General features: G+C 69.2%; 56 protein-coding genes (1 of these 56 running past the window's edge). 29 read left to right on the top strand and 27 right to left on the bottom strand.

What is annotated here, in order from left to right:
• Positions 1-445 carry the 3' portion of a hypothetical protein gene (locus SLNSH_RS00280; RefSeq protein WP_106334645.1) on the top strand. Its footprint begins 179 nt before the window's first position, so the window shows 445 of its 624 coding nt (coding positions 180-624); the start codon falls outside the window, past its left edge; its stop codon occupies positions 443-445.
• A gap of 10 nt (positions 446-455) precedes the next feature.
• Here SLNSH_RS00280 and SLNSH_RS00275 read toward each other — a convergent pair whose 3' ends face one another.
• Positions 456-1,340: a metallophosphoesterase family protein gene (locus SLNSH_RS00275; protein ID WP_106334644.1), complete on the bottom strand. Its 885-nt coding sequence runs from the start codon at positions 1,338-1,340 to the stop codon at positions 456-458.
• A gap of 34 nt (positions 1,341-1,374) precedes the next feature.
• On the bottom strand, positions 1,375-2,346 hold the full coding sequence (gene mbfA, locus SLNSH_RS00270; RefSeq protein WP_106334884.1) for an iron exporter MbfA: 972 nt from the start codon (positions 2,344-2,346) through the stop codon (positions 1,375-1,377).
• A 106-nt stretch (positions 2,347-2,452) separates the two neighbouring features.
• On the opposite strand from mbfA, the gene SLNSH_RS00265 reads away from it, so the two are divergent.
• The 3 genes from SLNSH_RS00265 to SLNSH_RS25110 all read left to right on the top strand — a co-directional run bounded on the left by SLNSH_RS00265 (position 2,453) and on the right by SLNSH_RS25110 (position 4,134).
• Entirely contained in the window at positions 2,453-2,950 is a 498-nt protein-coding gene (locus SLNSH_RS00265) for an NUDIX domain-containing protein (RefSeq protein WP_106334643.1), read from the top strand.
• 192 nt (positions 2,951-3,142) lie between these two features.
• Positions 3,143-3,649: a GNAT family N-acetyltransferase gene (locus tag SLNSH_RS00260; RefSeq protein ID WP_106334642.1), complete on the top strand. Its 507-nt coding sequence runs from the start codon at positions 3,143-3,145 to the stop codon at positions 3,647-3,649.
• A gap of 80 nt (positions 3,650-3,729) precedes the next feature.
• The gene (locus tag SLNSH_RS25110) at positions 3,730-4,134 is read left to right on the top strand and encodes a Sec-independent protein translocase family protein (protein WP_196240189.1); all 405 of its coding nucleotides are present in this window, start codon (positions 3,730-3,732) and stop codon (positions 4,132-4,134) included.
• Here the strand turns inward: SLNSH_RS25110 and SLNSH_RS00250 are convergent, their stop codons facing one another.
• The 12 genes from SLNSH_RS00250 to SLNSH_RS00195 form a co-directional block, all read right to left on the bottom strand.
• Positions 4,135-6,219, bottom strand: coding sequence for a hypothetical protein (locus tag SLNSH_RS00250; protein WP_106334641.1), 2,085 nt, complete (start codon positions 6,217-6,219; stop codon positions 4,135-4,137).
• Positions 6,220-6,226: 7 nt separating this feature from the next.
• On the bottom strand, positions 6,227-9,037 hold the full coding sequence (locus tag SLNSH_RS00245; protein ID WP_106334640.1) for a DUF4159 domain-containing protein: 2,811 nt from the start codon (positions 9,035-9,037) through the stop codon (positions 6,227-6,229).
• 3 nt (positions 9,038-9,040) lie between these two features.
• Positions 9,041-9,982, bottom strand: coding sequence for a DUF58 domain-containing protein (locus SLNSH_RS00240; protein ID WP_106334639.1), 942 nt, complete (start codon positions 9,980-9,982; stop codon positions 9,041-9,043).
• Between the two features lie 11 nt (positions 9,983-9,993).
• Positions 9,994-10,998 carry an AAA family ATPase gene (locus SLNSH_RS00235; RefSeq protein ID WP_106334638.1) on the bottom strand — a complete coding sequence of 335 codons (1,005 nt, stop codon included), beginning with the start codon at positions 10,996-10,998 and terminating at the stop codon, positions 9,994-9,996.
• A 242-nt stretch (positions 10,999-11,240) separates the two neighbouring features.
• Positions 11,241-11,507: a hypothetical protein gene (locus SLNSH_RS00230; RefSeq protein WP_106334637.1), complete on the bottom strand. Its 267-nt coding sequence runs from the start codon at positions 11,505-11,507 to the stop codon at positions 11,241-11,243.
• Between the two features lie 72 nt (positions 11,508-11,579).
• The gene (locus SLNSH_RS00225) at positions 11,580-12,836 is read right to left on the bottom strand and encodes a CCA tRNA nucleotidyltransferase (RefSeq protein WP_106334636.1); all 1,257 of its coding nucleotides are present in this window, start codon (positions 12,834-12,836) and stop codon (positions 11,580-11,582) included.
• A complete protein-coding gene (locus SLNSH_RS00220; RefSeq protein ID WP_106334635.1) occupies positions 12,833-13,090 on the bottom strand; it encodes a DUF6111 family protein in 258 nt (85 codons plus the stop codon). Before SLNSH_RS00220 ends, SLNSH_RS00225 begins: the two co-directional genes overlap by 4 nt.
• Positions 13,087-13,755, bottom strand: coding sequence for a CoA pyrophosphatase (locus SLNSH_RS00215; RefSeq protein ID WP_245421914.1), 669 nt, complete (start codon positions 13,753-13,755; stop codon positions 13,087-13,089). Before SLNSH_RS00215 ends, SLNSH_RS00220 begins: the two co-directional genes overlap by 4 nt.
• Entirely contained in the window at positions 13,752-14,375 is a 624-nt protein-coding gene (locus tag SLNSH_RS00210) for a DUF1285 domain-containing protein (RefSeq protein WP_425352962.1), read from the bottom strand. Before SLNSH_RS00210 ends, SLNSH_RS00215 begins: the two co-directional genes overlap by 4 nt.
• Positions 14,376-14,400: 25 nt before the next feature.
• Positions 14,401-14,679: a hypothetical protein gene (locus SLNSH_RS00205; RefSeq protein ID WP_146140138.1), complete on the bottom strand. Its 279-nt coding sequence runs from the start codon at positions 14,677-14,679 to the stop codon at positions 14,401-14,403.
• Positions 14,680-14,746: 67 nt separating this feature from the next.
• Positions 14,747-15,643: an oxygen-dependent coproporphyrinogen oxidase gene (gene hemF, locus SLNSH_RS00200; protein ID WP_106334633.1), complete on the bottom strand. Its 897-nt coding sequence runs from the start codon at positions 15,641-15,643 to the stop codon at positions 14,747-14,749.
• The gene (locus tag SLNSH_RS00195; protein WP_106334632.1) at positions 15,643-16,128 is read right to left on the bottom strand and encodes a tRNA (cytidine(34)-2'-O)-methyltransferase; all 486 of its coding nucleotides are present in this window, start codon (positions 16,126-16,128) and stop codon (positions 15,643-15,645) included. The genes hemF and SLNSH_RS00195 overlap by 1 nt, the downstream gene beginning before the upstream one ends.
• A 243-nt stretch (positions 16,129-16,371) precedes the next feature.
• Between SLNSH_RS00195 and petA the strand changes: the two genes are divergently transcribed.
• From petA to SLNSH_RS00140, 11 genes are all read left to right on the top strand, one after another.
• Entirely contained in the window at positions 16,372-16,908 is a 537-nt protein-coding gene (gene petA, locus SLNSH_RS00190; RefSeq protein WP_106334631.1) for a ubiquinol-cytochrome c reductase iron-sulfur subunit, read from the top strand.
• 30 nt (positions 16,909-16,938) lie between these two features.
• Positions 16,939-18,216, top strand: a complete 1,278-nt coding sequence (locus SLNSH_RS00185; protein ID WP_106334630.1) for a cytochrome b — start codon at positions 16,939-16,941, stop codon at positions 18,214-18,216.
• A 22-nt stretch (positions 18,217-18,238) separates the two neighbouring features.
• Positions 18,239-19,114 (top strand): cytochrome c1, encoded by an 876-nt coding sequence (locus tag SLNSH_RS00180; protein ID WP_106334629.1) that lies wholly within the window; start codon positions 18,239-18,241, stop codon positions 19,112-19,114.
• A gap of 170 nt (positions 19,115-19,284) precedes the next feature.
• Positions 19,285-20,433: a M24 family metallopeptidase gene (locus SLNSH_RS00175; RefSeq protein ID WP_106334628.1), complete on the top strand. Its 1,149-nt coding sequence runs from the start codon at positions 19,285-19,287 to the stop codon at positions 20,431-20,433.
• 49 nt (positions 20,434-20,482) lie between these two features.
• Positions 20,483-21,028, top strand: coding sequence for a hypothetical protein (locus SLNSH_RS24775; RefSeq protein WP_158266630.1), 546 nt, complete (start codon positions 20,483-20,485; stop codon positions 21,026-21,028).
• A 169-nt stretch (positions 21,029-21,197) separates the two neighbouring features.
• Positions 21,198-22,142 (top strand): ribose-phosphate pyrophosphokinase, encoded by a 945-nt coding sequence (locus SLNSH_RS00165; RefSeq protein WP_106334627.1) that lies wholly within the window; start codon positions 21,198-21,200, stop codon positions 22,140-22,142.
• A 142-nt stretch (positions 22,143-22,284) separates the two neighbouring features.
• Positions 22,285-22,932, top strand: coding sequence for a 50S ribosomal protein L25/general stress protein Ctc (locus SLNSH_RS00160; RefSeq protein ID WP_106334626.1), 648 nt, complete (start codon positions 22,285-22,287; stop codon positions 22,930-22,932).
• Between the two features lie 71 nt (positions 22,933-23,003).
• Positions 23,004-23,612, top strand: a complete 609-nt coding sequence (gene pth / locus SLNSH_RS00155) for an aminoacyl-tRNA hydrolase (RefSeq protein WP_106334625.1) — start codon at positions 23,004-23,006, stop codon at positions 23,610-23,612.
• 79 nt (positions 23,613-23,691) lie between these two features.
• Positions 23,692-24,789 carry a redox-regulated ATPase YchF gene (gene ychF / locus SLNSH_RS00150; protein ID WP_106334624.1) on the top strand — a complete coding sequence of 366 codons (1,098 nt, stop codon included), beginning with the start codon at positions 23,692-23,694 and terminating at the stop codon, positions 24,787-24,789.
• A 218-nt stretch (positions 24,790-25,007) separates the two neighbouring features.
• Positions 25,008-25,463 (top strand): MaoC family dehydratase, encoded by a 456-nt coding sequence (locus SLNSH_RS00145; RefSeq protein WP_106334623.1) that lies wholly within the window; start codon positions 25,008-25,010, stop codon positions 25,461-25,463.
• A complete protein-coding gene (locus SLNSH_RS00140; RefSeq protein ID WP_106334622.1) occupies positions 25,460-25,957 on the top strand; it encodes a MaoC family dehydratase in 498 nt (165 codons plus the stop codon). Before SLNSH_RS00145 ends, SLNSH_RS00140 begins: the two co-directional genes overlap by 4 nt.
• Positions 25,958-26,083: 126 nt before the next feature.
• Here SLNSH_RS00140 and SLNSH_RS00135 read toward each other — a convergent pair whose 3' ends face one another.
• Together SLNSH_RS00135 and SLNSH_RS00130 are read right to left on the bottom strand one after the other, a co-directional pair.
• Positions 26,084-27,856: a hypothetical protein gene (locus SLNSH_RS00135; RefSeq protein ID WP_106334621.1), complete on the bottom strand. Its 1,773-nt coding sequence runs from the start codon at positions 27,854-27,856 to the stop codon at positions 26,084-26,086.
• Between the two features lie 118 nt (positions 27,857-27,974).
• Entirely contained in the window at positions 27,975-28,862 is an 888-nt protein-coding gene (locus tag SLNSH_RS00130) for a branched-chain amino acid aminotransferase (protein ID WP_106334620.1), read from the bottom strand.
• Between the two features lie 178 nt (positions 28,863-29,040).
• Here SLNSH_RS00130 and SLNSH_RS00125 point away from each other — a divergent pair, with 178 nt between their 5' ends.
• The 4 genes from SLNSH_RS00125 (at position 29,041) to SLNSH_RS00110 (ending at position 32,344) form a co-directional block, all read left to right on the top strand.
• A complete protein-coding gene (locus tag SLNSH_RS00125; protein ID WP_245421954.1) occupies positions 29,041-29,547 on the top strand; it encodes a MarR family winged helix-turn-helix transcriptional regulator in 507 nt (168 codons plus the stop codon).
• Positions 29,544-30,269: a response regulator gene (locus SLNSH_RS00120; protein ID WP_106334618.1), complete on the top strand. Its 726-nt coding sequence runs from the start codon at positions 29,544-29,546 to the stop codon at positions 30,267-30,269. Before SLNSH_RS00125 ends, SLNSH_RS00120 begins: the two co-directional genes overlap by 4 nt.
• A 66-nt stretch (positions 30,270-30,335) precedes the next feature.
• A complete protein-coding gene (locus SLNSH_RS00115) occupies positions 30,336-31,664 on the top strand; it encodes an ATP-binding protein (RefSeq protein WP_245421952.1) in 1,329 nt (442 codons plus the stop codon).
• A 68-nt stretch (positions 31,665-31,732) separates the two neighbouring features.
• A complete protein-coding gene (locus tag SLNSH_RS00110; protein ID WP_106334617.1) occupies positions 31,733-32,344 on the top strand; it encodes a DUF6338 family protein in 612 nt (203 codons plus the stop codon).
• A gap of 149 nt (positions 32,345-32,493) precedes the next feature.
• Here SLNSH_RS00110 and SLNSH_RS00105 read toward each other — a convergent pair whose 3' ends face one another.
• The 4 genes from SLNSH_RS00105 to SLNSH_RS00090 form a co-directional block, all read right to left on the bottom strand.
• Entirely contained in the window at positions 32,494-33,273 is a 780-nt protein-coding gene (locus SLNSH_RS00105; RefSeq protein WP_146140137.1) for a TetR/AcrR family transcriptional regulator, read from the bottom strand.
• Between the two features lie 98 nt (positions 33,274-33,371).
• The gene (proC, locus tag SLNSH_RS00100; RefSeq protein WP_106334616.1) at positions 33,372-34,193 is read right to left on the bottom strand and encodes a pyrroline-5-carboxylate reductase; all 822 of its coding nucleotides are present in this window, start codon (positions 34,191-34,193) and stop codon (positions 33,372-33,374) included.
• Between the two features lie 81 nt (positions 34,194-34,274).
• Positions 34,275-34,778 (bottom strand): type III secretion system chaperone family protein, encoded by a 504-nt coding sequence (locus tag SLNSH_RS00095; RefSeq protein ID WP_106334615.1) that lies wholly within the window; start codon positions 34,776-34,778, stop codon positions 34,275-34,277.
• A 206-nt stretch (positions 34,779-34,984) separates the two neighbouring features.
• Complete coding sequence (locus tag SLNSH_RS00090; RefSeq protein WP_106334614.1) at positions 34,985-35,260, bottom strand: accessory factor UbiK family protein; 276 nt, start codon at positions 35,258-35,260, stop codon at positions 34,985-34,987.
• 186 nt (positions 35,261-35,446) lie between these two features.
• Between SLNSH_RS00090 and lgt the strand changes: the two genes are divergently transcribed.
• From lgt to pgeF, 3 genes are read left to right on the top strand one after another with little or no spacing between them, the layout of a single operon-like run.
• Positions 35,447-36,277, top strand: a complete 831-nt coding sequence (gene lgt / locus SLNSH_RS00085) for a prolipoprotein diacylglyceryl transferase (protein WP_106334613.1) — start codon at positions 35,447-35,449, stop codon at positions 36,275-36,277.
• A complete protein-coding gene (locus SLNSH_RS00080) occupies positions 36,274-37,365 on the top strand; it encodes a class I SAM-dependent methyltransferase (protein WP_106334612.1) in 1,092 nt (363 codons plus the stop codon). The genes lgt and SLNSH_RS00080 overlap by 4 nt, the downstream gene beginning before the upstream one ends.
• Positions 37,366-37,396: 31 nt before the next feature.
• Positions 37,397-38,161 carry a peptidoglycan editing factor PgeF gene (gene pgeF / locus SLNSH_RS00075; protein WP_106334611.1) on the top strand — a complete coding sequence of 255 codons (765 nt, stop codon included), beginning with the start codon at positions 37,397-37,399 and terminating at the stop codon, positions 38,159-38,161.
• A 324-nt stretch (positions 38,162-38,485) separates the two neighbouring features.
• Here the strand turns inward: pgeF and SLNSH_RS00070 are convergent, their stop codons facing one another.
• Both SLNSH_RS00070 and SLNSH_RS00065 read right to left on the bottom strand, forming a co-directional pair.
• Positions 38,486-39,232, bottom strand: coding sequence for an SDR family oxidoreductase (locus SLNSH_RS00070; protein WP_106334610.1), 747 nt, complete (start codon positions 39,230-39,232; stop codon positions 38,486-38,488).
• A complete protein-coding gene (locus tag SLNSH_RS00065) occupies positions 39,229-40,026 on the bottom strand; it encodes a glycosyltransferase family 2 protein (RefSeq protein ID WP_106334609.1) in 798 nt (265 codons plus the stop codon). Before SLNSH_RS00065 ends, SLNSH_RS00070 begins: the two co-directional genes overlap by 4 nt.
• 277 nt (positions 40,027-40,303) lie before the next feature.
• Here SLNSH_RS00065 and SLNSH_RS00060 point away from each other — a divergent pair, with 277 nt between their 5' ends.
• A complete protein-coding gene (locus tag SLNSH_RS00060) occupies positions 40,304-40,927 on the top strand; it encodes an outer membrane protein (RefSeq protein ID WP_146140136.1) in 624 nt (207 codons plus the stop codon).
• A 70-nt stretch (positions 40,928-40,997) separates the two neighbouring features.
• Here the strand turns inward: SLNSH_RS00060 and SLNSH_RS00055 are convergent, their stop codons facing one another.
• The 4 genes from SLNSH_RS00055 to SLNSH_RS00040 all read right to left on the bottom strand — a co-directional run bounded on the left by SLNSH_RS00055 (position 40,998) and on the right by SLNSH_RS00040 (position 46,911).
• Positions 40,998-41,219, bottom strand: coding sequence for a cold-shock protein (locus SLNSH_RS00055; RefSeq protein ID WP_106334607.1), 222 nt, complete (start codon positions 41,217-41,219; stop codon positions 40,998-41,000).
• Between the two features lie 278 nt (positions 41,220-41,497).
• The gene (locus tag SLNSH_RS00050; protein WP_106334606.1) at positions 41,498-42,373 is read right to left on the bottom strand and encodes a 23S rRNA (adenine(2030)-N(6))-methyltransferase RlmJ; all 876 of its coding nucleotides are present in this window, start codon (positions 42,371-42,373) and stop codon (positions 41,498-41,500) included.
• A gap of 171 nt (positions 42,374-42,544) precedes the next feature.
• Positions 42,545-43,117 (bottom strand): type 1 glutamine amidotransferase domain-containing protein, encoded by a 573-nt coding sequence (locus SLNSH_RS00045; RefSeq protein ID WP_106334605.1) that lies wholly within the window; start codon positions 43,115-43,117, stop codon positions 42,545-42,547.
• Positions 43,118-43,218: 101 nt separating this feature from the next.
• Entirely contained in the window at positions 43,219-46,911 is a 3,693-nt protein-coding gene (locus SLNSH_RS00040) for a hydantoinase B/oxoprolinase family protein (RefSeq protein WP_106334604.1), read from the bottom strand.
• Between the two features lie 400 nt (positions 46,912-47,311).
• Here SLNSH_RS00040 and SLNSH_RS00035 point away from each other — a divergent pair, with 400 nt between their 5' ends.
• From SLNSH_RS00035 to SLNSH_RS00010, 6 genes are all read left to right on the top strand, one after another.
• The gene (locus tag SLNSH_RS00035) at positions 47,312-47,860 is read left to right on the top strand and encodes a TRAP transporter small permease (protein WP_106334603.1); all 549 of its coding nucleotides are present in this window, start codon (positions 47,312-47,314) and stop codon (positions 47,858-47,860) included.
• 3 nt (positions 47,861-47,863) lie between these two features.
• A complete protein-coding gene (locus tag SLNSH_RS00030; RefSeq protein ID WP_106334602.1) occupies positions 47,864-49,180 on the top strand; it encodes a TRAP transporter large permease in 1,317 nt (438 codons plus the stop codon).
• A gap of 44 nt (positions 49,181-49,224) precedes the next feature.
• Entirely contained in the window at positions 49,225-50,214 is a 990-nt protein-coding gene (locus SLNSH_RS00025) for a TRAP transporter substrate-binding protein (RefSeq protein WP_106334601.1), read from the top strand.
• Positions 50,215-50,405: 191 nt separating this feature from the next.
• The gene (locus SLNSH_RS00020) at positions 50,406-50,933 is read left to right on the top strand and encodes a winged helix DNA-binding protein (RefSeq protein WP_106334879.1); all 528 of its coding nucleotides are present in this window, start codon (positions 50,406-50,408) and stop codon (positions 50,931-50,933) included.
• A 268-nt stretch (positions 50,934-51,201) separates the two neighbouring features.
• Complete coding sequence (locus tag SLNSH_RS00015; protein WP_106334600.1) at positions 51,202-51,720, top strand: hypothetical protein; 519 nt, start codon at positions 51,202-51,204, stop codon at positions 51,718-51,720.
• A gap of 97 nt (positions 51,721-51,817) precedes the next feature.
• Complete coding sequence (locus SLNSH_RS00010; protein WP_106334599.1) at positions 51,818-52,597, top strand: ribonuclease T2 family protein; 780 nt, start codon at positions 51,818-51,820, stop codon at positions 52,595-52,597.
• A 154-nt stretch (positions 52,598-52,751) separates the two neighbouring features.
• Here the strand turns inward: SLNSH_RS00010 and SLNSH_RS00005 are convergent, their stop codons facing one another.
• Complete coding sequence (locus tag SLNSH_RS00005; protein ID WP_106334598.1) at positions 52,752-54,836, bottom strand: M3 family metallopeptidase; 2,085 nt, start codon at positions 54,834-54,836, stop codon at positions 52,752-52,754.
• Between the last annotated feature and the right edge of the window lie 462 nt (positions 54,837-55,298).

The raw sequence follows: 55,298 nt of genomic DNA, 5'->3' as shown, positions 1-55,298 counted from the left end.
GCTTCCCGCCGATGCCGACATGTTCGATTTCGGGCTGGTGAGCGCCGAGAAGCCGCGGCTGTTCGTCGACATGGTCGCCTTCGTGGAGATGGGACGCGATCGCCGGACCTTCCGCCTCATCCAGGATACGCGTTCCGGGCGCATGGTGCTGGCCGAAAGCGACCGCATCGACCCCATGGTGGACGCGGTGACGGCCTATCTGGGCCGTCGGCTCGTGGAGCGGGAGCGGGCGCTCGCCGGGGAGATCGTGGCGCCTCTCCAGGTGGCGCCGCCCCCCTCGGCGGACAGGGCCGAAGCCCCACGGGGCGCGCGGGCCTATCGTTTCGGCGACCTCGTGTTCGCCTTCCTGCTCGGGGTCATCCTTGGAATGACCCTGCTTCTCCTGGCCGCCTGGTGGAAGGCGCGGGGCGGCTTCGCCTGGCTGGCGCTGGCCGGGGTCGGTTAACCCGACCGGCTCAGAGGGGCAGCGGCCCCAGGTCGACGATCTCGCCGCCGCTCGTCAAACCGCGCGTGCGGCCGGTGATGACCGGGCCGCCTTCCGTCAGGTCGATGTCGAAGAGGTGATATCCCGCCCGGTGCGTCAGGGTGCCGCGAATGGCGGAACACGAGGGCACGCCCACGACTGGAATGGCCTTGCCGCCCGGTCCCATGATGCGGTTCACCGAGGTCACGTGGTTGTGCCCGTGTAGGATCAGGTCCGCGCCGGTCTGGGCGAGGATGTCCTCCAGGGCGGCGGAGTCGGTGAGGCCGCGGCCCGTCTTGCTGCCGCTCCGGTAGGGGGGGTGGTGGATCAGCACCACGCGCGCGAGCGGCTGCTGGGAAAGAAAGGCCAGGACGTTGGCGATCTTCTCGCGCTGCTCGCGGCCCAGCGAGCCGGAGGCGACGAAGGGGCCCGTTGGAACGGCCGACGAGAGGCCCACGATGGCGAGCGGCCCGACCAGGCGGACATAGGGGAAGCCTTCGTACTTCCCGTTGTCCGAGGTCATCCATGGCGAGAGGTAGCGCTCGATATCGCGCAGCGTCGTGCGGACATAGGCGTCGTGATTGCCGGGGACGAAGCTCACCTTGTCGGGCGCGCCGAGGTCCTGCAGGAACTCGCGGGCGACCTGAAATTCGCCGTGGAGGCCGATGTTGATCAGGTCGCCGGTGCAGGCGATGTGGTTCGGCTCGAAGCTCTTCATGTCGGCGACGAGCCGCTCGAGCACACCCATGTCGTGGATGCGGTCGCGGCCGCGGCGCCAGTTCATGTAGCCGGTCATCCGCTTGCCGGCGAGCTCCCGCAGGCGCGGCTTGGGCAAGGGACCGAGGTGGGGGTCGGAGAGGTGGGCGAGCCTGAACATGGGGCGTCACCCATCCCCCGCGACGGCGCGCGGGTCAAGCGCTGCCGATGAGAATTCCCGTCACGAACACAAGGACGCCGCCCAGCACCACCTGGAACGCCGCCTGCAGGAAGGGTGTGTCCATGAAGCGCGCGCGGACATAGGCGATGGCCCACAACTCGATCAGCACGATGACGGCCGCGATGGACGTTGCGATCATGAAAGCGTTAGGCCAGGCGTCGGGCACGAGGTAGGGCAGGGTGTGGCCAATGCCGCCGACCGTGGTCATCAGGCCGCAGACGAAGCCGCGGATCCATGGCGCGCCACGGCCGGTCAGCGAGCCGTCGTCCGAAAGGGCCTCGGCGAAGCCCATGCTGATGCCGGCGCCGATGGATGCCGCCAGGCCGACCAGGAAGGTCTCCCAGTTGCTGTGGGTGGCGAAAGCCGCGGCGAAAAGCGGCGCCAGGGTGGAGACTGAGCCGTCCATGAGTCCAGCCAGGCCCGGCTGGACATATTGCAGCACGAACATGCGACGCTTGGTGTGGGCCTCCTCGGCCTCCGCGTCGCCCTTGAGGTGCTTTTCCTCCAGTTCGCCGGCCCGGCGCTCGTGGCCCCTCTCGGCCTCGGCGAGCGTGGTCAAAAGCTGGCGGACATTCACGTCCAGCGTCTGGGTCGCGGCCTTCTCGTAAAATCGTGCGGCCTGCAGCTCCATGATCTCGGCTTCCTTGCGCATCTTGTCGACGGGCAGGTTCTGCGTCAGCCAGATGGGACGGCGCTTCAGGAAGCCCTTCACGTCCTCGCGGCGGATGGGTGGCAGGTGCTCGCCGAACTTCTCGCGATAGAGGTGGTAGAGCATGTCGCGATGGCCGCGCTCCTCCGCCGCCATCTCGTCGAACATGGCTGCGGAATGCGGGTAGGTCTCACGAAGGCTGTCCGCGAAGCTCTGGTAGATCCGGGAATCCTCCTCCTCGCCGGTGATGGCGAGGGTCAGCACCTCGCGTTCGGAGAGTTCGGCGAAGGTCTTCATGGGCATGAGGGGCTCCCGTGAAAGCGGCGTGTTCAGATTGGAATTGTTCTAAGGTGTCTGGCGGGAAGGGCAAGCCCCTGGGCGACCGATCTGCTATGACAGACGCATGGACCGGCTCTCGATTCCCTCGCAGGAAGAGCGCGTGAAGGGACCCAGCCTGATCGGCCGGGCGCTCCACCTCTACTGGCGATTTGCGCGACCGATGACGCTGGGCACGCGCGCCGCGATCATTCATCCCGAGCGCGGCGTCTACCTCGTGCGCCACGGCTACGTGCGCGGCTGGCAAATGCCGGGCGGCGGGGTCGAGGCGGGGGAGACCCTGCACGCGGCCATGGTTCGCGAGGTCTGGGAGGAGACGCACATCGAGGTGACTGGAGCGGCGGCCCTGCATGGCATGTTCCTCAACCGGCACGTCTCCAACCGGGACCATGTCGCGGTTTTCGTGGTTCGGGCCTTTCGGGAAGGGCCATTCCGGGAGCCGGACGCCGAGATCCGGGAAGGCCGCTTTTTCCCGCTGGACGCCTTGCCCGAAGACGTGACCCGCGGCACCCGAGCGCGCCTGGAGGAGATCGCGACAGGCGCTTCGCCCTCGCCCACGTGGTGAGCCGGTTGCGTCCTCCGCAAAAACCTGTACGGGTGCTGCGCGCCGCATCGCGCGGCTGGAGGTCAGGCATGCCGGTCAGGCGGGAGCGACGACGAGGGATGACGAGCCGCTGAAGGGCGGCCTCCGAGTTACCCGCCTCTGTCTCCACCAGCGCGCCCGCCGGGCGCAGCCTGCCTGCCGAGCCCCCTCGACATGACCGACCTCTCCCTCCTCATCCGGCCTGAAGTCGCAGGCGAAGCCGCCACGATCGAAAAACTGCACGAACGCGCCTTCGGGCCCGGCCGCTTCGCCCGCACGGCTTACCGCCTGCGGGAAGGCGCGCCGCACGAACCCGGCCTGTCCTTCACGGCGCTGGTCGGCACGCTCGTGGTCGGCTCCATCCGGTTGACGCGCATTCAGATCGGGCAGGCGGAAGGCATCCTGCTGGGGCCGGTCACGGTAGAGCCCGCCTTCATGAATCGCGGGATCGGCATGGCGCTGGTGCGCCGGTCGCTCGAGGCCGCCAAGGCGCAAGGCCATAAGCTGGTGCTGCTCGTCGGGGACGAGCCCTTCTACGGCCGCGTCGGTTTCAAGCGCGTGCCCAACGGGCGGCTGCAGATGCCAGGGCCCGTGGATCCGGCGCGGCTGCTCATCCTGGAACTGGAGCCCGGCGCGTTCGAGGGCGTCAGCGGGCCGGTGGGGCGGCTGCGCAAATCCTGATTCCTTCCGGCTGCTTATTTATTTCTTAGAAGAATAAACTTAGAGATGACCTTCTTCACTGTGGCGAAGGGGGCATACACATGGGTGGCGTAAGCATTTGGCACTGGATCGTCGTGCTTCTACCGATCGCGATCCCGCTCATTCTTAAGTTCGGGTTCAATGTCGGGGCCAAGAAGCTTGTTCTCAAGAATCCCCGCACAGGCCAGATGAAGATCGGCTTTTATGGCTTTTCCTGGACCTATTTCTTCTTTGGATTCCTGGTTCCTCTGATCCGCGGCGAGCTTGGCGTTGCTGCTCTCCACTTGCTGTTTTCAGTTGTTACGTTCGGGCTTTGGCAGCTCATTGTCTCATTTTTGTATAACAAGCAATACACGCAACGGCTCGTGAGCCAGGGTTACGTGATCCAGGGCAGCGACACTTCCGTGCAAGTCGCGGCTTCGAAGCTTGGCATCGACCTGATGGTGCATCAAGCGGCGATGAGCTGACTACGACTGCGCCGGGCGGCCCAGGCGGGATTCTCCGAGCCAGGTCGTGAGCAGGCTGGCGATCAGCAGCACGAGGCCGAGGAAGCCCAAAAAGACCGGGAACACGGACACGCCCTTCACCACGTGCGCGTCCGTGTTGCGCAAGGCGATGAAGTCGCTACCGGAGAACCGGGCGCCGGAGGACAGCGACAGGATCGTCGGAATGCGCGGCGCTTCGCCGGCGCGGTCCGCCACGCGTCGTACGGAACCGCCGGTGGCGGCCGCGATCGGCGCGAGCTTTTCCGTGGTGGACATGACTTCCTGGAATTCGCGCGGGTTTGGCGGGCCGACGCTGACGAAGGCCGTCAGCTTGCCATCGGTGAGCCGGTAAAGGCCCGGAAGCTTTGTTTCCACGGTGGCGCGCCAGAGCCCGGGGCTGGCGGCCTCCAGGGTGGCGGTCTGGTTCTCGCCGGTGGGGCCCGTCAGCGTCACGGGGTCGACGGCGTCCGCGAGAGTCTGGCGCTCGACAGTCACGACGTTGCCGCGCGCCGAGGCGCGCAGGGCCTCTTCCTCCAGGTCCGGCTCCTTCATGAGCCAGTGGCTCAAACGACGGAGCAGGTCCTGGTGCGGGCCGCCGCCGCGGAAGTTGCGGGCCCAGAGCCAGGAATGATCGGACAGCAGCAGCGCGACACGGCCCTTGCCCTCGCGCGAGAGAACGAGCAGCGGCTTTTCGTCCGCGCCCGCCATTACGGCGGAGCCCGCCCGCACGTCGGCGGAGATCAGCCGCAACCACTCGCCCCAGCTCGGCGGCTCGGTGTCCGAGCCCGGCAGGTTGCGGGTGACCGGATGCTTCGCGCCCGTAGGGGTGACATGGGCGATGTAGGGCTGCTCGACGATCTTGCCGTCGGGCGTGGCCGGGATGGCGGCCGCCAGGGGGGTGCCTGCGAGGCCGGCGCGGCCCGCGAACTCGGGGCCGGCCGCCACCAGCACGGCGCCGCCGTCGCGGACATAGCGGACCATGTTGGCGAAGTAGACACCCGGAAGGATCGACTGGTTGGCGTAGCGGTCGAAGATGATGAGGTCGAACTCGTTGATCTTCGTCTCGAACAGCTCGCGAGTCGGGAAGGCGATCAGTGACAGCTCGTTGATGGGCGTGCCGTCCTGCTTCTCCGGCGGACGCAGGATGGTGAAGTGGACGAGGTCCACGTTGGCGTCGGACTTGAGGATGTTGCGCCAGGTGCGCTCGCCGGCGTTGGGCTGGCCGGAGACGAGCAGCACCCGCAGCTTCTCGCGGATGCCCTCGATGGGGACCACCGCCTTGTTGTTGTAGGCCGTAAGTTCGCCGGGAGCCTCATCGGCCTCGATCTCGACCACGTTCTGGCCGCCGTGCTCGATCCGGATGGGCAGGCGCATCACGTCGCCAGGGGCCGCGCGGCGTTCGGCCACGACCTGCCCGTCGCGGCGGACCACGACCCGCACGGGCTCGGTCTGGCCCGGATCCTCGACCCGCAGGCGGATCACGGCGTCCTTGCCGACGATGCCGAAGCGGGGCGTGTCCAGCAGGGCGATGCGGCGGTCGCGCTCACCCGGGTGGCCGGTGATCAGGGCGTGGATGGGCGCCTTGAATCCGATCGCGGCGGCCTGCTCGGGAATGTCGTGCACCACGCCGTCGGTGACCATGACGGCGCCCGCGACGCGGTCCGGCGGCACGTCGGAGAGGCCGGACTCGAGCGCTCCGAAGAGGCGGGTGCCGTCGGCGTTCCCGGCTTCCCGCACGTCGATGACGCGGGTCTCGACATCGGGCAAGGCGTCGAGACGCTTACGCAGGGCCTCCACGACGACATCCGTTTGGGCGGCGCGGTCTCCGAGCTGCTGGGAGGCGGAGTGGTCAACGACCAGCGCGGCGACGTCCTTCAGGCGGTCGCGGTCCTCCCGCACGAAGGAGGGGTTGAACAGGGCGGCCAGGAACGCAGCGACTGCGAGCGCCCGCAGCACGGAGCCGCGCTGGCGCAGCACGATCGCCAGGATGGCGCCCCCGCCGGCGATCAGGGCAAGCGCCACCAGCACGGGGAGGGGAAGGAGGGGCGACCAGTCCAGGCTCGTCATGCGTTCCTCACTGGCCCAGCCGCTCGAGCAGCGCCGGCACGTGCACCTGGTCCGCCTTGTAGTTGCCAGTCAGGGCGTACATCACGACATTCACGCCGGCCCGGAAGGCGAGCTCGCGCTGCCGGGCGCCGCCAGGTGTGAGCGGATACAAAGGCTCGCCGCGGCGACCGACCGCCCAGGCGGATGCCCAGTCGTTGGAGGTGATGATGATGGGCGAGACGCCGTCGCCTGCGCGGGCCGGGCGCTCGGCGTCCGGGCCCTCGCGGGGCAGGGCCTCGATCCAGGTCTGGCCGTCGGCGTAGCGCCCGGGGAAGCTGTCGATCAGGTAGAAGGCCTTGGTGACCACGTGGTCCCGCGGCACGGGCTCGAGCTGCGGAACCGCCACCCCGGCCAGGATCTGGCGCAAGGCCGCCGTCTCGGGCGTCGGCGCGCCGCCGGGGCGGTTGGAGAGCGCGTCGCGGGTGTCGAAGATCACCGTGCCGCCGCCCTTCATGAAATCGTCCAGCTTGCGCACGGCGGCTTCGCTCGGGGCCGGGCGGCCGGCCACGATGGGCCAATAGATGATCGGATAGACAGCAAGTTCGTCGCGCGCCGGGTCGATCGGGGCCGGGTCGCCCGGGGATAGGGCGGTGCGGGCGCTCAGGAAGGAGCTGAGGCCCGCGAGGCCCGAGCGGCTGATCTCGTCGACGTTGGCGTCGCCGGTGGTGACATACGCGAACCGGGTCGTGAGGGCGGCGTCCATTTCCTTGGGGCTCACGGGCGGCCTCTGCTCCGCCGCGAAGGCCTGGGGAGGCGGAGCGGCGAGCAGGGCGGCCCCAGCCAGGAGGATAACCCCGGCCGTCGTGGCGGCGCGGCGGGCCCGGCCGAACGTCAGCCTCCCGCCAAGCCAGAGCACGGCGAGCGTGTCGACGGCGAAGCCGAGCAGGGCGAGGGCGATCATCCAGGGGCGAAGATCGATCGGCGGCTCGCTGCGCAGCGGCTGGAGCGTTGCGCCGAGGCCCGAGACGTCGAGCTTCGCCAACGTGGCGTCCGCCGCGAGGGCGTTCACGGCCACGGGCGTGTCGGGCGAGCCGTAGAAGCCGGGAGGGTGGTCGAGGGACGCCAGCAGCGGCGCGTTCAGGGCGATCGGCCGGGCCGTGGCGGGCGGGGGCTGGAACACGCCGAAGCCGTCCAGGGTGCGGAGCGGCGACACGGTCGCGGGCTGGCCATTGGCGTTGGCCTGCACCTGCGGATCCCCTGCGCCGGCCAGGGCCGTGACGCGGCGGAGCATGTCCACGAAGAGGCCCGAGAGCGGCAGGTTGGACCAGGTCGTATCGGCCGTGACGTGCACCAGCACGAGCAGGCCCTGGCCGCGGCGCTCCGCCGTGATGATGGGCGTGCCGTCGGAGAGGGCCGCCCAGGTCTTCTTGCTGAGGTCGGCCTCCGGCTCGGCCAGGAGCTGGCGGGTGATGCCGACGTCCTTGGGCAGGGGCAAGCCGAAGAAGGGGCTCGCCTGGTCGAAGGGGGCCAGGGTGCGGGGGCTTTCCCACGACAATGCCCCGCCGAGGGCGCGCCCGCCGCGCCGGAGCTTCACGGGCGAGAGCTCGTCATTCGTCGCGGTCGCGAGGCGCGAGCCGGCGAATCGCAGCAGGAGGCCGCCCTTATCGACGAAATTGGCGAGCTTCTGCCGGATGTCGGGCGGCAGCGCGCCGACATCGGCCATGACGAGCATGGAGACCTTCTCGTCCAGCAGCTGGTTGATCGCGTCGTTGGGGCCCATGCGGGGCTCGCGCACGTCCGCGTAGGGCGTGAGCGCGCGGGCGACGTAGTAGGTGGGCGAGAGCAGCGGCTGGGCCACGTCGGCGGTGGCGCCCGAGACGAGGCCCACGCGCCGGCGGCGGCTCGACTCGTCCACGAGCGCCACGGCGCCCGCGCTGCGCTCGTCGGCGATGTCCAGGCGGGCGATCTCGTTGCGGAGGTCGACCGGGATGGTGAGGTCGGCCCGCGTCTCGGCCGCGCCCGCGCTGAAGCTGAACGGCGCCTCCCCGAGCGGCAGGCCGCGCTTGTCGAGGGCGCGCACCACGCCGGCGTCCCGCCCGTTGGGCTCGGCGCGCAACACGCGGACGCTCATGCCGGCGGCGGCGTTCTCCACCCCCGCGAGCGCCAAGGGGCGCGCGGCCGGGCCGGAAACGATCGTGAGCGCGTGAGACCCGACGAGCGCCTTCAAGCCGTCCCGGAACGGAGCCTGGGCGCCCTGGGCGACGCCGTCCGCGATCCACACCAGTTCGGCGTTGCGCTCGCGCGCGAGGAAGCGCCCGAGCGGCGGGAGGATGGCGGCGCGATCCGGCATGTGCGGCGCGGGCTTGAGGGCCCGCAGCTTCTCCAGGGCGGCCCCGGCGTCGCCCATCTGGACTTCCGCGAGCGGCGCGCCCGTGCTCACGACGGCGACAGGGCGGTCGTCGCGCGCCGCGGAGCGCACGATCTCCTCGGCGGCCGTCATGCGGTCAAGCCAATCGGGCGCGGCCGCCCACCCCGCGTCCACCATGAGCACCACGGGCCCGCTGCGGCCGACAGCCTGCTTCAGGGCGTTCCAGACGGGCCCCGCCATGGCGACGATCACAAGGCCAGCGACCAGGAGGCGCAGAACGAGGAGCCACCAAGGCGTGCGGGCCGGGCTCTCCTGTTGGGGCGCCAGATCGAGGATCAGGCGCAGGGGCGGGAAGTCGATCCGCCGCGGCTGCGGCGGCGTGACGCGCAGCAGCAGCCACAGAGCGGGCAGCGCGGTGAGCGCCAACAGGACCGCGGGCGTGGTGAAGCCGAGGGAGAGCCACTCGAACATGCCTCAGCCTCCCCCGCCGATGCGCACGCCCGCCATGCCGGCATCGCGCTCGGCGATGCGGGCGGCGAGCGACAGCAGGGCTTCCGACGCGGGCCGGTCCGTGCGGTGCACCGCGAAGGTCCAGCCGCGTCGCGCGCATGCGTCCTTGAGGGCCTGGCGGTGGGCTTGCAGGCGTTGGCGCACCAGCGCCCCAAACGCGCCAGCGTCTCCCACGCGCAGCGTCTGCGAGCTCTCCACGTCCGCCAGCACGGCCTGGCCTTCGAACGGGAACGTCTCCTCCACGGGGTCCAGCACCATGACCAGGTGGCCCCCGGCCCCGCGGGCGGCCATGCGCTCGATGGCGTCCTGGACGCGGCCGGCCGGGGTGAGAAAGTCGCTGATCAACACGGCCTCGGTCAGCGGGGCGAGCGGGAGGGGCGTGGGCAGGTCGGCGGGCGGGGTTTGATCCGCAGCAAGCGCTTCGGCGATGCGATCGACGATGGAGCGGGACGCGACCGGATTGGTCAGGCCGATATGCCCCACGCGCTCGCCGCCTCGCACCAGGAGATCGGCCAAAGCGAGGCCCAGCACGATGGCGCGGTCGATCTTGGGAGCCTGGGACAGGGCCGAAGCGTAGCCCATCGACGGGGAGCGGTCGATCCAGAGCCAGACCGTGTGGGCGGCCTCCCACTCGCGCTCGCGGACGTAGTAGCGCTCCTCGTCGCGGGCCGAGCGGCGCCAGTCGACGCGATGGGCCGGCTCGCCCGGCACGAAGGCCCGGAACTGCCAGAAGGCCTCGCCCGAGCCGGCCTGCCGGCGGCCGTGGATGCCATGGGCGGCGGTGGCTGCGATGCGACGCGCCTCGATGGCGAGCCGCGGCAGGCGCCGCGCCAGGTCCAGCGCGCCGGTGGCGTGCCGGGTCCCGACCGCTCGTTCCGCCGCACCGAGAACCCGGACCTTCACCATGTGCTCACGCCCTACGCGATCCGGTCGACGAGGCGGCGGATCAGGCCGCCGATGCTCTCGCCCTCGGCGCGCGCCGCGAAGGTGAGCGCCATGCGGTGCTTCAGCACCGGCTCCGCCAAGGCGACGACGTCGTCGAGCGAAGGCGCCAGCCGGCCCTGCACCAGCGCGCGGGCGCGCACGGCGAGCATCAGCGATTGTCCGGCGCGCGGGCCGGGGCCCCAGGCGAGGTGGTTGGCGATGGTCGGGTCGCCCTCTCCGGGACGGGCGGCGCGCACGAGCTGGAGAATGGCCTCCACCACGCTCTCGCCCACGGGCAGCCGGCGCAGCAGGCGCTGGGCGGCCAGCAGGTCCTCGGCGCTCATGGCCGCCTTCGGGCGCCCCTGGGCCTCGCCAGTGGTCTCCAGCAGGATGCGACGCTCGGTGGCGGCGTCCGGGTAGCCCACGTCGATCTGCATGATGAAGCGGTCGAGCTGGGCCTCGGGGAGCGGGTAGGTGCCCTCCTGCTCGATCGGATTCTGGGTCGCGAGCACGTGGAAGGGACGGGGCAGGTCATAGGCCTCGCCGGCGACCGTGACGTGGTACTCCTGCATGGCTTGGAGCAGCGCGGATTGGGTGCGCGGGCTGGCGCGGTTGATCTCATCCGCCAGCAGCAGCTGCGCGAAGATCGGGCCCCGCACGAAGCGGAAGGCGCGGCGCTTGTCGACCGTCTCCTCCAGCACCTCGGAGCCCAGGATGTCCGACGGCATGAGGTCCGGGGTGAACTGGATGCGGCGGCTATCAAGGCCGAGGACAGCGCCCATGGTGTCGACCAGCTTGGTCTTGGCGAGGCCGGGCACGCCGACGAGGAGGCCATGCCCTCCCGACAGCACCGTGATCAGGGCGTTCTCGACCACCTGGGCCTGGCCGAACACCACGGTTCCGATGGCGTCCCGCGCCCGGGTGATCTGCTCCAGCGCCGCATCGGCGGAGCGCACGATCATGGCGTCGAGGCTGGCGGCGTTGGTCGGGTCGGTCATCGAGGGCCCTCGGAAACGGCGACGGGCGGCGGCTGCCTCCGGCGCGTTCAGTCAGCATCGCGCGCCGGGGCGCCGGGGTTCAAGCCCGACACGATGCCGCGGCGCACCTGTCACTTGCATGATCGCGAAAGAACTTTCTTTGAGCTTGCGCATCCACACCGGCGCAGGCTCCTTGCCTCACACGGCGAAAACGTGGCGCTGCGGGCCGGCGTTCCTTGACGGGATCGTGAGTGCGCAGAGGTTCAATCGGCTGTTGGCAGGCGCCGGATGGTGAACTCGATGCGGCCGTCGTCCAGCTCGCGCCACCACTCGATCTCGGTCATGTAGGCGGCCTTGGGAAAACGCGAGAACGCCTCGCGGGCTTTTTCCCGCGCTTCCTCGCGTGGCAGCGTGAAGGTCTCGCGCTTCCAGGCGTCGTTGGACGCGCTCCGCCCAGAACGGGCCGCCTCGGCCCCGCGCTGGGACAAGCGTCGGGCCACATCCACGGGGCGAAGGGGCTGCCGGCTCATGAAATACGCCTCACACGAGAGCGCGCCGCCGCTCCCGCAGCCAATCTATCCCGACAACAGACGAAAAGGGAGTCAGTTCAAAGGCGTGCCGGCGGCAGCTGAGCTGTGCGCCACGGCTGCGTCGAAGATGGCCGCAAGCGCGTCGGGGTCGGCCGGAAAATCGCCTGCGATCCAGAGCGCTTCGGCGCGCGCCAGCAGGGCGCCGACCTGCGGGCCGGGCGCTACGCCGCGCGCGAGCGCGTCGCGGCCGCTCCAGGGGAGCTTGGGCGCGGGCTGGGCGAGGGCCGACCGGGCTTCCCGAAGGGCCTCTTGCGCCCGCAGGCCGAAGCACCGCGCGCCTGCGAGCGCGAGACCGTCGCGGGCGGCCTGATCGCCGTGCCGGTAGGCCTCCACGCGCCAGTTGTGGCCGGTCATGGACTTCAGGCGCCCATGCGCCATCTCGAGCACGCGGGCCGCCTTCTCCAGGCGAAGCGCCTCGGCGTTGGACAAGCGCAAGCGCTCATGCAGGGCCCCGGCGTCCTCGCGGACGCGCACCGCCAAGGCGGCGAGCCTGAGGACGGGATCCGCGCCGCTGGCGGACACCGCTGCGAAGGCGCTCAGATCGGGGGCGGTCGCGAGCAGGCGGTCCAGGAAGCCGTTTTCGGCGATGGCTGGCACGGTCTCGGCCGCCCGGCGGCTGGCCAGGAGCTTCAGCAGCTCGGCCCGAATGCGCTCGCTCGAGAGCTGGGCAAGGCCGGCGCGCAGGCGCACCGCGGCCGTGAGGGCCGCCTGGTCCAGCTGTCCTTCGCCATATTCCGAGTGGAAGCGAAACAGCCGCAGGATGCGGAGATAGTCTTCGCGGATGCGGGTCTCGGCGTCGCCGATGAAGCGCACGCGGCGGGCGGCCAGATCCGGCAAGCCGCCGACGAGGTCGATGACGGTTCCGTCCGGGGCGGCGTAAAGGGCGTTCATGGTGAAGTCGCGCCGGGCGGCGTCGCGGGCGAAGTCGCGGCCGAACTCGACGACCGCCCGGCGGCCGTCAGTCTCGATGTCCTCGCGAAGCGTGGTGACCTCGAAGGGATGGTGGTCCACCACCACGGTGACGGTGCCATGGTCGACGCCGGTCGGAACGGCTTTCATGCCAGCCGCCTGCGCCTGTGCGGTCACAACGTCGGGGGTGGCCGTGGTCGCGACGTCGATGTCGCCCGGGGGCAGGCCGAGCAAGGCGTTACGCACGGCGCCCCCCACCACGCGGGCCTCCTCGCCATCCCGGTTCAGGGCGGCCAGCAGGCGCTGGAGCTCGGGGCGTTCCAGGACGCCGGCGCCGGCGATGGTGGCCGTCTTCGTCAATCGATGTGGCCGGGCACGAAGCGCCCGTTCTCCATGTGGGCGGGAACGTAGGGGCCCGTGCCGCGCCTGGCGGTCAGGCCGGTGTAGATCAGCCAGCCGCTCGCCACCGCGAGGCCTACGAGAACCAGCCAGGACACGTTGCCTTCCCAGTGGACCTTGGCCAGGGGCGTCTGGCGCCGGGCCACGAGCCACAGGGCGTAGAGCGCGAAAGGCACGAGGAAGAGCAGGAATTCCTCGATGAAGGCGCGCGTCATTCGGCGTAGAGCCTTTCGTAAAGGTTCCGCAGGATGCCTGCGGTCACGCCCCAGATGTAGTGCTCGCCATAGGGCATTGCATAGTATTGCCGCTGGGAGCCTTTCCATTCCCTTGTGTGACGCTGGTGATTGCCAGGGTCCATGAGGAAGGAGAGGGGCGTCTCGAAGACGATGTCGACCTCGTTCGGATTCAGCTCCAGAGCGTAGTCCGGCGTCACCAGCGACAGGACCGGGACCACGCGGAACCCGGTGGAGGTGAGATAGGCGTCGAGGTAGCCGAGCGGCTGGATCAGGTCCGGCGCAAGACCGATCTCCTCGCCCGCCTCGCGGATCGCGGCCGCCATGGGGGAGGGGTCCGCCTCGTCTATCTTGCCGCCCGGGAAGGCGATCTGGCCCGAGTGGTCCCGCAGGTGCGAGGCGCGGCGGGTCAGCAGGATGCTGGCGTTCTCCGGGTGAGCCACCACCGGGATCAGCACGGCGGCAGGACGATGGAGCGATCCGTCGGACGGCGCCAGCATGGGCGCGAGCTGGTGGTCGCCGCGGTCGGGGATGCGGCCAGGGTCGAAGGCGTGGGCCGGGGGCTCCATGCTGAGCCTGGCGCGGGCGCGCGTTTCGAGCGATTCCGGCGAGTAGGGCGTGGCGATGACGGGTGTTGGGGCGTTCAAACCAGGCCCTCGATCTCGGCGGCGTCCGCCATGGGGAAAAAGCAGCCGCCTGCGGCCACTCCGAACTTCGCTGCGCCGTTCACGTCCCGCTCTTCTCCGAGCGCGACGAGGTCATAGAACAGCGCGCGAGTGACGCGGGCCTCCAGGCCGCCGCGGACCAGCACATAAGGGCGCAGGCCGCCGGCAGGTTCGCGCGCGAAACGCAGCGGGTGGGCGGCGTCCACGGTCACCCAGTCGTCCACATTGGTGCGGAAGGCCATCCGGCGAGCTTCGCCTTCGCCCTCGACCTGCATCTCCACGGCCATGAAGGGCGCGTCCTCGACCGCAATGCCCACCATCTCGACAGGGGTCACCAGGACGAAGCGCTCGGGATCCCGGCGCAGCACGGAGGCGAACAGCTTCACGAGCGCCGGCCGGCCGATGGGCGTGCCCATGTAGAACCACGTCCCGTCCGCGGCGATGCGCATGTCGATCTCGCCGCAATAGGGCGGGTTCCAGAGGTGGACGGGCGGCGGGCCTTTCTTGCCCGCCTCGCGGGCGCCGGCCGTAAGGGCGTCCAGAGCCGGGGGAGTCGAAGCAGAGGCGGTCATGAGTTGAAGATAGGGCAGGCCGCCCGCCATTGCATCCACGGTCGGGACGGGAACCCTATGCGGGTTTGCGGCCCATTCTCCACCACACGCCCAAGGCGGCCAGGGCCGGAGCGGCGAAAATGATCAGCACAAACGGAAACTCGTCCGCCGCCGTGCGCCCGCCCCACGTGGCGCTGATCCACCAGTAGAGCAGAGCCGCGATGAGCCACAGCGGCACGAAGATAAGGGAAGCTCGCCGCATGCCGAAGCTGCCGCCCGGGCCGAAGAGGCCTCCCGCCACGAGGCACAGCCCCAGCAGCGCCACTCCGCCGAGAATAACGAGGAGGATTTGCATAAGGCCCGCCCCGATCTGACCCAACCCATGATGGCGAGGCTTGCGCTTCCCGTCCAGTGCTGGAGCGCTACGGCCAGCGCACCGTCGGTGGCATGCTGGAGAGGATGCTCTCGACATTGCCTCCGGTGCGGAGGCCGAAGATGGTGCCGCGGTCGTAGAGCAGGTTGAACTCCACATAGCGTCCGCGGCGGACCTGCTGCTCCTCGCGGTCGGCCTCCGTCCAAGGCTTCGCTAGGTTGCTGCGCGCGACCGCCGGGTACACGGCCCGGAAGGCCTCGCCTACATCGCGCGTGAAGGCGAAATCGGCCTCCCAGTCGCCGCTGTCGAGGTAGTCGTAGAAGATGCCCCCAATGCCGCGCGGCTCATTGCGGTGCTTCAGCAAGAAGTATTCGTCGCACCAGGTCTTGTAGCGGGCGTAGTCGGCGACAGGGTGCGGCTCGCAGGCCCCGCGCATGGCCGCGTGGAAGGCGACGGCGTCCGGGTCTTCCTGCGTGCGCCGGCGGTCGAGCACGGGGGTGAGGTCAGCGCCGCCGCCGAACCAGGCCTTCGTGGTCACCACGAAGCGGGTGTTCATGTGCACCGTGGGGACGTTGGGGTTCCACGGGTGGGCGATGAGCGAGATCCCGGAAGCCCAGAAGCGCGGGTCATCCGAGGCGCCCGGGATCTGGGAGCGGAACTCGGGGGCGAACTCGCCGAAGACGGTGGAGATGTGCACGCCGGCTTTCTCGAAGACGCGGCCGCGCAGCATGCTCATCTCGCCGCCGCCACCCGGCGCGCCCGTGTGATCGGTGCGGCTCCAGGGCTTGCGCTCGAAGCGCCCGGGCTTGTCGGCGCCGGGGAAGAAGGGGCCCGCCGCCTCGTCCTCCAGGGCCTCGAAGGCGGCGCAGATGCGATCCCGCAGGCCGCGGAACCAGGCGCTGGCCTCTGCCTTGCGGCGGTCCAGTTCGTCGGGGGAGGGCAGCATCAGTTCGGTCCTTCTGGCGCCTTGGGCGGAAAGCCGCCCGTCTGGCGCAACGCTTCGCCGAGGATCATGGCGGCCGAAACGGCGATGTTCAACGACCGCAGGTCCGGCCGCATGGGGATGACGACCCGGGCGTCGGCGGCCTCGTGAACCGCGTCGGGGACGCCGGCCGACTCGCGACCGAGCAGGATCGCGTCGCCCGGCGCAAAGGCGAAATCCGTATAGGGCGTCGCCCCCTTGGTGGTCGCCAGCACGAGGCGGCAGCCGCGTCCGCGCCGCCAAGCGTCGAACTGCGTCCAGGAGACGTGCCGTTCGATGGCGACCTGGTCGAGATAGTCCATGCCGGCGCGCCGGAAGGCGCGGTCCGACACGGGGAAGCCGGCAGGCTCGATGATGTCGGCCGGCACGCCCATGCAGGCGCAGAGCCGCAGGATCGTGCCCGTGTTCTGGGGAATGTCGGGCTGGTAGAGGGCGAGGCGGAGAGGCACGCGAAGAAAGACTCGGATGCGTCAGGGAAACAGGGGCGGGAAAACGGCCCGCAGCGCATCCCAATCAGCATTCCGCACTATAGACAAGGCTTAAGCTCCGTGCGAAACAGCGCGCCGCGCGGCGACTCCCGGTCGCATTGCGAGCCCCTGCCTTTGCGCGCATACCGCCCGGGACCAGCTTCAACGATCAATCAATCCAGCCCTTTTCGCTTCGAATTGGGTCCAGATTGAGGGGATGCACACGTGGCTTCGACTTCCACAGCGACCGCGTCGGAACCGACCCGGCGGGACTTTCTCTTCATCGCCACCGGCGCTGCAGGCGCGGTCGGCGTCGCAGCCACGCTGTGGCCGTTCATCTCCCAGATGGGTCCTGACGCCGCGACGATCGCGGCCGGCGCGCCCGTCGAGTTCGACCTGACCCCGGTCGCCGAGGGGCAGATCGTCAAGCTGTTCTGGCGCGGCAAGCTGATCTTCGTCCGCCACCGCACGGCGGAGGAGATCAAGGAGGCCGAGAACGTGGACGTGGCCTCGCTCCGCGATCCGCAGGCCGACTCGGCCCGCGTGAAGCCCGGCAAGGCGCAGTGGCTGATCGTGTACGGCAACTGCACCCACCTGGGCTGCGTGCCGCTCGGCCACGAAGGCGCGTTCCACGGCTGGCAGTGCCCCTGCCACGGCTCGGTGTTCGACACCTCCGGCCGCATCCGCCAGGGGCCGGCCCCGACGAACCTTCCGGTGCCTCCGTACCAGTTCGTCTCCGACACCAAGATTCAGATCGGCTAAGGCCGGATCGCGCCGTTTCAGGATCATGCCATGAGCGCACCCTCCACCTATGTTCCGAAGAGCGCGGTTGGGAAGTGGTTTGAAAGCCGCCTTCCCATCATGGGCCTTCTCCACTCCTCGTTCATCGTGTTCCCGAACCCGCGGAACCTGAACTACTGGTGGACCTTCGGCGGCATCCTCTCCTTCATGCTGGTGGCGCAGATCGTCACCGGCGTGGTGCTGGCGATGCACTACACGCCGAATGCGAAGCTCGCCTTCGACAGCGTCGAGCACATCATGCGCGACGTGAACTACGGGTGGCTGATCCGCTACCTGCACGCCAACGGCGCGTCGATGTTCTTCATCGCCGTCTACGTGCACATCTTCCGCGGCATGTACTACGGGTCCTACAAGGCGCCCCGCGAGATCCTCTGGATCCTCGGCGTCATCATCTTCCTGCTGATGATGGCCACGGCGTTCATGGGCTACGTGCTGCCGTGGGGCCAGATGTCCTTCTGGGGCGCGACCGTCATCACCAACCTGTTCTCGGCCTTCCCGGTCGTGGGCGAGACGATCGTGACTTACCTGTGGGGCGGCTACTCGGTCGACAACCCGACACTGAATCGCTTCTTCTCGCTGCACTACCTGCTGCCCTTCATGATCGCGGGCGTCGTCGTCCTGCATATCTGGGCGCTGCATGTCCCGGGCTCCAACAACCCGGCCGGCATCGAGAAGAAGACCGAGAAGGACACGCTTCCCTTCCACCCCTACTTCACCGTGAAGGACGCGCTCGCGCTCGTCGTCTTCGTGATGATGTACATCTGGTTCGTCAGCTACATCCCGAACTTCCTCGGCCACGCGGACAACTACATCGAGGCGAACCCGGCGGTGACCCCGGCGCACATCGTGCCCGAGTGGTACTTCCTGCCCTTCTACGCCATCCTGCGCGCCATCCCGGACAAGCTGCTCGGCGTGCTGGCGATGTTCGGCTCCATCGCGGTGCTGGCGTTCCTGCCCTGGCTGGACACCTCGCGCGTGAAGTCGGCCACCTACCGCCCGCTGTACCGCCAGTTCTTCTGGCTGTTCGTGATCGCGGCCGTCGGCCTCGGCTGGCTCGGCGCCAAGCCGCCGGAGGGTGGCTACGTGCTCGCGTCGCGGATCCTGACCGCCTACTACTTCGCGCACTTCCTCATCGTGCTCCCGCTGCTCGGCCTGTTCGAGACGCCCCGGCGTCTGCCTGGCTCGATCGCCGAGGCTGTGCTCGGGAAGGGTGGCTCCGCCGCCGCCGTGGCGGCCGGCGCGGCCCAGTCCCCGAACACCAAGGGCTAAGCGGACTTCGAGGATCATGACGATGAAGACGAACACGATGCTCCGCTTCGCGGCCGGCGCGCTGGCCCTCCTCGGGGTCAGCGTCTCGGGCGCCGCCCAGGCGGCCGAAGGCACGGTGGTCCCGCCGCACAACAACTGGTCCTTCTCGGGTCCGTTCGGGAAGTACGACCCGACCCAGTTGCAGCGCGGCTTCAAGGTCTACCGCGAGGTCTGCTCCAACTGCCATTCGATCCGCCTGCTCAAGTTCCGCAACCTGGCGGAGGAGGGCGGCCCGATGTTCTCGGAGGCCCAGGTCAAGGCGCTCGCGGCCGAGTACAAGGTCACCGACGGCCCGAACGACTCCGGCGACATGTTCCAGCGCCCCGGCCGGCCGGCCGACGCGTTCCCGCCGCCCTTCCCGAACCCGCAGGCCGCGGCCGCCGCCAACGGCGGCGCGATCCCGCCGGACTTCTCGGTGATCGCCAAGGCGCGCACCTACGAGCGCGGCTTCCCATGGTTCGTGTTCGACATGTTCACGCAGTTCCAGGAGCAGGGCGTCGATTATATCTCGGCCCTTCTCACGGGCTACAAGGAGCCTGAGCACGGCGTCGAGGTGCCGGCCGGCAAGTACTACAACGAGTACTTCCCGGGCCACATCATCTCCATGCCGCCGCCGATCAGCGACGGCCAGGTCGAGTATCCGAAGGGCGCCGACGGCAAGGCCCAGGCCCCCGAGACGATCGCCCAGTATGGCAAGGACGTCGCCGCCTTCCTGATGTGGGCCGCCGAGCCGCACCTCGAGGCGCGCAAGGAACTGGGTTTCCGGATCCTCGTGTTCCTGCTGCTCTTCGCCGGCCTGCTCTACTTCACCAAGAAGAAGATCTGGTCGAGGGTCGAGGGCCACGCCGTCACGCACTGACGCGCCGTCTTCCCGAAAATCGAAAGGGCTCCGTTCGCGGAGCCCTTTTTCGTTCAGGGCGCCGGAGCCAATTCTCCCCCGCTGCGCGGGAGAGGGCTGCGCTGGGGCCGCTTTACGAGTTGGCCGGGCAGGGGCAGCATGCGCGCCTTCCCGTGCCGAGCAGGACGCCCATGGCCCTCCATTTCACCGCTGACGAATTCGGGGCGCGCAAGCGCCGGTTCCTCGCCGCCCTGGCCGAGCGCAAGCTCGATGGCGCGCTCCTGTTTGCGCAGGAGAGCATGTACTGGCTCACCGGCTACGATACGTTCGGCTTCTGCTTCTACCAGTGCCTCTACGTCGGCGCGGATGGCCGCATGGCGCTGCTGACGCGCTCGGCCGACCTCCGCCAGGCGCAGCATACGTCGACCCTCCAGGACATCCGGATCTGGCGCGACGGCCGGGCAGCCAACCCGGTGGGCGAGACCGTGGCGATGCTGCGCGACCTGGGCGCCGGCAAGCGCCTTGGGGTCGAGTTCGACAGCTATGGCCTCACGCACGCCAATGGCAAAAAGCTGGAAGCCGCCTTCGCGGGCGTGGCGGAGCTTGTGGACGCCTCCGACATCATGGTCCGGCTGCGCTCGATGAAATCCCCGGCCGAGATCGCCTATGTGCGCAGGGCCGCCGAACTCTCCGACGCGGCGGACCGCGCCGCCCTGGCGGCGGTTCGCGCGGGAGCGGACGAGGGCGAGATCCTCGCCGCCCAGCACAGCGCCATCTTCGCTGGGGGAGGAGATTATCCGGGCAACGAGTTCATCATCGGCTCGGGCCGGGACGCGCTCCTGTGCCGCTACAAGGCGGGGCGACGCGCACTGGACGCCAACGACCAGATCACGCTGGAGTTTGCAGGAGCGTACCGGCACTACCATGCCGCCATCATGCGCACGGTGGTGGTCGGCGAGCCGCGGCCGCTTCATTTGCGCTACCACGCCGCCGCCAAGGAGGCGCTGCTCGCCTGCGAAGCGGCGATGAAGCCCGGCGCCACCGCGGGTGACGTGTTCCAGGCCCATTGCGGCGTTTTCGATTCGCATGGGCTCGCATCCCACCGGCTCAACGCCTGCGGTTATTCGCTGGGGGCGAAGTTCACGCCCTCCTGGATGGACTGGCCCATGTTCTACGCGAACAACGACTGGGTCCTGGAGCCGGGCATGGTGCTGTTCGCGCACATGATCCTGATGGACTCGGAGAGCGAAACGGCCATGTGCCTCGGACGCACCTACCTGGTGGGGCAGCAAGGGGCTGAAGGCTTGAACTGCGCCGATCTGGACCTGCAGCTGCGATAGGGTTAAACGATTCCTAACGAGCCTGCTTCGAAGCGGGCCGGGAGGGGTCATGGCGCGCAGTCAGGCTGCATACGGGTGGGCGACGCTGGTCGCCTTGGGGTTGGGACTGGCCGCCTGCCAAGGGCTGGAAGCTCCCTCGGCCAAGTTCGAGGCGCCCGGCGTGCCGGTCGCGCTCGACACCATCGAGGGCGCGCCCGACGCCGTGAAGACCAGGATGTCCGCCGAGGTCACCACCCAGGCTACTGCGCGCAAGATCGAGCTGGTGGATAACGGGGCCCAGCCCCGCTATCGCCTCAAGGGCTATCTCACCGCCTATCCGACGGAGACCGGCGACACGGCGCTCGCCGTCGTCTGGGACGTTTTCGACTCGTCCAACAAGCGCGCGCAGCGCGTCACGACGACCACGGTGGCGAAGGGCCAGGGAGAGGATCCCTGGTCCAGGATCGGCGAGACGCAGATCGCAAAGGCGACATCGCAGAGCATGAACCAGGTCGCAGCCTTCCTGTCGGGCGCCACCGCGCCAGGGTCGGCCGAGACCGACAGCGCCTCCGGCGCCGCGGAACCCAGCAAGGCCCTCGGCTACGCCGCCCAGTAAGATCCCGCTCGCGTCAAAGCGCCGCCATCCACCGTTTCGCGCGCCGTCGCACGCGCGTCATATTGTTTGGGAGGCCCCGGGCTGCTAAGAGCCCGCCCAGAGCGGCCAGGCCCCGGTTGAGCCTGGCTGCGCGCCAGCGCCTCAGCGGACCACAACGGAGCCTGCCGGAATGAAATCTGCCATCAAACTCGTGGCGGGCAATTCCAACCGCGCCCTCGCGGAAGCCATCGGCGCCTATCTGGAAGTGCCGCTCGCCAAGGCCCAGGTCCGGCGCTTCGCCGACATGGAGGTCTTCGTCGAGATCCAGGAGAACGTCCGCGGCCAGGACGTCTATGTGATCCAGTCGACGTCGTTTCCGGCGAACGACCACCTGATGGAACTGCTGATCATCATCGACGCGCTGCGCCGCGCGTCGGCGAGGCGCATCACGGCGGTGTTGCCCTATTTCGGCTACGCCCGGCAGGACCGCAAGGCAGGCCCGCGCACGCCGATCTCCGCCAAGCTCGTGGCCAACCTGATCACCGAGGCGGGCGCCGACCGCGTGCTCACGATCGACCTGCACGCCGGGCAGATCCAGGGGTTCTTCGACATCCCCACCGACAACCTCTTCGCCGCGCCCGTGATGGTGCGCGACGTCAAGGAGCGGATGGACCTCAAGAACACCATGGTGGTGTCGCCGGACGTCGGCGGCGTCGTGCGCGCCCGCGCGCTGGCCAAGCGCATCGACGCGCCGCTGGCCATCGTCGACAAGCGCCGCGAGCGCGCCGGCGAGAGCGAGGTGATGAACATCATAGGCGACGTCACCGGCCGCACCTGCATCTTGGTGGACGACATCGTCGACTCGGGCGGCACCCTCTGCAACGCCGCCGACGCGCTGCTCGCGCACGGCGCCAAGGAGGTCTACGCCTACATCACGCACGGCGTCCTCTCCGGCGGCGCGGTGGCCCGCATCGCGGCCTCCAAGCTGAAGCAACTCGTGCTGACCGACTCCATCCAGCCGACCGAGGCCGTGAAGGTGGCGCGCAACATCCGAGTGATCTCGGTGGCGAGCCTTCTCGGCGAGGCCATCCAGCGCACCGCGATGGAAGAGAGCGTGTCGAGCCTGTTCGATTGAGCCGGCCCGGAGGGCGGCCCAGCCTTGCCGCCCACCCGCTTTTCGGCTATACGCGCGCTCGCGTCCGCCAGACACCCCTGGAGGCACGGACGCGTCCGCATGGGCCGCCGCAGGGTGGCCCTTCGTCATAAAGGAACATGACATGTCCACCACCGTGAAGCAGCTCACCGCTGCAAAGCGCGAGCAGAGCGGCAAGGGGGCCGCCCGCGCGGTTCGTCGCCAGGGCCAGATTCCCGCCGTGATCTACGGCGGCGGCGAGGCGCCCGTCTCCATTTCGCTGGACCAGAAGATCGCGACCCAGCTGATCTTCGCCGGCCACTTCCTGACCACGCAGTTCGACGTCACCGTCGACGGCCAGGCCACCCGCGTCATCCCGCGCGACTACCAGCTCGACCCCGTCACCGACCGCGTGATGCACGTCGACTTCCTGCGCCTGCGCCAGGGCCAACAGATCCGCGTCGAGGTGCCGGTCCACTTCATCAACCACGAGGCCTCGCCGGGCCTGAAGCGTGGCGGCACGCTGAACATCGTCCGTCACACGGTCGAGATGTTCGTGCCCGCCGACGCCATCCCGGAGGCGCTCGAGGCCGACCTCACCGGCTACCAGATCAACGATTCGCTGCACATCTCGGCGATCAAGCTCCCCGAGGGCTCCCGCCCGGTGATCGCGGACCGCGACTTCACGGTCGCGACCGTCGTGGCTCCGTCGGGCCTCAAGGAAGAGCTGGCCACCGCCGCGACGGCCGAGGCCGCCCCGGCCGCCGCCGCCGCTCCGGCCGCGAAGAAGTAATCGCGACGGCTCCGGGCCGTCCAATCCACGGCCGGGCCTTGCGCCCGGCCGTTTCCGTTTGAGGGTCTCCCATGCTGCTCTTCGTCGGCCTCGGCAATCCGGGCGCACGCTATGCCGGGAACCGGCACAACATCGGCTTCATGGCCGTGGACGCGATCGCGCGCCGACATCGGGCCGGGCCGTGGCGGCGGCGCTTTCAGGGCGAGGCGACGGAGGCGACGATCGGCGGCGAGCGCGTCGTGCTGCTCAAGCCGGAGACCTACATGAACGAGTCCGGCCGCGCCATGGGCGAGGCGATGCGGTTCTTCAAGATCGCGCTCGGGGACGTGATCGTGTTCCACGACGAGCTCGACCTCGCGCCCGCCAAGCTGCGCGTGAAGCTCGGGGGCGGCAACGCGGGCCACAACGGCCTGCGCTCCATCACGGCGCTGTGCGGCAACGACTATCGCCGGGTGCGGATGGGCATCGGGCACCCGGGCGACAAGAACCTGGTGCACGCCTATGTGCTCAACGACTTCGCCAAGAGCGAGAGGCCCTGGGTCGAGGACCTGTGCGACGCCTGCGCGGACGCGGCCGACCTGCTGGCCACGGGCGAGGACGCCAGCTTCCAGAACAAGGTCCACCTCGCGATGGACGGCCGCGGCTGGGGCGACGTGAAGGGGATCAAGGACCGGGATTGAGCCGCCCCGGCTTGCATTTCGGGCGGTTCCCCACCACAACGCGGCTCAACATTCCAGACCTCAACGAACCGGACCAGCCATGGGCTTCAAATGCGGCATCGTCGGCCTGCCGAACGTCGGCAAGTCGACCCTCTTCAACGCGCTGACGCAGACGGCGGCGGCGCAGGCGGCCAACTATCCGTTCTGCACCATCGAGCCGAACGTGGGCGACGTGGCGGTGCCGGACCCGCGGCTCGACACCCTGGCCGCCATCGCCGGTTCGGCCCAGATCATCCCCACCCGCATCACCTTCGTGGACATCGCCGGCATCGTGCGCGGAGCGTCGAAGGGCGAGGGCCTGGGCAACCAGTTCCTGGCCAACATCCGAGAGGTTGACGCCATCGCGCATGTGGTGCGCTGCTTCGAGGATGGCGACGTCACCCACGTCGAGGGGAAGGTCGACCCGATCGCGGATATCGAGACCATCGAGACCGAGCTGATGCTGGCCGACCTCGAGAGCCTCGAGAAGCGCGTCACCGCGCTCGAAAAGAAGGCCCGCTCGGGCGACAAGGAGAGCAAGGAACAGCTCGACCTCGTGCAGCGCTGCCTGAAGCTGCTGCAGGACGGCAAGCCGGCCCGCCTGGTGGAGCGCCGCCCCGAGGAGGAGCGGGCTTTCCAGATGCTCAACCTGCTGACCGCCAAGCCCGTGCTCTACGTGTGCAACGTCGAGGAAGCCGCCGCGCATGACGGCAACGGGTTCTCGGCGCAGGTCTTCGCCCGCGCCAAGGAGGAGGGCGCGGTCGCGGTCGTGGTCTCCGCCAAGATCGAGAGCGAAATCGCCGTGCTTGCGCCGGATGAGCAGAAGGAATACCTGGAGGCTGTCGGCCTCGACGAGCCGGGCCTGAACCGGGTCATCCGCGCGGGATACGATCTGCTGCACCTCCTGACCTACTTCACGGTGGGCCCCAAGGAAGCACGCGCCTGGACGATCACCAAGGGCACCAAGGCCCCCGCAGCCGCGGGCGTGATCCACACCGACTTCGAAAAGGGCTTCATCCGGGCCGAGACCATCGCGTATCCCGACTACGTCGCCTGCAAGGGCGAGGCGGGCGCGCGCGAGGCGGGCAAGTTCCGCCTGGAAGGCAAGGAGTACGTGGTCGCTGACGGCGACGTGCTGCATTTCCGGTTCGCGAACTGAGCCAGGGGGCGGAGCCCTCTCCCGCGGAGCGGGGGAGGGCAGTACGGGGGTGGCCGCCGCAATGGCCACCTCGGTCGACCTTGACGACATGTCTCCGCTCCGCGAGGGAGAATTTGCGCGCGTCCCGTATGCGCGCTTGCGGCTTGTGCCCGCCGTCGTGGTCCTGCACCTTCTCTGGCGAACGCAAGCGGCCGACAGAGCCCCGCCACGGAGGAGCCATGCCCCGCCTCACTTTCGAGGATTTCGAGCCCGGAGCGGTGACGACCTACGGGTCCTACCCGGTCACGCGGGAGGAGATCATCGCCTTCGCCAGCCAGTTCGACCCGCAGCCCATGCACCTCGACGAGGCAGCCGCGGCCGGGACGATCCTGGGCGGGCTCGGCGCATCGGGCTGGCACACGTGCTCCATGCTCATGCGCATGCTCTATGACCACGTCCTGGCGGATTCGTCCGGCATGGGCGCGGGCGGCATCGACGAGGCGAAGTGGAAGCGGCCCGTGCGGCCAGGGGACGTGCTCAGCGTGCGCCAGACCGTGCTCGACAAGCGCGCGTCCAGCCGCGGCGACCGGGGCTATGTGCGTTTCCGCTTCGAGGTGCTGAACCAGGCCGGCCAGGTGGTGCTGGAACAGAACAACAGCATCATCTTCGGCGTGCGCCGCCCGGAGGCCGCATGAGCGCGAGCGTGACCCCCATTTGGCTGGATGACCTGGTCGTCGGCGAACGCGAGGCGCTGGGCTCGCACACGTTCACGGCCGAGGAGATCAAGACCTTCGCGGCGGCCTACGATCCCCAGCCCTTCCACATGGACGAGGAGGCCGCCAAGGCCAGCCACTTCGGGGCGCTGTGCGCGTCCGGTTGGCACACGGTCGGGATCTGGATGCGGTTGCGCATCGCGACGATGAAGAAGACCCAGGAAGCGCTGCGCGCAGCGGGGCTGCCGATCCCCGGATTCGGCCCATCGCCGGGTTTCCGCGACCTGAAATGGCTGAAGCCGGTCTATGTGGGCGACACGATCAGCTTCGACTCGACGCTGCTGGAAGCGCGTCCGTCCGGCTCGCGTCCGGGGTGGGGATTGGTTCACCACCTCAACACCGGGATCAACCAGCACGGACAGCGCGTCATGGAGTTCGTGGGCGTGGCCTTCTGGCAGCGGCGGCCGGGGACCTAGAGCTCCGCCGGGCCGCCCGGGGCCAGGTTTGCGCGTCGTCGCGAGCGCAGCGAAGCGTTCCAGCAGGGTTGGGCGCCTTGCGCTGGATTGCTCCGTCGCTGCGCTCCTTGCAAGGACGAGGCTGGCTCAAAGCTGCAACAATCGGCCAAGCGCCGTTCGATAGCGCTCCACTCGCGGCCCTAGCCGCTGCTGCTCCTCGGGCCAGCCCCCGTGAGAGTCTGCCGCCATGGACCACCAGCCGAGCTGGAAGGCGCCGTAGCAGGGCAAGAGGTAGCGGACGAGGTCCGGGGAGACCTCCCGGCCGGAGTGTCGCTCCACGGCGCGGCGGAGGCGCTCGGCCGCGTCCGGGTCGAGATCGAACTCCACGACAGCTCCAGCCACGTCCCAGGCGATGTCCTGGCAGCCGACCAGATCGTGCGCGAAGGCGTGGTCGAGGGCGTCGGTCTTCAGCGCGACGCCGGCTTGCGGCATGATCCACTCGTGCGCGTGCAGGCGGTTGTCGGTGACGACCGGACGCACGTGGCGCTCCAGCGCGAGGGCGCCGCGGTGCGACGACTCCATGGCGCCACGGCGGTATGACTCCACGGCGCTGCGCGCCTCTGGCCCAAAAGCCTCGACGGCGTTGGCCTCCAGCATGCGGGCGAGCTCGTGCAGGGACGCGCCGGGACGTTCCGCTGGAAACGAGGCGGCGCGGAAGCCGAGATAGGCGGCGACACGGTCCTGGAATGCGCGATTCCTGGTCTCGTCGAGAGACAGGGGGCGCGCACCGCCATGCCAGCGCTCCACCAGGAAGCCATGCGCCCAGCCCGCAGGCTCCGGCGAGAACCCGGCTTCGGAGAGCGCCCTGGCGCGGGGCAGGGCGGCGGCGCCGAGGGCGTCGAGTCCGCTGAATTTCGCCATCCAGGTCTGACCGCGCGCGCGGAAGCGGTATTTCAGCCGTTCCTGCCAGGCGTTGACGGCTGGCCACTCGCCGGGCGGAAGCGCCTCCCTCCAACGGCCTCCGGAGATGTCCTCCATGGGCGTTTCGAGCGGGCCGACCACGTCCTCGACCCAACGGCAGAGGCGGTGCTCCTCGCGTGGCGCGCGCAGGGCCAGATCTTCGAACGTGACGAGATGTTTGGGCGCCTCGCGCCACCAGGCGCGGCGCTCCTCCGGGGCCTGAGGGCCGGGCTCGCCCGGGTGGCTCGGCAGAATGCGGATGCGCGCGCGCGGAACGCCCTGCTCCTCCAGCCACCGCGCGGCGCCGGCGAAGGAGCTGCCGGACAGGCCAGGCCCCTCATCCACGATGGCGTATGTCGCGTCGGCGTCGACCGGCAACCGCTCGCGACAGGCAGGGCCGGGGGCCACGACGCGGCCGAATGGATGGCCTTGGGGTCGGAGCGTCAGGGGTGTGGGTGCGCCAGCGCCGGCAGCCGCCATGGCGGCGAGCCCTGTCCCGATGCTGCGCAAACCAATGACGCGGGGTTCGATTTCGCCGGACAGCGGCTCCGCCGCAATGCCATAGGCCTCGGGGTAGAGCGCGTAGTAGGCGTAGCCCTCGCCCCTCTTGCAGGCGATCTCCGGTGGCACGGACTCGGATGGCAGGGCAGGCCAGGCCTCTTCAGCCGCGCTGAGCAGGCCGAATCCGCTCCTCCATGACGCCAGCACCTGGTCTGCCATGGCCCGGAGGCGGTCCATGATGACGGCCGTCGCCGGCCCCGGCTGGTCGAAGCCGCTCGCCTCGGCCTCGGCGTCGGCGACGCCCTGGGCGAGCTCGGCGGCGGCGATGAAAGCCTGCACGAGGGCGGAGTGGCGGGCGAGGCCAGGCTGCGACCGCAGCGCCCGCGCCCAGCTTCGGCCGACGGCCGCCCATTCGGCCGCGGGCTCGACCCGCCTCACCACATCGCCATAGACCAGCACGCGCCGCCTCCCGCGGCCGGACGCTGGCTTCGCATTGGCCGCGCCCGACAACGCAAGAAGGGCCGCCGCGGTTACGCCGCGACGGCCCTATGCTTGTACCGGATGGAAGGCGGCGGCCTCAGGCCGCCTTGGCCTTGGGCTGCACCTCGGCGGTGTAGTCTTCCAGCATGGCGCGGGACACAGCCGCCGGCGTGAAGCGATGGGGTCCGATCTCCGAAACCGGGGTCACCTCGGCGCCAGTGCCGCAGATGAAGCACTCGTCGAAGCTCGCCAGCTCCTCCGGCATGATGCGTCGCTCGATCACCTCGATGCCGCGGCGCTTGGCGAGGTCGATCACCGTGCGGCGAGTGATGCCGTCCAGGAAGCAGTCGGCGATGGGGGTGTGCAGCGCGCCGCCCTTGGCGAAGAACACGTTGGCGCCGGTGCACTCGGCCACGCGGCCCTGCCAATCGAGCATCAGGGCGTCGGCGTAGCCCTTCTTCTCGGCCTTGTGCTTGGAGATCGTGCAGATCATGTACAGGCCGGCCGCCTTGGAATGCGAGGGCGCCGTCTTGGGATCCGGGCGGCGGTACTCGGCGATGTCCAGGCGGATGCCCTTCATCTTCTGCTCGACATCGAACATGGACGGCCAATCCCACACGGCGATAGCCACGTGGATGGTCGAGTTCTGCGCCGCGACGGCCATCATCTCGCTGCCGCGCCACGCCACCGGGCGCACGTAGCAGTTCCGGAAGCCGTTCTTGGCCACGGTCAGCGCCTTGGCGGCGTCGAGCTCTTCGACCGAATAGGGGATGGCGAAGTCGAGCAGCTCGGCCGAGCGGCGGAAGCGCTCGGAGTGCTCGGTCGACTTGAAGATCTGGCCGCCATAGGCCCGCTCGCCCTCGAAGACGCAGGACGCATAATGCAGGCCGTGCGACAGTACGTGAAGCTTCGCGTCCGCCCAAGGCACGAGCTGGCCATCGAACCAGATGTAGCCTTCACGCTGATCGAACGGGATGACGGACATGGTGCTTCTCCTTGGAATTTCGCGGCGCTTCGGCAACGAAAGGCGCCCAGCGGAGGGCCTTCCGGTTCTTTCCTTTCGCCGCGAGGGGTTGACGAGTAACAATCAAGCTGGGATATGTCAACATCACTGACGTAACTGACGGCAGGTTGATACAACCCACATGCAGACGGCCCTTGGAATGCGCACGCCCGCGGCTCCGGAACCCCCGGTAGAGCGGCCGCAATATGAGCTGATCGAGCTGTTCTTCTTCGCCTATCGCGACTTCGTCGGCGACCCGGACCGCACGCTCGAGCAGTACGGCTTCGGGCGCGCCCATCACCGCGTGCTGCATTTCGTGGAGCGCAACCCCGGGCTGACCATCGCGGCCCTGCTGGACATCCTGCGCATCACCAAGCAGAGCCTGAACCGGGTGCTGAAGGAACTTCTGGAGAAAGGCTACGTGGAGCAGCGGGAGGGCCTGACGGACCGGCGGCAGCGCCTGCTCTACGCCACGCCGCGCGGCCGCGCCCTGGCGGTGGACCTCGCCTGCATGCAGACCAAGCGCATCGACCGCGCGCTCGCCGAATGCGGGGCCGGCACGGAGGCCGCGGCGAAGCGGTTCCTGGCCGCCATGATCGAACCCGCCGACCGGCCCGTGGTGGCGCAACTCGCCCAGCATGACGACGACCTGGAGAGCCGGTCGTGAGCCCGACGCGGCCGAGCCAGCCGCCGCCCGACGACGCCCCGCACATTCTGGTCGTGGACGACGACCGTCGGCTCCGGGACCTGCTCGGGCGGTTCCTGTCCGACAACGGCTACCGCGTCACAACCGCGCAGGACGCGGCCGAGGCGCGGTCCCGCATCGCCAGCCTGCTGTTCGACGGCTACGTGCTGGACGTGATGATGCCGGGCGAGAACGGGTTCGACCTGGCGCGCTGGATCCGCGAGAGCTCGTCCACCCCCATCCTGATGCTCACCGCGCGGGCGGACGCCAGCGACCGGGTGCGGGGGCTCGAGATCGGGGCGGACGATTACCTGCCCAAGCCCTTCGAGCCCCGCGAATTGCTGTTGCGGCTCAAGAACATCATCCGCCGGCAGACCGCGGCCGCACCGCCGCCGCCCCCCTCGGGAGCACCGGAGGTCGTGCGCTTCGGGCCTTTCACGTATCGGCTCGACCGGGGCGAGTTGCGGCAGGGCGAGGAGATTGTCCGCATCACCGACCGCGAGCGCGAGATGCTGACCGTCCTGGCCTCCCGGCCCGGCGAGACGGTGCCGCGGGAGGACCTCGCGGGCTCCGGGGAGGTCTCCAACGAGCGCACTGTCGACGTGCAGATCAACCGCCTCCGGCGTAAGATCGAGGAAGATCCGGCAAACCCGCTCCTGCTGCAAACCGTGCGCGGCATCGGCTACCGGCTCTACGTGGACTGACCGAGCGCCCTGGTGAGACTGAGCAGCGGCATCCAGAACAGCGCGGTCTTCCGGCCGCCCGTCGCCCTGTGGCGGCGAGCGGCGCGCTGGATCGGCAAGCGGCTGCCGAAAGGGCTCTTCGCCCGCGCGCTCATCATCATCATCGCCCCGATGGTGATCCTGCAGTCCGTGCTGGCCTACGCCTTCATGGAACGGCACTGGCAGACGGTGACGCGAAGGCTCTCCGCCGCGGTCACCCAGGACATCGCGGCGCTGATCGACGTCGCCGAGAGCTATCCGCAGGACAAGGACTACGAGACGCTGAGCCGGATCGCGAGCGATCGGCTCGGCCTCGACATCGAGATGCTGCCGCCGGGCCCGCTGCCGCCGCCGGCGCCCAAGCCGTTCTTCTCCATCCTGGACAGCACGCTTTCGCGCGAGATCCGCACACAGATCGGCCGGCCCTACTGGATCGACACGGTGGGGCGCTCCAACATCATCGAAGTCCGGATCCAGCTGGACAAGGGCGTATTGCGGGTCCTGACCCGGCGGTCCCAGGCCTACGCATCGAACTCGCACATCTTCCTGATGTGGATGCTGGGCACGTCCTTCGTGCTCCTGTCGATCGCCGTCATCTTCCTGCGCAACCAGATCCGGCCGATCCTGAAGCTCGCCGCCGCGGCCGAGAGCTTCGGCAAGGGGCGGGACACGGATTTCCGCCCTCGCGGGGCCCGCGAGGTGCGGCAGGCCGGGCACGCCTTCATCGAGATGCGCCGGCGCATCGAGCGCGCCATGGAGCAGCGCACCGCGATGCTCAACGGCGTCAGCCACGACCTGCGCACCATCCTGACCCGTTTCAAGCTGTCGCTCGCCCTCATGGACGAGGACACGCCGGAGCTCGACGCCCTCAAGAAGGACGTCGACGAGATGAGCCGCATGCTGGAGGCCTACCTGTCGTTCGCCCGCGGCGACGCCGGCGAGCAGTCGGCGCCGACCGACATGGGCTGGCTCCTGGAGGAGCTGAAGGCCGACGCCGAACGGCAGGGGCACGCCACGGAGGTGACCGTCAGCGGCGACCCCGTCGCCACCGTGAGGCCGGACGCGTTCAAGCGCTGCATCGCCAACCTCGTCACAAATGCGGTGCGCCACGGCAACCGCATCGCCATCACGGCGGCCCGCGACCCGCGCTGGCTCACCATCACGGTGGATGACGACGGCCCTGGCGTGCCGCCGGACCACCGCGAGGAGGTGTTCAAACCCTTCGTGCGCCTGGATGAGGCCCGTAACGTGGACGAGGGCGGCACCGGGCTCGGCCTCGCCATCGCCCGCGACATCGCCCGCTCCCACGGCGGCGACGTCGTGCTGGGCGAGAGCCCGATGGGTGGGCTCAGGGCGCTGGTGCGGGTGCCGGTGTAGAGAATACGCAACCTCTGGTTTCTTCCAGAGAATGCCGGCGACAGCTAGCCTGCGCTGGGAGTTGCTGCGTGCCTGAGATTTTCAAAGCGCTTGAGCTCGATCTCGCCAAATGGCTATTGGCGGCGATGCTGACTTTGCCCGGGTTTATCTCTCTCAAGATATATTCATTGATCTCGCCGGTTGGGCCGCGTGACCTAAAGGATCAGGTTTTCGAGGCCCTCCTCTTCGGGCTCTTACATTTGATCCTGCTCGGCCCGCTTTTCCTTCTCGTTGATGTTACGGCCTTTTCTCGACCGCTCCAGTGGGCTGCCATTCTGATATTCGCTGTCGTGCTGCCAGCCATCTGGCCCATCATCTTTCGGGTCGCATTGAAGAGATTAGCAAGGCGCCAACTGGTCTTGATGACTTCCAAAAATGGCTGGGACGACCTGTTTCAGCGTAAAGAAAGGTGCTTCGTCCTCTTCCACCTCAAGGACGGGAGCAAACTGGGTGGATATTACGGCGAGCGATCATTCGCCGCGGTTTATCCAAACAGCGGCCATATGTACGTGGAGGAGACATGGACCCTCGACACGGAGGGCAAGTTTGTGGACAAAGTTCCAGACACGAAAGGCTTCGTGATCCGCCCCGAGGACTACTCGCTTATTGAAGTCTTTTCCGCAGAAGGTGAACTGAAATGAGCCCGCCGACCCAGACAGATCGTACAGCGCTACACCCACCGGTCAGGGTTAGAGATGGCGTCCGCCCCGAGCCAAACTCGCGACCGCCCGTTCCTCCGCGTGGAGGATCCGCCGTGTCCGCGCCGGTTGGCGGCCCAAAGAAGGACTGATCAGATCGCCGCCGCTCCGGCCTCGTCGCCGTCGTAGTCCTCCTCGTCGCGGGGCGCGCGACGGCGCTCGCGATAGTCGCGGCGGCGCCGGGCCGCGCGGTCGAAGAAGGCGCGGAAGGGGGCGGTCAGCCGGCAGACGTCGTCCAGCGCGCGCATGAAGCGGCCGCCGCGGGCCAGTTCGCGGTCGAGCGTCGCCATGGTGCGGGCGAGGCCGGGGTCGTCATCGTCAAGCCACGTGTCGAGCACGCGGGCCCAGACCAGGACGGCGCCCTGCACCTTGACGGGGCCGAGGGCGTCGCTCGTGTCGATGCCGGCGGCGGCCAGCATGAAACGCATCGAGTTCGAAAGGAGCTGGTTCATCGCGGCCAGCGAGAGCGGGTCGCGCCGGATGGCCGGCGTGATGCGGCGCAGGGCCTCGCGGTACGGCGCCATGGCGTCGAGGCGCCGCATCATGACGTCGAACAGGCGCTCGCGGACGCTCTCGCCCTCGAGGTCGTCCGTGGTTCCGTCGAGCACGATCTTGTCCAGTCGGCGCGAGAATCCGGCGAGGATGGCGCCCTTCGACGGGAAGGCGTCGCGGAACTCGGACAGGGACACGCCGGCGCGTTCGGCGATGTGGCGGATTTCGATCTCGTCCCAGTCCCGGTCGGCGGCGAGATCCATCAGGGCGTCGATGATGCGGTCGCGCGGCGAGCCGGAGGGGGGCGACCCGGCGCCGGCCGTGGCTGCGGCGCCGGTCTCGGGCGTGGCGGCGGACTTGCGGCTGGGCTGGCGGGCCATGGCGCTTTCTCCGGGATGCGAGTGTCTCACCGGGGAAGATAGGGCGTCGGTCGCGCCTTCGCCAATGGGCTCCTTGCAAAGACGGCGGCGCGGGCGCCTCAGCCGCTGAGTTCTTCCGCGCGCTTGCGGGCGGCTGCCACGGCGTCGCGGAGCAGGGGCTCCAGGCCGTCGCCGGCCATGAGCACGGACAGCGCGGCGGCCGTGGTGCCGCCAGGGGACGTGACGTTCTCGCGCAGCGTCGAGGGCGGGAGGTCGGAGCGGTGCAGCAACTCGCCGGCCCCCTCTATGGTGGCGCGGGCGAGGCGCTCGGCGAGGTCGGGCGGAAGGCCCTGGGCCGCGCCCGCCTTGGCGAGGCATTCCACAAGGTAGAACACATAGGCCGGGCCGGAGCCGGACACCGCCGTCACAGCGTCGATCAGATCCTCGTTTTCGACCCATTCCACGCGGCCGACGCCGCGCAGCAGGGTGTTGGCGAGCTCGCGCTGCGCGTCGCTGACCTCGGGGCTGCCTGCGCAACCGGTGACGCCGCGCCCCACGGAGGCAGGCAGGTTCGGCATGGCGCGGATGAGGGCGCGCGCCTGGGGCAGGCGGGCCTTGAGGTTGGCCAGCGTCTTGCCGGCCAGGATGGACAGCACGAGGGCGCCGGGGGCGGCGAGATGGGCGATGTCGTCCGCAGCGGCGTCCAGCATCTGCGGCTTGACGCCGAGCACCAGCACCTCGGGCGCCTCGACCTGCGACATGGGCGGGTTGAGCGTGACATCGTGCCGCTCGCAGAAGGCCACGAGGCCCATGTTCGCGTTCGGGTCGATCACCGTGATGCGGTCGCCGGGCAGGCCATTGCGGAGCCAGCCTTCCAGCATGGCGCCGCCCATTTTGCCGCAGCCGATCAGGACGAGGGAGGAGGGCAGGGGAGCAGACATGGCGGCGCCTCGATGCGGCCGCCCGGGTCGGGCGGCCCTCCGTTATCGCTCAACCGGGAAAGGGCTGTCGAGGGCCTGCCTTCAGCAGTGGCCGACCGTCTCGAACATCGCGCCGGCCATGGCCTCGCGCGGGGTCTTGCCGGCCCAGAGCACGAACTGGAAGGACTGGTAGTAGCGGTCGCAGGCCTGGGTGGCGACCTTGAGCAGGGTCTCGCACTGGCTGCCGTTGGGCTCGGCGCCGCCGGCCAGCAGCAGCGAGTGGCGGAACATCACCACGTCCTCGCTCGGCCACAGGTCGAAATGGCCGACCCAGAGCTGCTCGTTGATGAGGGAGACAAGCTCCAGCATCTCGGGGCGGCGGCGCGCCGGGATCTTGAGGTCGAAGGCGCAGGCGACGTGCAGCGCCTCGAGCTCGTCCAGCCAGGTGAAGGCGATCTGGTAGTCGCCCCAGGCGCCGGCGACCGTGACCGAGATCTCGTTGACGTCGGCCCGGTCGAACGACCAGTCATGGACGCTGGCGAGGCGCTCCACGACGTCGAGCGGGTGCTCGTTGCGTTCGACGATTTCGAATTCCATGGCCGACATGCCGTTCCCCGGTTGGGGTGTTTCGCCGTGTTTGGAGAGTCTTAACAACCCTCTGGATTCACGCGGCGAATCACCTCTCGTCTCGACGATACAGCGCGTGAGTCACGCCGCACAACGAGCGAGTTGGACCGTCATGGATTCGGCGCCGCGGCGCAATTCGCGGCGCCCCTTCGTCCACAACCGAAGCGTTCGGTTTAAGGATTCATTCACAGTTCTGCGGCGGCGTCGCCACTCTCCGCCCCGGCCAGGCGGGCCTCCAGGGCGGCCACGCGGGCGGCCAGGCGCTCGTTTTCCTCGCGGGCGAGCACGGCCATCTCGCGCACGGCCTCGAACTCCTCGCGGGTCACCACGTCCATGTCGCGCAGCAGGCGCTCGAACTGGGCCTTCATGACGCCCTCGGCCTCGCGGCGCACGCCCTGGGCCATGCCGGCGGCGTCCGTGAACAGGCGCGCCATGTCGTCGAAGATGCGGTTCTGGGCCATGGTGTGCTCCTTCAGGAATGATGCTGCCGAGCTGTTGGCTAGCCCGCCCTTTTCAGATGGGCGGCGGCGGTGCGCGGCTCAATAGCACGGCTGCCGCAGCCCGTGCAGCCCGGCCGGTCTTGACGCACCGGGGCGCGCGGGCCCATTCAGGGCGGCCCGCGGCGGCAGCCGCTCCGGAGCCGGCGTATGCCCCTGTTCGCGATCCCGTTTCCCGTGATCGATCCGGTGCTGATCAGCGTCGGGCCGCTCGCGATCCGCTGGTACGCCCTGGCTTATGTGGCGGGGCTGGTGCTAGGCTGGTTCGCCATGCGGCGCCTTTGCCAGGCGGATGGCCTGTGGGCCGCCGGCCAGAAGCGCCCGACGGTGGAGGATCTGGACGACCTCCTGGTCTACGCGGCGCTCGGGGTGGTGCTCGGCGGGCGCATCGGCCACGTGCTGTTCTACGGCTGGCCGTATTACCGCGAGAACCCGCTCGAAATCCTGCAGGTGTGGAAAGGCGGCATGGCCTTCCACGGCGGGCTGATCGGCGTGCTTGTGGCGATCGCGATCTTCGCCTACCGGCGCGGCCTTTCGGTGTTGACGGTGCTTGACCTCTTCGCCGTCGTGGCGCCCATCGGGCTGTTCTTCGGCCGGCTCGCGAACTTCATCAACCAGGAGCTCTGGGGCCGGCCCACGGACGTGCCCTGGGCGGTGATCTTCCCCCGCGCCGACGACCTGCCGCGCCATCCGAGCCAGATCTACGAGGCGCTCACCGAGGGCGTGCTGCTGCTCGTCGTGGTCAGCCTGGTGGCGCGGGCCGCCGGCTTCCGCCGCCCAGGGCTCCTGGCCGGGGTCTTCGCCATAGGGTACGCGCTGGCGCGCTCCTTCTGCGAGTTCTTTCGCCAGCCGGACGCCAGCGAGGTCATCAACTCCGTGCTGACCATGGGCATGGTGCTGTCCACGCCCATGCTGCTGGCCGGGCTTGCGCTGGTCGCCAACGCGTTCCGCAGGCCGGCCCTGGAGCCGGCGCGGCCGTGACGCCGCTCGGCCGCCACATCGCGGCGCTGATCGCCTCCGAGGGGCCGATCAGCGTGGCCCGCTATGTGGCGCTGTGCCTCGGCGACCCTCGCCACGGCTACTACATGACGCGCGATCCCTTCGGGGCGGAGGGCGACTTCGTCACCGCGCCCGAGGTCTCGCAGATGTTCGGCGAGCTCATCGGCCTGTGGTGCGCGGACGTGTGGACCCGCATGGGCGGGCCCTCGCCGGTGCGTTTGGTGGAGTGCGGCCCCGGCCGTGGCACGCTGATGGCGGACGCCGTTCGGGCCGCCAAGGCTCTGCCGCCGTTCCGGGGGGCCCTTGACGTGCATCTGGTCGAAACGAGCCCCGTGCTCCGCGACCGCCAGCGCACGACGCTGGCCACGGCGGGCGTCCCGGTGACGTGGCACGAGCGCCTACAAACCGTCCCGTCCGGCCCGGCGCTGGTGATCGCCAACGAGTTCTTCGACGCTCTGCCGATCCGGCAGTTCGTGCGGACCCCCGATGGCTGGCGCGAGCGGCTGGTGGGACTGTCGCCCGAGGGAACGCTGGGCTTCGGCCTGGCGCCCGAGCCCGAGCCGACCCTGGCCGGAGCGCAAGGGGCGTCGGGCGCAGTCCTGGAGATCGCCGAGGAGAGCGCGGGGGTCATGCGCCAGCTTGCCGGCCGCCTCGCCGCCCAGGGCGGGGCGGCGCTGGCGATCGACTACGGCCACCTCCGCACGGCCCCGGGTGATACACTGCAGGCGGTGCGGCGGCACCGCTTCGTGGACCCGCTTGCCGAGCCGGGCGAAGCGGACCTGACCGCGCATGTCGATTTCGCCGCGCTGGGGCGGGTCGCCGCCCAGGCCGGCGCGGCCGTGCACGGTCCCGTGACGCAGGGCGACTTCCTGAGGGCGCTCGGGCTCGACGCGCGAGCCGCGGTCCTGAAGCGAAAGGTCTCCCCGGAGGGCGCGACTGCGATCGACGCCGCCGTCCACAGGTTGGCTGGTGGCGGCGAGGGCATGGGCGAGTTGTTCAAGGTGATCGCCGTCGCCGATCCGAGGCTTGGCCCGCTGCCTGGATTTGACAGCCCGGCCGGCACGGACTGACCCTGACCACCCCCGAATCGGAGCCTGCCCCATGATGATCCGCGCCCCCGAACTGGATCTGCCCGGCGTTCGGCATGCTTTCTTCACCCGCCAGGGCGGCGTCTCGGGGGGCATCTACGCCAGCCTGAATGGCGGGCTGGGCTCCGCCGACGACCGGGCCGCGGTCGCCGAGAACCGCAAGCGCATGGCGGAGTCGATGGGTGTCGCTCCCGACCGCCTGGTCAACGTGCACCAGGTGCACTCGCCGGACGTGGTGGTCGCGGAAGGGCCTTGGCCGGGCGACCGGCCCAAGGCGGACGGGCTCGCCACAAACCGCCCGGGCTTGGCGCTCGCCATCTCGACCGCCGACTGCGGACCGGTCCTGTTCGCCGACCCGGAAGGCCGCGTCGTTGGAGGGTGCCACTCGGGCTGGAAGGGCGCCTTCACGGGCGTGCTGGAGTCCACGCTGAACCGCATGGAGGAGCTCGGCGCCCGGCGCGAGCGGGTCACGGCCGTGCTCGGCCCCACCATCTCCAGCGCGGCCTACGAGGTCGGACCGGAATTCGTCGCCCGCTTCGAAGAGCAGAGCCCGGACAACGCGCGCTACTTCCGGCCGAGCGAGAAGCCCGGACACGCCTTCTTCGACCTGCCGGCCTATATCGCGGCGCGGCTCACGCGAGCCGGGGTCGGCCGCTTCGTCGACCTGAAGCTCTGCACCTATGCGGACCCGGAGCGGTTCTTCAGCTATCGCCGCACCACGCACCGTGGCGAGCCGGACTACGGCCGGCTGATCTCGGCGATCGTGCTGGAGGGGTAGGTTTCCAGCCAGGCCGCCCTGACTGAGCGGACACGATCCGCTGGGTCCATTGCATCCACGGTCCTGACACTGGCCGTCATCCCCGGCCGGAGCCGCGCAGCGGCGGAGGGGAAGGGGATCCAGGGCAAATGCGGGCCTTGCCCCTGGGTCCCCTTCCCGCGCCTTCGGCGCGCCGGGGATGACGGCGCACATGGCCTCGTGTCGGTGGTCAAAGAACCCGTCGTCCTTGCGAGCGCAGCGAAGCAATCCAGGGGGCGGGGTGTGGGCACGTGGCGCTGGATTGCTTCGTCGCTGCGCTCCTCGCAAGGACGGAGGCGGATGCGGCTAAACGACGTCCGGGGTGCGCCAGCCCAGGTGTTGGCCTGCGTCCACGGCGATCGTCTGACCGGTGACGCTCCGGGCGCGCGCCAGGTAGAGGACGGCGTCGGCGATCTCGTCGGGCTCGACGCCGCGTTGAAGCGGCACGCCGGCGATCTCGCGGGCGAGGCCGTCCTCGCCGTCGTGGATGTTGGCGAGCGTGGGCCCCGGTGCCACGGCGTTGACACGGACCGCCGGCGCAAGGGCCTGGGCCATGGTGACGGTTGCGGAGAACAGGGCTGACTTCGTCAGCGCGTAGGAGAAGAACCCGGGATTCGGGCGCAGCACGCGCTGGTCGAGGATGTTCACGATCGAGGCGTCCGCGCCGTCGGAGCACTGGGCCGCGAAGGTCTGGGCCAGGAAGACCGGGGCGCGCAGGTTCACGGCGAAATGGCGCTCCCAGAGGGCAGGTTCGAGCGTTTGCAGGGTATCCGGCTCGAAGAGGGAGGCGCTGTTCACCAGCAGCGACACGGGGCCCAGCGCCTCGCGAGCGGCTGGCATGAGGGCTGCGAGTTCAGCCGGGTTCGCAAGATCACAGCAGACCACCGCCGCGCGGGCAGGCGGCGGCAGCGCGGCGGCGAGGTCCGCAGCGTCAGCCCTGGATGTGCCACAGTGAATGGCCACGTCATAGCCCGCCTTCGCGAGCCTGCGCACGATGGCGGCGCCGATGCGCTTGGCCCCGCCCGTGACCAGCGCGACGGGGCGGGCGCTCACAGACGGCCTTCCTTCTCGGCCCTGGCGCGCTGGCGCATCTCGATGTGCTTGGCCACCCGCAGGTAGCGATAAAAGGCGAAATTCATGGCCGTCATGAAGCCGTAGGCTCCCCGCAGGAAATGGCGGCGGCCGAGATAGGCCTTCACGAAGTTGGCAGGGAACTCCGCCACCAGCCGGAACATGCTGATCGTCTCGCCGCGCGCTGCAAGGTCGTCTACGAGCGCATCCGTGTAGCGGTTCAGCTTGGCCATCTGGTCTCCGAGCGAGCGCACGGAGAAGTGGTGGATGGTGCCGCGCAGCTTCTTCACGCGCGCGCCGGGGACGAGGTCCACGCGGTCGTGGACCGGTGAAGGGTTATAGGTCCCTTTGTCCTTGCGGTAGAGCCGCACCGGGGCGAGCGCATAAGCGAATCGATGCGGGGCGCCTTCGCCAGGAAAAATCTCGGCGATGCGGATGCGAAAGCCGTCGGCGTCGGGTTCGCCCCTGGCGAACAGGGCACGGATTTCCTCCGCCAGGTCGGCAGGCACCACCTCGTCGGCGTCCACGTTCAGCATCCAGTCGTGGCGGCAGAGCGTCTCGCCGAAGCGCTTCTGCATGCCGTAGCCCTCGAAGGCGTGCTCCACCACGCGCGCGCCGCGCTCGGCCGCGACCGCCTGGGTGCCGTCGGTCGACAGGCTGTCCACCACGATCACGTCGTCGCTGATCTCCCTCACCGCGTCGATGGTGCGTCCGATTCGGTCGGCCTCGTTCCTGGCGATGATGAAGACCGAAAGAGGGAGCTTGCTGGCGTTCATGCGCCCCGCTTGCCACGTCCCGGGGCGTGGAACAAGGGCTCGAACGCGAGCGTCATTGTGGCGGGCACGGGGCCGCGCCCGAATTCCGCCCCAGGGCGTAACAAAGCGCTAACGTTAAACAATTCTTCACGTCTCCTACCCGAGGGTTAATGAATTCCTGCGTGGTTCATGGAATATTGACCCTGCGAATCAGCTTCGATTAACACTACCGCTCATTAGCGATATTGCCTTTGCTCAAGACGGTCGTGGTTACGGCCGCGAGCAAGGGGTTTTGAACATGTCCAATTCGCGCAGATTCGTTCCGGTAGTCCTGCTGCTGGCGGTTGCGGCGGGTGGCCGCGCCGAGGCGGCCGATCTGCCGAGCCGCCGCGATCCCTACGTCGCCACGGGCTATGCGGCTCCGGTCCCGACCTGGCAGGGCCTCTATGCGGGCGTTCACGCCGGCGGCGGCTTCGGCAAGGTAGGCCCGGCGAACACTTCCGGCCTCGTGGGCGGCGCCCAGGTCGGCTACAACGTCCAGCTCAACAACGTCGTGGTGGGCGGCGAGGCCGACCTGACCGCGTCGGGCGTGCGCAACAACAGCTTCACGGAGAAGACCCGCCAGAAGTGGCTGGGCAGCCTGCGCGCCCGCGCCGGCTACGCGGTCGGCAATGTGCTGCCCTACGTGACGGGCGGCGTGGCCATGGGAACGACGCAGATCAAGGGCTTCAACGGCCATACGGACGACACCCACGCGGGCTACGTCGTGGGCGGCGGCGCCGAGATGATGATGAACCCGAACATGACGGTGCGGGCCGAGTATCTCTACTACGGCCTCGAGGACGCCAAGTACCCGGGCGGACCGCGCGGCGTGAACAACAGCGTCAACGTGATCCGCGCCGGCGCGAACTACAAGTTCTGATCGGCCGGGCGCTCAGCCCCAAGCAGCAAGGCCCGGCGATCCGCCGGGCCTTTGTCGTTCCGGAGGCCTCTCAGGCGCCGGGCAGCACGACGAGGTTCACCGCCTTGGGGCCCTTGCCCTTCTTGTCGGGCTCGATCTCGAAGGCGACCTTCTGGCCCTGGTCCAGGGAGGGCAGCCCTGCCCGGGACACCGCTGTGACGTGGACGAAAATGTCTCGTCCGCCATCGTCGGGCTTGATGAAGCCGTATCCCTTTTCGGTGTTGAAGAACTTCACGATTCCGTGCTGCGTCATGCCACGCTCCCCTCGCCGGGCGCCTCCTGGCGCCCGCCGCACGCCTCAAAATCCGCGCGCGAGCGACGTATGCAGCATGAGCCCGCCGACGCCCTTTCGAGGCGTCAAGGTCTCGCCAAGCCTGTTCAGGCCATTCCCAACCATCCGCTCGAGCGCGCTTCAAAAATGTCTTCCGAGTTTCGCGCTCTGACAAGTAGACAGGGGTTCATGATCATGGCCGCGCCTACCTCCTTCGATATAGGTTTGCCGGCTTTGCTCGGGTAAACAGCCCGAAAGCGCTAGGCCTTCGGACGTTTGCTTGCCTGTTCCGGGACCAGCCAGTCACATCGAAACAGGCCCTCGCCATCGAGGCCCAGAGTTGAGGCCAGGGCGGGACCCAGGACCTCCATCTCGTTTTTCAGGGTCCAGGGTGGATTCACGACCAGCATGCCGCTGCCGGCCAGCACGTCGCCGGCGCGGGAGGCGGGGTGGCGAAGCAGCTCGATGCGCAGCGCCTTCTCGATCCCGCTCTCCTCCACGGCCACGTAGAACGCGTCGCGCTCGCGCACGTCCTTGACGGGGAACCACAGGGCGTAGATGCCGGTGCGCCACTTGGCCCAGGCCTTCGCCAGGCGCTCGGCCATGCGGGCGAACTCTCCCGGCTCCTCGAAGGGCGGGTCGATCAGCACGAGGCCCCGCTTCTCCACCGGCGGCACATAGGCGTTGAGGGCGGTCCAGCCGTCCAGTTCGAGCACCTTGGCGCGCTTGTCCTTGCCGAGCGCCTCGGCGAGGAGCCGCACGTCCTGCGGGTGCTTCTCGATAAAGACCAGCTTGTCCTGCGCCCGCGCCAGGGCGGCGGCGATCAGGGGCGAGCCGGGATAGGCGCTCGCGCCGTGGAAGGCGCGCGTTTCCCGGATCGCGCGCCAGTAAGGCTCGAGCAGGCCGGCCGCCTCGCCTGCCAGCGGCTGCGCCTCCAGCCGGCCGACGCCGTCGCGCCATTCGCCCGTCTTGCCCGCCTCGACCCCGGCGAGGTCGTAGCGGCCGATGCCCGCGTGGGTGTCGATGACGCGGAACGGGGCCGTCTTCTGGCATAGATGGACGAGAATGCGCGCGAGCACGGCGTGCTTGAGTACGTCGGCGAAGTTCCCCGCATGGTAGGCGTGACGGTAGTTCATGCGGCCATGAAGGGCGTTTCGGGCCGCGGGTCAACGGGGCGCCGGCTTCGGCTGCGGCTCAAGTCGCCATGCCCGGGGCTGGACCAGGCGCCACGGTCGAGCTAGGCGCCTGGTCTTCTGGCGTGCTTCGCCGCCCCGCTCTTCGCAAAGGCGGCGGAGCAGCAAGGCGCGTCAGGCGGCGCGGCGTTCGTGGCGGCCTTCCTTCACCTCCTCGATGATCTTGGCCACGAAGGCGTCAAGGTCGTCGGGCTTGCGGCTGGTGACGAGGCCCTTGTCCGAGACGACCTGCTGGTCGACCCAGTTGGCGCCGGCGTTCTTGAGGTCGGTCTTCACCGACGGCCAGGAAGTCACGGTGCGGCCCTTGGCGACGCCGGACTCCACCAGCAGCCAGGGGCCGTGGCAGACGGCGGCGACCACCTTGCCACTGTCATAGAACTGCTTCACCAGCTGCACGGCCTGGGGCTCCATGCGCAGCTTGTCCGGGTTGATCTGCCCACCCGGCAGCACGATCGCGTCGTAATCGTCGGACTTCACCTGGGAGAGCGGCTTGTCGACCTTCACGCTCTGGCCCCAGTCGGTGTGGTTCCAGCCGCGGATCTCGCCGGGCTTCATAGTCTTCTCGGGCGAGGCGACGTGCACCGTCGCGCCCGCCTGCTTCAATTGCTCCAGAGGCTTGGTGAGCTCGGACTGCTCGAAACCGTCGGTCGCCAGAATGAGAATCTTGGCCTGCCCGATGTCGGTCATGGCGTGCGCTCCTTGTTGGAAGGGGAGAGCCCGGCCAACGCGGTGCGCATGAGGTGGTTCCGGGGCGGCTCGCGCCCCGGCTGCGGCGGGACGTCGCCGTGCTAAGCCTTCCCGAACCCACCGCCCGTCGGCGTGATCACCGTCACGGCCTCGCCAGCCTCCAGCACGGTCTGGTCGCAGCCGCCGAGTTCCTCGATCCGCCCATCCAGGCGGCGCACCAGGGTGCGGCCGCATTCGCCGGGCGCACCGCCCTCCAGGCCGAAGGGGCGCACCTTGCGGTGGCTGGAGAGGATGGCGCATTCCATGCGGGTCAGGAACCGGATGGTGCGGCTGGTGCCGTCGCCCGCCTTCCACCGGCCCTTGCCGCCCGAGCCGGCGCGGATGTGGAAGTCTTCCAGCAGCACCGGGAAGCGGTATTCCAGGACCTCCGGGTCGGTGAGGCGCGAGTTGGTCATGTGGACGTGGACGCCCGGCGTGCCGTCAAAGCCGGGGCCGGCGGGAGAGCCGGAGCAGATGGTCTCGTAATACTGGTAGCGATCGTCGCCGAAGGTCAGGTTGTTCATGGTGCCCTGGGAGGCCGCCATGGCCTTCAGGGCGCCGAACAGGCAGTTGGTGACCGCCTGCGAGACCTCCACGTTTCCGGCCACGACGGCGGCCGGGTAGCGCGGCGACAGCATGGAGCCTTCCGGCACCACAATGCGGATCGGCCGCAGGCAGCCGGCGTTCATGGGGATCTCGTCGTCCACCATGACGCGGAACACGTAGAGCACCGCCGCGCGGGTCACGGGCGCCGGGGCGTTGAAGTTGTCCGGTCGCTGCTCGGACGTCCCGGTGAAGTCGACCGTCGCCTCGCGCTTCTCCTTGTCCACGGTGATCCGGACCTTGATGGCGCAGCCCTGGTCCATCGGGTATTCGAACTCGGCGTCATGCAGCCGGTCGAGCACGCGGCGGACGCTTTCGGCGGCGTTGTCCTGGACGTGGCCCATGTAGGCCTGCACCACGTCGAGGCCGAACTCGGCGATGACCTTGGAGAGCTCCTTCACGCCCTTCTCGTTGGCGGCGATCTGGGCCTTCAGGTCGTTGACGTTCTGGACGACGTTGCGGACCGGGTACTTGGCGCCGAGCAGCAGCGCCTCCGTCTCGGCCTCGCGGAAGCGGCCCGCATCCACGATCTTGAAGTTGTCGATATAGACGCCTTCCTCCTCGATGGTGGTGGCCAGCGGGGACATTGAGCCGGGCGCCACACCGCCCACGTCGGCGTGATGGCCGCGTGAGGCGACCCAGAACAGGATCTTCTCGCCCGCCTTGTCGAATACCGGGGTACAAACGGTGATGTCGGGCAGGTGCGTGCCCCCGTTGTAGGGGGCGTTCAGCATGTAGACGTCGCCGGGGCGGATCTTGCCCTCGTTCAGCCGGATGATCGTCTCCACGGACTTGTCCATGGAGCCCAGGTGCACCGGCATGTGCGGAGCGTTGGCGACCAGCGCGCCCTCGTGGTCGAACACCGCGCAGGAGAAGTCGAGCCGCTCCTTGATGTTCACCGAATAGGCGGTGTTCTGCAGCGTCACCCCCATCTGCTCGGCGATGGACATGAACAGGTTGTTGAAGATCTCCAGCATCACCGGGTCGGCGCTGGTGCCCACCGCCGTGCGCTTGGGCAGCGCGACCGCGCGGGTGAGGACGAGGTGATCCTTGGCGGTGAGAGCCGCCTGCCAGCCGTCCTCGATCACCACGGTTTGGTGCGGCTCGATCACAAGGGCCGGGCCCTTCACCACGTGGCCAGGGGCGAGCTGGTCGCGCAGGTAGACGGCGCCGTCGCGCATCGCGCCCGCGCTGAAGAAGCGGGTGCGCTCGGCCGGCTCGGGGAGCGGACCGGCGGCCGGGGCTTCCTCGTGCTCGGCGATGCCGGCTCCTCCGCCGACGGCCTCCACGGAGATCGCCTCCACGACCAGCGGCTTGGTCTCGTCGATGAAGCCGAAGCGGGCGCGGTGCGCGGCCTGGAAGTGCTCGCGCATGGCGGCGAGGAGGGTATCCGCGCTCTCCGGCGTCATCCCCGGCGCGCCAAAGGCGCGGGAAGGGGATCCAGGGGCGGCCGCGTGATCCCCCTCTGCGGCATTCAGGGCGACAGGCGCCTCCAGCGAGGTGTCCGTGCCAGCGTAGCGCACATGTGCGCGGACATGCAGCGTGATGGCGTCCGCCGGGACGCCCTGGCCCGCAACCTCGTCGCGGCACACGGCGCCGAGGCGCTCCGCCTCGCGGGCGAGCGTGTCAAGCACGGCCGGCGCGAAGGGCTCCTCGATCGCCTGCTGGCGCGTGGCGCGGATGTCGGCGAGGCCCATGCCATAGGCCGAGAGCAGGGATGAGAAGGGGTGGATCAGCACCGTCTTCATGGCCAGCGCGTCGGCCACCAGGCAGGCGTGCTGACCGCTGGCGCCGCCGAAGGCGTTCAGCGCGTATTGGGTGACGTCGTAGCCGCGCGCGACGGAGATCTTCTTGATCGCCTCGGCCATGTTGGCCACGGCGATCTGGACGAAACCGTCGGCCACCTCCTCGGGCGAGCGGCCATCGCCCACCTGGGCGGCAAGCTCTGCAAAGGCCGAGCGCACGCTCTCGGCGTCGAGGGGCTGGTCCTGGTTCGGCCCGAAGATCTTCGGGAAGAAGGCCGGCTGGAGCTTGCCGAGCATGACGTTGGCGTCAGTGACGGCCAGTGGGCCGCCACGGCGATAGCACTTCGGGCCCGGGTTGGCGCCGGCCGAATCAGGACCTACGCGGAAGCGCGAGCCGTCGAAGTGCAGAATGGAGCCGCCGCCGGCCGCCACCGTGTGGATCAGCATCATCGGCGCGCGCATGCGCACGCCGGCCACTTCCGTCTCGAAGGCGCGCTCGTACTCGCCGTCGAAGTGGGCCACGTCCGTGGAGGTGCCGCCCATGTCGAAGCCGATGACGCGGCCGAAGCCGGCTTCCTTGCCGGTCTCGGCCAGCGCCACCACGCCGCCCGCCGGGCCCGACAGGATGGCGTCCTTGCCGGCGAAGAGGTTCGCGGCCGTAAGTCCGCCGGAAGACATCATGAACATCAGGCGGGCGCCTGACCGCTCCGCGTCCAGTTCGGAGGCGACCTGCTGCACGTAGCGGCCCAGGATGGGCGACAAATAGGCGTCCACCACGGTGGTGTCGCCGCGGCCGACCAGCTTAATGAGCGGGCTCACCTCGTGGCTCACGGACACCTGCGGAAAGCCGAGTTCGCGGGCGAGGGCGCCGACCTGCCGCTCGTGCTCCGGGTAGCGGTAGGCGTGCATGAACACAACCGCGACCGCCTGGAAGCCGGCCGCCTTTGCGGCCTCCAGCTGGGCGCGCACCGCGGCGAGGTCGGGCGCCTGCTCAACCGTCCCGTCGGCGCGCACGCGCTCGGCCACCTCGACCACCTCGGCATAGAGCTGCTCGGGCTTGACGATGGCCTTGGCGAAGATGTGAGGGCGGGCCTGGTAGCCGATGCGCAGGGCGTCGCGGAAGCCCTTCGTGGTGACAAGCAGGGTGCGCTCGCCCTTGCGCTCCAGCAGGGCGTTGGTCGCCACCGTGGTGCCCATGCGGACGTCACCGATGGCGCCGGCCGGGATGGCCGCGCCGGGCGCCAGGCCGAGCAGGTCGCGGATGCCCTGCACGGCGGCGTCCCGGTAGGCCTCGGGGTTCTCAGACAGCAGTTTGCGGGCGTGCAGCGCGCCGGACGGATCGCGGCCCACCACGTCTGTGAAGGTGCCGCCGCGGTCGATCCAGAAATCCCAGCGCGCTGTGGTCATGGTGGTCTCCCTCAAGCTGCCGCTTCCGTCATCCCCGGCGCGCCGCAGGCGCGGGAAGGGGATCCAGGAGGCTGTGCGTTGGCCCCTGGATCCCCTTCCCCTCCGCGGCGTCGCCGCTCCGGCCGGGGATGACGGCGGCATGATTCCGTGGCCGCCCTCTTGCATGGGCGGCGAACGTGCGGAGCCTAGCCAGCCTCGGGCCGGCTTGTGAAGCGGATTTTTGCAAAACGTCGATAAATTGTTGACGTCGTGAAATCCCCGCTTAGCATCCGCTTCACGCCATGCTTGGATGACCCCAAGGGCGCCAGGCTTCGGGCTCCAGGGAGAGGGACCCCGCTTTCATGATTTCACGTCATTTCCCCCCGGCGCAGCGCGCCGCCGTGCGCCGGAGCGCCGCCTCATGATCCGCCGCTTCCTCGACGCGCTTTATCTCGGCGCGGGCATTCTCGCCGGACTCTTCCTGGTCGCGATCTTTCTGCTGATGATGGGCCTCTCCGTCGGACGCGAGTTCGGGCTCAACATCCCGGCCGGCGACGATTTCACCGCCTGGTCGCTGGTCGCCATGGCGTTCCTGGGGCTGGCGCACACGTTCAAGCGCGGCGAGATGATCCGGGTCGGGCTGCTGCTCGAGCGGTTGCATGGGCGCAAAAAGCAGATCGCCGAGATCGTGTCGCTGACCGTCGCGGCGGCCTTCATCGGCTACTTCGCCTGGCAGGCCTGGACACTGGCTTTCGACTCCTGGCGCTTCGGCGACATGTCCCAGGGCGTCGTCGTCGTGCCGCTCTGGATCCCGCAGGCAGGCTACGTGCTCGGCCTGGCGGTGCTGTTCATCGCCGTGCTGGACGAACTCGTCGTGGTGCTGCAGGGACGCCGGCCGACCTACGAGCAGGAGCCGCCCGCCACGCCTGACGAATTGGTCGAGCGCATCGCGTCCGGCGGCGGAGTCTGAGCCATGTTCGGAGCCATCCCCCTTCCCGAACTGTCCATGATCCTGCTGGGCTTCCTGGTGATCGTGCTCGCCAGCGGCGTCTGGATCGCCGTCGGGCTCGGTCTGGTCGGCCTGCTGGCCATGATCCTGAGCACCAACGTGCCCATCGGGCAGGTGCTCGCGACGACGGTCTGGAGCTCTTCGGCGTCGTGGACGCTGGCGGCGCTGCCGCTGTTCATCTGGATGGGCGAGATCCTGTTTCGGACGCGCCTGTCCGAGCAGATGTTCCGGGGCCTGTCCCCCTGGCTGCAGTGGCTGCCGGGGCGGCTCATCCACACCAACATCATCGGCTGCGGCATCTTCGCGGCCGTGTCCGGCTCCTCCGCGGCGACCTGCGCCACCATCGGCAAGATCGCCCTGCCGGAGCTGAAGAAGCGCGGCTATGACGAGCGGGTCAGCCTCGGGACGCTGGCGGGCTCCGGCACGCTCGGCCTGCTCATTCCTCCCTCCATTCCCATGGTCGTCTACGCCGTGACGGCGAATGTCTCCGTGCTGCAGGTCTTCCTGGGGGGCTTCCTGCCGGGCCTGCTCGTGATGGCGCTCTACATGGGCTACGTCATCATCTGGGCGTGGCTGAACCCCGACAAGCAGCCCGAGCGCGATCCGCCGATGCCCTTCGGCGAGAAGCTGCGCCAGTCGGCCAAGCTGCTGCCATGCCTCCTGCTGATCGTCGTGGTCTTCCTGTCGCTGATCCTCGGCTTCGCCACCGCGACCGAGTGCGCGGCATGGGGCGTCACCGGCGCCCTGGCCCTCGCCTGGTGGAGCGGCACGCTCAACCGACAGGTGTTTCTGGACAGCGTGATGAGCGCCACCCGGCTCACCTGCATGATCATGCTGATCCTGGCCGGCGCGGCGTTCACCACGGCGGCCATGGCGTTCACGGGCATCCCGGCGGCGCTGGCCGAGTGGGTGAAGGGCCAGCAGCTCTCGCCTCACATGCTCGTGCTGGCGCTGACCTGCATGTACATCATCCTGGGCTGCCTCATCGACGGCATCTCGATGATCGTGCTCACGGCGGTGATCGTTTTGCCGATGGTCAAGCAGGCCGGCTTCGACCTCGTCTGGTTCGGCGTCTACCTCATCATCCACGTGGAGATGGCGCAGATCACGCCGCCGGTCGGGTTCAATCTGTTCGTGCTGCAGAACATGAGCGGCAAGGACACGATGACCATCGCCAAGGCGGCGCTGCCGTTCTTCCTGCTGCTGAACGTGGCGGTGTTGATCATCACCACCTTCCCGCAGATCGTTCTGGTGCTGCCGAAGCTCGCCTTCCCCGACTGACGCCCGCTTCCGCCCAACAAGAAACCATGCACGAGGATCGACCGATGACGACACGCAGGACCTTCGCCATCACCGCCTTGTTCGCCGGCTTCGGCGCCCTGGCCTTCGCCGCTCCCGCGGGCGCGCAGACCAAGTGGAACCTGCCCACCGCCTACCCGATGGACAACCTCCACACGGAGAACATCGTCCAGTTCGCGAAGGACGTGGAGCAGGCCACCGGCGGCAAGCTCGCCATTACGGTTCACGCCAACGCCACCCTGTTCAAGGCCACCGACATCAAGCGCGCCGTTCAGACCGGACAAGCGCAGATCGGCGAGGTGCTTCTGTCCATCCACGAGAACGAGGACCCGATCTTCGGCGTGGACGTCGTGCCCTTCCTGGCCACCAGCTTCCAGGACTCGAAGAAGCTGTGGGACGCCTCCCGTCCGGCAGTTGAGAAGAAGCTCGCCAGCCAGGGCCTGATGGCGCTCTACGCCGTGCCGTGGCCGCCCCAGGGGATCTACGCCAAGAAGGACCTGAACACGGTCGAGGACATGAAGGGCCTGAAGTGGCGGTCCTACAACGTCGGAACGGCCCGCATCGGCGAGCTCGTCGGCGCGCAGTCGGTCACCATCCAGGCGGCGGAGCTGCCCCAGGCGCTGGCCACGGGCGTGGTGAACTCGTTCATGTCCTCCGGCGCCACTGGCTACGACAGCAAGGTGTGGGAGAGCCTCGACCACTTCTACGACACCCAGGCCTGGCTGCCGAAGAACGTCGTGTTCGTGAACAAGGCCGCCTTCGAGGCTCTCGACAAGCCCACCCAGGACGCGGTGCTGAAGGCCGCCGCCGCCGCCCAGGAGCGCGGGTGGAAGCTCTCGGAAGAGAAGACCAAGTGGTATCTCGACCAGCTCGCCGCTAAGGGCATGAAGGTGCAGGCGCCCAGCCCGGCGCTGGCCGAAGGCTTCAAGAAGATCGGCGAACAGCTCACCTCTGACTGGGTCAAGAAGGCCGGCGAGAACGGCCAGGCGGTGATCGACGCCTACAAGAAGATGTGAGGGACGAGGGCGGCTCCGTGAGGCGCCTGCCCAGCATGCTCCGTCATCCCCGGCCGGAGCGGCGCAGCCGCGAAGGGGAAGGGGATCCAGGGGGGAAGGGCCGCCCGCTGGCCCCTGGATCCCCTTCCCGGCGCTGCGCGCCGCCGGGTATGACTGTCGAGTGCGTGTTCGACCTTGAGCCGATGAACGCCATGCCCACCACCCCGCGCGATTCCGATCTCGGCCCCATCGTCTCCTCCGCCCATCTCGCCTCGGGGGCGCTGCCGGCGTTGTCGGAGGTGGAGTTCGGCCTCATCCTCGTGTCCCACGCCTTCCACCGCTGGATGGTGCGGGGCATGGCGGCGGCGGGATATCCCGACCTGTCGGCGCTGGACGTGCTGGTGCTCCACAACGTCAACCATCGGGGCAAGGCCAAGCGGCTCGCCGACATCTGCCTCGTGCTCAACATCGAGGACACGCACCTCGTCACCTATGCGGTGAAGAAGCTGGAGCGGCTGAAGCTGGTGAAGAGCGGCAAGGCCGGCAAGGAGAAGACGGTCGCCATCACGCCCGCGGGCGCGGCCGCCTGCGCGAAGTATCGCGAGATCCGCGAAGGGCTCCTGGTGAAGGCCGTGAAGGGACTGGGCTTCGACGAGCGCAAGCTGTCCGAGCTCGCGGCCACCATGCGCGCGCTGTCCGGCCATTACGACCAGGCGGCGCGGGCTGCGGCGTCGCTCTGAGGGCCGGGCGCGCCTGGCGCCTCGCCTGCGAATATCCTGAGATATCGCGCAGCCGTCATGGCGAGCGAAGCGAAGCCATCCAGCGGCTCGGCGCCGTCCCTGGATTGCTTCGTCGCCGCGCTCCTCGCAAGGACCGAGGGTTGGGGCCAGCCACGGCAGAAGACTCGGCCATTTCTCGTTACGATTGTAGCCGAGCGTTGCCCGGTTGCACTTGACCCCACCGCGACGCTTTCGCATCGTGCCTCAAAGGTTCGGAGTCAGTCGATCCATGTCCAGGACGAAGAGCGCCGTCGCAGCGGTGGGGTTGGGCCTCGTGGCCCTGTCAGGCGTCGCCGCCGCGCCGGCCGCAGCCGTCGAATACCGCACGTCCTCCGGCGAGCTGCGGTCCACTGAGCGCTGGAGCGCGGAGCAGCGCATGCCGGCGGAGCGCTGGACGCTGCCCTACAAGGCCTATCCGGAGAACATCCCGGCATGCGCCGATCCGGCCGTGCTGGGCAAGATCCAGGACCGCTTCGCCGAGACGGAGGCCACCTACTGGGCGGGCGCGCAGATCGTCGCTTTCGAGAAAGTGCGGCCGCTCGGCTTCCGCCCCTGGGGCCTGGACTTCATCCCACGCCTGTTCTGCACCGGGACCGTGGTGGTCACCGACGGGCGGCGTCACCGCATCGACTATTCGCTCGCCGAGGACACCGGCTTCATCGGCTACGGCTGGGGCGTGGAATACTGCGTCAACGGCTACGACAAGAGCTGGGCCTACGCGCCGGCCTGCAAGATGGCCCGCCCCTGAGCCAACCGGAAGGCCGCCCACGGGCGGCCTTTTCGTTTGCGGTTTTCATTCGTAAGCTCGCGGCTTGATCCATTTGATTTTGGGATTGGAGCCCGCCATGCCGTTTCGCCCCCGTTTCCTCTCTGGCTCTGCGAGCGCAGCGAAGCCGTCCAGGCGGCCAACGCCGTCCTCTCCGAGGGCTTCCGGCCTCTCTGCGCTCGCGCGGAGGAGCCTCGGCGCAGTTCTGGGAACGCTCCTCCTCTCGGTCGCGGTCGCCGGCGCCGTCTCCGCCCAGCAGGGCGGGGAGCGCCGCGGCGGGCCGGGCGGCGATTTCGACTTCTATGTCCTGGCCCTGTCGTGGTCGCCGGGGTTCTGCGCGGCCGGGGGCGGGGACGAGAAGGTCCGCGACCAGTGCCAGTGGGGCTCCGGCCTCGGCTTCGTGGTGCATGGGCTATGGCCGCAATACGAGCGCGGCTTCCCGAGCGAGTGCTCGCCGGCCGGCCGCTCGCCCTCGCGTATCGCCATGGAGGCCGCCAAGGGCGTGTACCCGGACGAGGGCCTGGCCCGCTACGAGTGGCGCAAGCACGGCACGTGCTCGGGCCTGAGCCCGAGCGACTACTTCTCCGCCGTGCGCAGCGCGCGCGACAAGGTGGTCATCCCGCCCAACCTGAAGGAGCCCAAGGCGGACCAGACCTGGACGGGCGTCGACCTGGAGCGCGCCTTCATCGCGGCCAACCCGGGCCTGCGCCGGGACATGCTGAGCGTGTCCTGCAAGGGTGAGGTGCTGCAGGAGGTGCGCATCTGCTTTACGCGCGACCTGCGCGACTTCCAGACCTGCCCCGAAGTGGACCGCCGCGGCTGCCGCGCGCGGGAGATCCGCGTGCCGGCGGTGCGGTGAGAGCCTTCCGACCGTCATCGCGAGCTAGCGAAGCAATCCAGGGGCGGGGAGCGTCCTTCTGGATTGTTTCGTCGCTGCGCACCTCGCAATGACGGGTGGGCGCGACGCGCACCCTCCCCCTCGCGAGGGAGGGTGGGGCTGCGGGGGGCCGTGTTCAGCTATCGGCGCCGGGCGGCTGGGCCTCGCCGGCGAGGAAGCCGCGCTTGCGCAGGAGGGCTTGCACATCCGGGTCGCGGCCGCGGAAGGCGCGGTAGGCTTCGGCGGGGTCCTGGCGGCCGCCGGCGGCGTAGACGAAGTCCCGGAGCCGCCGGGCGACCTCAGCGTCGAAGATGTCGCCGGCCTCCTCGAAGGCGGCGAAGCCGTCCGCATCCAGCACCTCCGACCACAGGTAGGAGTAGTAGCCCGACGAGTATCCGTCGCCGGAGAACACGTGCGCGAAATGCGGCGTCCTGTGCCGCATCACGATCTCGGCGGGCATGCCGATCCGCTCGAGAACCGCGCGCTCGAAGGCGATGGGCTCGACCTCGTCCGCGTCCTCCAGCTGGTGGAAGGCGAGGTCGACCAGGGCGGAGGAGGCGTATTCCACCGTGGCGAAGCCCTGGTTGAAGTTGCGGGCCGCGAGCACCCGGTCGAGCAGAGCTTCCGGCATGGACTCGCCGGTTTCGGCGTGCACGGCGAAGCGGCGAAGCACGTCGGGCTGCATGAGCCAGTGCTCGAAGAGCTGCGAGGGAAACTCCACGAAGTCTCGCGACACGCTGGTGCCGGCGATTGACGGATAGGTCACGTCCGACAGCATGCCGTGCAGCGCGTGGCCGAACTCGTGGAACAGCGTGCGGGCGTCGTCGAAGCTGAGCAGCGCGGGCTGGCCCTCCGCCGCCTTGGAGAAGTTCATGACGTTGACCACGATCGGCCGCACCTCGCCGCCGAGCTTGCGCTGGCCACGGTAGCTGCTCATCCACGCTCCCGAGCGCTTGGAGGGCCGGGCGAAGTAGTCGCCCAGGAACACGGCCACGTGCCTGCCGCCGGCGTCCGTGACGTCCCAGGCGCGCACGTCCGGGTGGTAGACCGGCAGGTCCCGAGGCTCGGCGAAGCGCAGTCCGAACAGCCGTCCGGCCGTGTCGAACGCGGCCTCGATCATGCGGTCGAGCTGCAGGTAGGGTTTCAGCTCGGCCTCGTCGAGGTCGTGCTTGCGCTTGCGCACCTTGGCGGCGTAGTGGCGCCAGTCGTGCGGGCCTATGGCGATATTGGCGCCTTCCTCGCGCGCCAGCGCAGCGAGGTCGTCCCGCTCCTCGGCGGCGCGGGCCTTGGCGGGCGCCCAGACGCGGTCGAGCAGGTCCTGCACGGCTGCGGGCGTCTTGGCCATGGTGTTGTCGAGCTTGTAGGCGGCGAAGGTGGGGTAGCCCAGCAGGCGGGCGCGCTCGGCGCGCAGCTTCAGGGTCTCGGCCACAATGGCGCGGTTATCCGTGTCGCCGCCCATCTCGCCGCGATGGGTCCAGGCCTCGAAAGCCTTCTCGCGCAGCGCCCGGCTGGTCGAGAACTGCAGGAAAGGCTCGATGCTGGAGCGGGCGAGCGTGATCACCGCCTTACCGGGCAGTCCCAGCTCGTCGCCGGCGCGCCGGGCGGCCTCCACCAGCCAGTCGGGCAGGCCGGCCTTGTCCTCATCCGTCTCCAGCACCAGGCGATAGCCCGCCTCGTCGGCCAGCACGTTCTGACTGAACTGGGCGCCGAGCGCGGCGAGGCGCTCGACGATCTGGGCCAGGCGGTCCTTGTCCGCGCCCTGCAGCTGGGCTCCGGCGCGCACGAAGCGCTTGTGGGTGAGCTCCAGCACGCGCTTCTGCTCGTCGTCGAGGCCGAGGTCGTCCATCCGGCGGAACAGAGCGTCCACGCGCCCGAACAGGGCCGCGTTCATGGCGATCTCGCTGAAGTGCTTGGCGAGGCGGGGCGCCATTTCGCGCTCGATGCCCTGGATCTCCGGGTTGGTGTGCGCGCCCGACAGGTTCCAGAACACGCCGCCGACCTTCTCCAGCAACTCGCCCGAGCGCTCAAGCGCCTCGATCGTGTTGGCGAAGCTGGGCTCGGCCGGATCCCTGGCGACCGCGTCGATCTCGGCCCGGTTCTGCGCCAGGGCGGCGTCGAAAGCGGGGCGGAAATGCTCGGGCCTGATGCGATCGAAGGGCGGCAGGCCGAACGGCGTCGTCCAAGCTTCCAGAAGGGGATTGCCGCTCGCCGCGCCGCTCATGGTGCTCTCCTCGCCGGTTTCCGTGCTGAGGCAGAGATAGGCGGCGGGGGAGGGGGGTGGCAAGGGCAGGAGCGCGCGAAGCGCCCTCCTTGCTCCCTCCCCCGGCGTGCGGGGAAGGCCCGCGCTTCGTCCCTCGCGTCATCCCGGCGGCGCGAAACGTCGGGACGGGCGCCCAGGGCCACCGCGGCCGCAACCTCCTCGCTCCCGCGTCATCCCCGGCGGCCTGCGCAGCAGCCCGGGAAGGGGATCCAGGGCCGCCGCGCAACCGCCCGACGCACCCCTTCTCCCTGGTCGGGGAAGAGGGTCAGGCTGAGGGCCGGGCCGATGCCGCCCCTCCCTCCCGCGCGGCGCGAGGGATCGGTGGCCCGCGGCCCCTGGATCCCCTTCCCGCGCCTGCGGCGCGCCGGGGATGACGGCGGAGGCGTTCATCAAGACTTGACAATATTCCTATTTTGTGCACCA

The organism is Alsobacter soli (assembly GCF_003004785.1).
In the GTDB taxonomy this organism is placed as follows: Bacteria; Pseudomonadota; Alphaproteobacteria; order Rhizobiales; family Beijerinckiaceae; genus Alsobacter; species Alsobacter soli.
Note: the sequence above shows the minus strand (reverse complement) of the source record. Positions and strands in the feature narration are given on the sequence as shown.

Coding starts and splice junctions, on each gene's coding strand:
- SLNSH_RS00140 (WP_106334622.1), top strand. CDS start 25,460: ATGAGCGCGAGCGTGACCCCCATTTGGCTGGATGACCTGGTCGTCGGC.
- SLNSH_RS00160 (WP_106334626.1), top strand. CDS start 22,285: ATGTCCACCACCGTGAAGCAGCTCACCGCTGCAAAGCGCGAGCAGAGC.
- SLNSH_RS00050 (WP_106334606.1), bottom strand. CDS start 42,373: ATGAACTACCGTCACGCCTACCATGCGGGGAACTTCGCCGACGTACTC.
- SLNSH_RS00065 (WP_106334609.1), bottom strand. CDS start 40,026: ATGAACGCCAGCAAGCTCCCTCTTTCGGTCTTCATCATCGCCAGGAAC.
- SLNSH_RS00005 (WP_106334598.1), bottom strand. CDS start 54,836: ATGAGCGGCGCGGCGAGCGGCAATCCCCTTCTGGAAGCTTGGACGACG.
- SLNSH_RS00010 (WP_106334599.1), top strand. CDS start 51,818: ATGCCGTTTCGCCCCCGTTTCCTCTCTGGCTCTGCGAGCGCAGCGAAG.
- SLNSH_RS00035 (WP_106334603.1), top strand. CDS start 47,312: ATGATCCGCCGCTTCCTCGACGCGCTTTATCTCGGCGCGGGCATTCTC.
- SLNSH_RS00240 (WP_106334639.1), bottom strand. CDS start 9,982: ATGGTGAAGGTCCGGGTTCTCGGTGCGGCGGAACGAGCGGTCGGGACC.
- SLNSH_RS00130 (WP_106334620.1), bottom strand. CDS start 28,862: ATGTCCGTCATCCCGTTCGATCAGCGTGAAGGCTACATCTGGTTCGAT.
- SLNSH_RS00040 (WP_106334604.1), bottom strand. CDS start 46,911: ATGACCACAGCGCGCTGGGATTTCTGGATCGACCGCGGCGGCACCTTC.
- SLNSH_RS00055 (WP_106334607.1), bottom strand. CDS start 41,219: ATGACGCAGCACGGAATCGTGAAGTTCTTCAACACCGAAAAGGGATAC.
- SLNSH_RS00205 (WP_146140138.1), bottom strand. CDS start 14,679: ATGCAAATCCTCCTCGTTATTCTCGGCGGAGTGGCGCTGCTGGGGCTG.
- SLNSH_RS00125 (WP_245421954.1), top strand. CDS start 29,041: ATGCGCACGCCCGCGGCTCCGGAACCCCCGGTAGAGCGGCCGCAATAT.
- SLNSH_RS00045 (WP_106334605.1), bottom strand. CDS start 43,117: ATGACCGACATCGGGCAGGCCAAGATTCTCATTCTGGCGACCGACGGT.
- SLNSH_RS00025 (WP_106334601.1), top strand. CDS start 49,225: ATGACGACACGCAGGACCTTCGCCATCACCGCCTTGTTCGCCGGCTTC.
- SLNSH_RS00275 (WP_106334644.1), bottom strand. CDS start 1,340: ATGTTCAGGCTCGCCCACCTCTCCGACCCCCACCTCGGTCCCTTGCCC.
- SLNSH_RS00145 (WP_106334623.1), top strand. CDS start 25,008: ATGCCCCGCCTCACTTTCGAGGATTTCGAGCCCGGAGCGGTGACGACC.
- SLNSH_RS00180 (WP_106334629.1), top strand. CDS start 18,239: ATGAAGACGAACACGATGCTCCGCTTCGCGGCCGGCGCGCTGGCCCTC.
- SLNSH_RS00220 (WP_106334635.1), bottom strand. CDS start 13,090: ATGACGCGCGCCTTCATCGAGGAATTCCTGCTCTTCCTCGTGCCTTTC.
- pgeF (WP_106334611.1), top strand. CDS start 37,397: ATGATGATCCGCGCCCCCGAACTGGATCTGCCCGGCGTTCGGCATGCT.
- SLNSH_RS00185 (WP_106334630.1), top strand. CDS start 16,939: ATGAGCGCACCCTCCACCTATGTTCCGAAGAGCGCGGTTGGGAAGTGG.
- SLNSH_RS00260 (WP_106334642.1), top strand. CDS start 3,143: ATGACCGACCTCTCCCTCCTCATCCGGCCTGAAGTCGCAGGCGAAGCC.
- mbfA (WP_106334884.1), bottom strand. CDS start 2,346: ATGAAGACCTTCGCCGAACTCTCCGAACGCGAGGTGCTGACCCTCGCC.
- SLNSH_RS00095 (WP_106334615.1), bottom strand. CDS start 34,778: ATGTCGGCCATGGAATTCGAAATCGTCGAACGCAACGAGCACCCGCTC.
- SLNSH_RS00230 (WP_106334637.1), bottom strand. CDS start 11,507: ATGAGCCGGCAGCCCCTTCGCCCCGTGGATGTGGCCCGACGCTTGTCC.
- SLNSH_RS00265 (WP_106334643.1), top strand. CDS start 2,453: ATGGACCGGCTCTCGATTCCCTCGCAGGAAGAGCGCGTGAAGGGACCC.
- hemF (WP_106334633.1), bottom strand. CDS start 15,643: ATGCTGCCCTCCCCCGACGAACTGGACCGCCGCAAGGCAGAGGCCAGC.
- SLNSH_RS00165 (WP_106334627.1), top strand. CDS start 21,198: ATGAAATCTGCCATCAAACTCGTGGCGGGCAATTCCAACCGCGCCCTC.
- lgt (WP_106334613.1), top strand. CDS start 35,447: ATGCCCCTGTTCGCGATCCCGTTTCCCGTGATCGATCCGGTGCTGATC.
- SLNSH_RS00020 (WP_106334879.1), top strand. CDS start 50,406: ATGCCCACCACCCCGCGCGATTCCGATCTCGGCCCCATCGTCTCCTCC.
- SLNSH_RS00030 (WP_106334602.1), top strand. CDS start 47,864: ATGTTCGGAGCCATCCCCCTTCCCGAACTGTCCATGATCCTGCTGGGC.
- ychF (WP_106334624.1), top strand. CDS start 23,692: ATGGGCTTCAAATGCGGCATCGTCGGCCTGCCGAACGTCGGCAAGTCG.
- SLNSH_RS00175 (WP_106334628.1), top strand. CDS start 19,285: ATGGCCCTCCATTTCACCGCTGACGAATTCGGGGCGCGCAAGCGCCGG.
- SLNSH_RS00105 (WP_146140137.1), bottom strand. CDS start 33,273: ATGGCCCGCCAGCCCAGCCGCAAGTCCGCCGCCACGCCCGAGACCGGC.
- pth (WP_106334625.1), top strand. CDS start 23,004: ATGCTGCTCTTCGTCGGCCTCGGCAATCCGGGCGCACGCTATGCCGGG.
- SLNSH_RS24775 (WP_158266630.1), top strand. CDS start 20,483: ATGGCGCGCAGTCAGGCTGCATACGGGTGGGCGACGCTGGTCGCCTTG.
- SLNSH_RS00245 (WP_106334640.1), bottom strand. CDS start 9,037: ATGTTCGAGTGGCTCTCCCTCGGCTTCACCACGCCCGCGGTCCTGTTG.
- SLNSH_RS00090 (WP_106334614.1), bottom strand. CDS start 35,260: ATGGCCCAGAACCGCATCTTCGACGACATGGCGCGCCTGTTCACGGAC.
- SLNSH_RS25110 (WP_196240189.1), top strand. CDS start 3,730: ATGGGTGGCGTAAGCATTTGGCACTGGATCGTCGTGCTTCTACCGATC.
- SLNSH_RS00210 (WP_425352962.1), bottom strand. CDS start 14,375: ATGGCGGGCGGCCTGCCCTATCTTCAACTCATGACCGCCTCTGCTTCG.
- proC (WP_106334616.1), bottom strand. CDS start 34,193: ATGTCTGCTCCCCTGCCCTCCTCCCTCGTCCTGATCGGCTGCGGCAAA.
- SLNSH_RS00250 (WP_106334641.1), bottom strand. CDS start 6,219: ATGACGAGCCTGGACTGGTCGCCCCTCCTTCCCCTCCCCGTGCTGGTG.
- SLNSH_RS00060 (WP_146140136.1), top strand. CDS start 40,304: ATGTCCAATTCGCGCAGATTCGTTCCGGTAGTCCTGCTGCTGGCGGTT.
- SLNSH_RS00235 (WP_106334638.1), bottom strand. CDS start 10,998: ATGACCGACCCGACCAACGCCGCCAGCCTCGACGCCATGATCGTGCGC.
- SLNSH_RS00015 (WP_106334600.1), top strand. CDS start 51,202: ATGTCCAGGACGAAGAGCGCCGTCGCAGCGGTGGGGTTGGGCCTCGTG.